The sequence below is a fragment of the Nocardiopsis terrae genome (assembly GCF_014651695.1).
In the GTDB taxonomy this organism is placed as follows: Bacteria; Actinomycetota; Actinomycetes; order Streptosporangiales; family Streptosporangiaceae; genus Nocardiopsis; species Nocardiopsis terrae.
The window spans coordinates 40,845-98,515 of the sequence record NZ_BMXJ01000001.1 but is presented as its reverse complement, the minus strand read 5'-3'; the positions used below and the strand labels follow the sequence as shown (position 1 = coordinate 98,515).

Genomic DNA, 57,671 nt, shown 5'->3' with positions numbered 1-57,671 from the left:
TGGTCTCGCGGGACGCGACCTGACCGCTGCACTCACCCTGGAACTGTCCATCGCCGGGGCGCGGGTCCTGGCCGGGACGGAGGGGAGCCGCCGCCCGCGCGCGGTCGTGGGGCGCGACCCGCGCGCGTCCGGGGAGTTCCTGGAGGCCGCGGTCGTCGCCGGTCTGGCCAGTACCGGTGTGGACGTCGTGAAGGTCGGGGTGCTTCCGACCCCGGCCGTCGCCTACCTGACCGGCGCGCTGGAAGCCGACTTCGGTGTGATGCTCTCCGCGAGCCACAACCCGGCCCCGGACAACGGGATCAAGTTCTTCGCCAAGGGCGGCCAGAAGCTGGAGGACGCCCTGGAGGAGGAGATCGAGGGCATGCTCGGCGTCCCCTCGACCCCCGCCGTGGGTGACGCGGTCGGCCGGGTCACCGAGTCCCGCGACGGAGCCGAGATGTACACCCGGCACGTCCTGGACTCCCTTCCGCACAGCCTCAAGGGGCTCAAGGTCGTGATGGACTGCGCCCACGGCTCGGCCAGCACCGTCGCTCCCGAGGCGCTGCGCCGGGCGGGCGCCGAGGTCATCGCGATCGGGGACCGGCCCGACGGGTACAACATCAACCAGGGCTGCGGTTCGACGAACCTGGCGGCCCTGCAGGAGGCGGTGCGTCTGCACGGCGCCGACGCCGGTATCGCCAACGACGGCGACGCCGACCGCTGCCTGGCTGTGGACGCCGACGGCGACGTCGTGGACGGCGACCAGATCCTCGCGATCCTGGCGACCGAGGCCAAGGAGGCCGGCAGGCTCGCCGAGGACACCCTCGTGGTGACGGTCATGTCCAACCTGGGGTTGAAACTGGCGATGGCCCGTGAGGGCATCACCGTGGTGGAGACCGCGGTCGGCGACCGGTACGTGCTGGAGGAGATGAAGCGCGGCGGGTTCGGCCTGGGCGGCGAGCAGTCCGGTCACGTGATCCTGCTCGACCACGCCACCACCGGGGACGGTCTGCTGACCGGTCTGCACCTGCTGTCCGCCATGGCCCACCACAAGCAGGGCCTCGCCGAACTGGCCAAGGTGATGACCCGGCTTCCGCAGGTCCTCATCAACGTTCCCGACGTCGACAGGGACCGCGCCGCCGAGTCCGAGGAGCTGGCCGAGGCGGTCCGCGCGGCCGAGGCCGAGCTGGGCGAGACCGGCCGGGTGCTGATCCGGCCCAGCGGGACCGAACCGAAGGTCCGGGTCATGGTGGAGGCCCCCGAGCAGGAGCAGGCCGCCGCCGTGGCCGAGCGCCTGGCCGGGGTGGTCCGTTCCGCCCTCGGCTAGGGTTCCTTCCGGCCTGTCCTCCTCCGGGGGACTTTTCCGGTTTTCGCGCGCATCCGGGCACAGAGCGGCCCGGGTGCGCGTTCTCGTGTGTACGCGGTGCGGTGGAGCGGAGCTGGAATGGCGACGGACGTGCGGTACGGGCACTCCCTGACGATCGGTGTGGACATCGGCGGGACCAAGGTCGCCGCGGGCGTGGTCACCCCCGGCGGACGGGTGCTGGCGCGCCTGCGCACCCAGACGCCGGAGCGGAGCAAGAGCCCTTCGGTGGTGGAGGACACGATCGTGTCGGTCGTGTCGGAACTGCGCCGGGAGTTCGCGGTCCGGGCGGTGGGGGTGGGCGCGGCCGGGTTCGTCGACGAGCGGCGCTCCCGGGTGCTGTTCGCCCCGCACCTGTCCTGGCGCCAGGAGCCGCTCCGGGACGCGCTGTCGTTGCGGCTGGGGCTGCCCGTGGTCGTGGAGAACGACGCCAACGCCTCCGCCTGGGCCGAGGTGCGCGCCGGGTCCGGCCAGGGCGTGGACGACGTGGTGGTCGTGAACCTGGGCACGGGGATCGGCGGCGCGATCGTGCTGGACGGCCGGCTGCGCCGCGGCCGTTACGGGATCGCGGGCGAGTTCGGGCACATGACGGTGGTCCCGGGCGGTCACCGCTGCGAGTGCGGGAACCGGGGCTGCTGGGAGCAGTACGCCAGCGGCAACGCGCTCACCCGGGAGGCGCGGGAGCTGGTGGCGGCGGAGTCGCCGGTGGCCGGGGCGTTGAGCCAGGCGGTCGGAGGTGATCCGGGTCTGATCACCGGAGCGCTGGTGAGCGAGCTGGCCCGCAAGGGGGATCCGGCCTGCCGGGAGCTGCTGGAGGAGGCGGGCGGCTGGCTGGGGTCGGGCCTGGCCAACCTGGCCGCCGCCTTCGACCCCGAGCTGTTCGTGATCGGGGGAGGCGTCTCCGAGGTGGGCGAACTGCTGCTGGGCCCGGCGAGGAGCGCGTTCGGCAAGGCGCTGACCGGCCGGGGCTACCGGCCGCAGGCGCGTGTGGCGGCTGCCGCCCTGGGCAACGAGGCGGGGGTGATCGGCGCCGCCGACCTGGCGCGGGAGGCCCTGCCGAGGTGGAGGGGGCGCCGCAGGCAGCAGCGCCTGGGCAGGGCCCTGCGGCGGTGACGTCTAACGCCGGCCGGACAGCGCTCTCACGTCGATGTCGACCGGGAAGGGGACGTCCAGCTTGAGGCGTTCCCGGGCGATGGTGATCGGAACGTACCTGGGGTCCCGGAGCCCGTCGAGCTCGAACACGTGGACCGCGGGTCCGTTCTCCTCGGGCTCGATCCGCCAGAAGTGCGGGATACCGGCGGCCGCGTACTTCAACGGCTTGGTCGTCCGGTCCCGGTCCTGGGACTCCTCCGAGACGATCTCGACGGCGATGAGCACGTCCTCGGGCGGAACGTGGGTGGCCCGGTACCAGTCGAGGTGGTCGTCAGCACCCTCTTCGAACCCGTAGACGAGGATGTCGGGCTCCGGACGCTGGTGCTTGCCGAGTTTCATCGTCATCTCCAGCAGGACATCAATTCCTTCTGGCGCTGGCTCCTCCAACTCGTTTGCCAGGCGGCGCATGACCTGTGAGTGGAACCGGGTCTGGGGGGAAAGCAGGACGAGCGCTCCGTCGATGGGTTCCATCCGGGGGGCACCCGGTGGAAGGTTGTCCATGTCGTCGGCGGTCCAACCCCCGGGCGGGGTGAGGAACCAGTCGGGGAGCGGCTCGGCCATCGAATCCTCCTGGGTCGATTCCTGAGCCCACTCTGGTGTCGCTGTTCTTCGCATGAGGGGAACGTAGCGCTGCGTGACGACGGAGTGGGGCGGTTTCCCCGTACCCGCTCCGGGCTCCCCGAAGTGCTGGCCACAGCATTACCCACGATTAACCGAACCCGGTTCTAGTGTGTGGGTCACATCCTCGGTAGAGTGCGGCACATGGATCTCAACGGAATCTCCGCCCTTGTCTCGGGCGGCGCGAGTGGCCTCGGTGAGGCCACCGCCAAGGAACTCGCCTCCGCCGGTGCCACCGTCGTCATCGCCGACCTGAACGCCGAGCGCGGCGAAGCGATCGCCAAGGAGATCGGTGGCGTCTTCGTCTCCACCGACGTCTCCCAGGAGGACCAGGTCAAGGCCGCCGTCCAGGCCGCCGCGGACACCGGCAAGCCCTTCCGCGTCGCGGTCTCCTGCGCCGGTATCGGCTGGGCCACCCGCACGGTCGACCGGAACGGCAACCCGCACGACCTGGACAGCTACCAGAAGGTCATCCAGGTCAACCTGATCGGCACGTTCAACGTGCTCCGTCTGGCGGCGGCCGAGATCGCCAAGACCGAGCCGGTCAACGAGGACGGCGAGCGCGGCTCCATCCTCAACACCGCCTCCCTCGCGGGCATCGAGGGCCAGATCGGTCAGATCGCGTACTCCTCCTCCAAGGGCGGCGTGATCGGCATGACCCTCCCGGCCGCGCGTGACCTCGCCGCCGTCGGCATCACCGTGAACACCCTCGCCCCCGGCATCCTGGAGACGCCCATCTACGGCGACGGCCCGGGCTCGGAGGAGTTCAAGCAGAAGCTCGCCGCCCCGGTGCCCTTCCCCAAGCGTCTGGGCACCGCCGAGGAGTTCGGCAAGCTCGCCCGGACCCTGCTCGAGGTCAGCTACGTCAACGGCGAGGTCGTCCGCATCGACGGCGCCCTCCGCATGCCCCCCAAGTAGGAGGACACCGTGTCCGACGAGGTTCTCTACACGGCTGAGGACGGCGTCGCCGTCATCACCATCAACCGCCCCAAGGCCAAGAACGCGGTCAACGCCGCGGTCGCGGCCCGGATCGCCGAGGCCCTCGACGACGTCGACGCCCGCAAGGACGTCAACGTCGCGATCGTCACCGGCGCCGGCGGCACCTTCTGCGCCGGGATGGACCTCAAGGCCTTCATGAAGGGCGAGGTCCCGGTGGTCGAGGGACGCGGGTTCGGCGGTTTCGCCGAGCGCGGCCCGAAGAAGCCGCTGATCGCCGCGGTCGAGGGGTACGCCCTCGCCGGTGGTTTCGAGGCGGTGCTCGCCTGTGACCTGGTGGTGGCCGCCGAGGACGCCAAGTTCGGCATCCCCGAGGTCAAGCGCGGCCTGGTCGCCGGAGCCGGCGGCCTGCTGCGCCTCCACCACCGCATCCCGCGCAACATCGCGATGGAGTTCGCCCTCACCGGCGACTTCGTCGGCGCCGAGCGCCTCGCGGAACTGGGCCTGGTCAACCAGGTCACCGAGAGCGGCGGCGCTCTGGAGGGGGCCAGGGCCCTCGCCTCCCGCATCACGCCGAACGGCCCGCTGGCCCTGAAGGTCTCCAAGGAGATCATCCAGGCCTCCGACGACTGGTCCACCGACCAGATGTGGGACCGGCAGAACGAACTGGCGGGCCCGGTGTTCGTCAGCCAGGACGCCATGGAGGGGGCGGCGGCCTTCGCCGAGAAGCGCGCCCCCGTGTGGAAGGGCGAGTAGCTCCTCCGCGCACCGCACGGCGGCCGTCCCCCGGGGGCGGCCGCCGTCGCCGTTTCCGGAACACCACAACTTGACTACTTAGAGTCTGTGTTTGATTACCCTAAGTATGTAATCTGTGGGTGTTCACCACTGGTCTGACCGAGGAAACGGCGCCGTGCACCCTGCATCTTCCTGGAACAGGACCACACCCGCAGCCCGTGAGGGCACCGCATGGGTGGAGTCGCCGCTACAGCTCCTGTCCGTCGTGGAGGCCCGCGCCGCGGGGCAGCTCTTCGAGAACGGGCAGATCCTGCTCCGCCCCGGTGTGCGGGGGCTCTCCGAGACCGCTGCGGAGCTCCGCCGTCTCCTTCCGGCGAGCGCCGCCCTCACCAGCCCGGCCAGGGAGCCCGAGCCGCCCGCCACGGCCAACGGGGTCTGGGCGCTCGGGGATGCATTCTCCGGTCAGGTGCAACGCGCCCTGCTGTCCGCCTCACGCTGTCGGATCGTCATCGTCGACGACGGACTGGCCACTTGGCGCCTTATCCGCCTGCTCAGCTCCCCGGTCCCCCGGCCCCTCCTCCGCGCCAGAGCCAGAGCGAACCCGCTCCGCTCCGCCCTGGGGCTCGCGGCCGTCCTGCGCCTGCGCCACGCGGCCCGCGAAGGCAGGCTTACCGTCTTCACGATGCTGCCGATCAGCCCCGACCTCGCCGAACAGGCAGATGCTTCCGGGGTACGCGTCGTCCGCCACGGTTTCGGGATGCTGCGTTCGCTGCCTGGCCACGCTCCTCCCCGGGAGAGCCGGATCGTTCTGGGCACGGCCCTGGTCGCGGACGGCCTGGTGCACCGGTCCATCTACCTGAGCTGGCTGGACACACAGGCGAAGACTGGTCCGCTCGCCTACTACCCGCACCGCAGAGAGGATTCGGAGGTGCTCAGCTTCCTGGACCAACATCCCCGTATTCGGGTGATCAGCTCTGGTGTCCCCGTGGAACTCTCCCTTCGCGGCCTGGGCCCGGAGCACACCGTCATGGCACCGCCCTCCACCGCCCTGGTGTCCCTGCGCACCCTGGCCAAGGGGGCTGACATCCGGGCTGTCGGACTGCCGGAGCACTGGTGGACCAGACGCGCCCGACCGGCGCTGCGCGCCGACCTGTCGGCCAGCGCGAACTTCAGGGCGGTGAACAGTGCGGCGAACTGAGGCGCCGGACAACAGGATCCGGGTCCTGGCCGTCGCGGACTCCGACTCGTACGTGAAGCTCTCTGCGGCCATGCTCGACGCATTTCCCGGCCAGGGATACACGGGCGGACTCGTAGTGGTTCGGTCCCCGATCGCTCCCTCCGAAACCCAGCTGCGGGCTGCCGTGGAGGGGACGGGGTGGGCCGGACGGCGGATCCCCGTGCTGACCGCGCTCCAGATCCGGGGGCTGGTCCGCAGGAACCGCCCCGACACGGTGATCCTCAACTGCACGGGCCCGGTCGTGGACGCCCTGGCACCTGTTCTGTCGGGGGCGGTGCGTGGACACCGACTCGTGCTGGTGACGGCGCTGCCGGGGATATCGGTTCCTGCGACGGAAAAAGCCTGGCTCTACCGCTTCCGGACAGACCTGTTCGTCGTGCACAGTCACCGGGAGGTCGCGGAGTTCGACTCTCTGCGGGAGAAGTGCGGTGCCACCGGCGAGGTCGCTCTGGCGACTCTGCCCTTCCTGCCCGGCGCCGCGGAACGGAGGAGCGCACCGGCGGCCGGTCGTGTGGTGTTCGCGGCCCAGGCCAAGGTCCCCGAGCAGCGAGTGGACCGGGAGGCGATCCTTCTGGCCCTGGCCGAACTGGCGGAACAACGTCCCGACCTGGATGTGGTGGTCAAGCTCCGGGGGCGGGAGAACGAGGCCCAGACCCACCGTGAGCGCTTCCACTACGAGGCTCTGTGGCGGGAGATGGCCGGGGAGGGACGGGTGCGGGACGGCGCGGTGCGGTTCGCCGCCGGCGCCATGGCGGAGCAACTGACCGGGGCTCGGGGTTTCGTCACGGTCAGCTCCACGGCGGCCTTGGAGGCCATCGCTCTGGAGGTCCCCATGGTTGTCCTCACCGACTTCGGTGTGGGGGCCGAGCAGATCAACCTGGTCTTCCAGGACAGCGGAGCCTTCGGCACCCTCGCCGATGTGCGGGCCGCGCGTTTCCACAACCCGGAGCGGCGCTGGTCCGAACGGAACTACTTCCACGACTCCACGGAGAACGACTGGTCGGAGCGCCTGGAAGGCCTGGTGCGGCGGGCGCGCCGGGGCGAGCTCGAAGCACGCCCCGGCCTTCCCGAGGGTCCTGATCAGCGACGTGCGCGCCGTAGGTCCCTGATCCGGCTGAGTGTCCCGGTGGCTGCTGCTCGAAGCGTTGGTGCCTTGTTCAGGAGGTTGCGGGCTTGGTGACGCAGCAGAGCCTGAACAAGGGGCTGCTGTTGAATGGGTACCCGGGCTCTTGGAGCTGACATGCCAAGAGCTTGAATCCGCTTTCGTTTGAAGTGCCTCAGCGGGTCTCCCTCGTAGTTCCGTATATAAGCCTCAGCCGATTCACGGAGATGAGGATAGATAGCTGCCTGCATGCAGTACGCGATGGCCCGAACGAGGGGTGCAAGTTCTTCCTGATATCTTTCGGGGCCGATGGACGGTGGAATGATCCGACCGTCATCCATGAGTCTGGGCATGGTGGTATCCGCGATGGTGAGGGGAATCCGGTTGTTGTTCTCGTAAGGCTTGAGTCGTTCCAGCAGTGTTTCTGTGCCGACTGTGGCGACTGGAATGTCGTAGATTGTGTTGGCGGTGCTCAGTGAAGTGGAGAAGCAACCTGCCACCAGCGCTGGAGGAGAGACCTCGTACCATGCCTCTACCGGAACCGCTCCCTCTAGGACCTTTAGCTCCACCCCAACGCGGTCGGCCGCGGCCTGCACAGCCGGGAGCGTTTGTGAAGCGTTCATCGGATGGGGTTTGAAGACGACACTGCGGTGACCAGCTTTGGCGCACGCTGTGACCGCTCGGGCGGTGAGATCGGTCTCCTCGCGCTCGGAGATCAGTTCGAGGGAGGCCAGGTACTGGCCGACGACCATCGCGGGTGCCGGTTCCCCCGCCCTGGCGGTCGGCACCACCTCTGCATATTTGGCAATCTCACTGATGACCGTGCGGAAAGCCTCTGCGGGGACCACCGCCGGGGCCACCCCGTATTCGCTGAGAACGAGCGGATCGACGCCGGGAACCAGGCCGAGGTGGATCAGTCGTTCGAAACGGGAACCATCCTCGCGCTTAAGGCGCCTCCGGCTGGGTCCGTGACTTGCCAGGCCATCAGAGTAGAGGGTGAGCCGTGCGTCATCGAAGAGCTGGATCAAGCCGCGAGCGGGCTGTCCCTGCAACGCTTCCACGACCAGTTCCGGCTCCTCCCCGCCCAGCCGGAGGTGGTTGTCGAGCAGCCTGCGGATTATGGGGATGTCGCTCTGGTGAGCCTGCCAGTGGGAGGGGTGCTGGGGCCAGATAAGATCGTTATAGGAAAGCACATCGTCGAATCGTCTCCGTATTGCTTCGAAGCCTGCGGCCGCACTCAATGACGTAACTGCCTCGGGGACATCGGAGTTGTCAACGGTGAGTAGGATTCGGCGTTCGTCGCCGAAGAGGCCGCTATCGACTGCGGCCGCCAGAGTTGCCGCGCCGAATATTCGGGATGATACGAAGATTTGTGTCATGGCTTGCCTCGGAAGAGCATGGGTCCGGGAAATTCAAATTTTGTCCGATGCGCAGGATGTGATTCAGGCGGTTAGGCTCATTTTTCCTGGGCCCAGAAGAGAGCGCAGCCGGCTCTCGCGCAAGCCGCCCATCTCACGCAGGGTGGGGTCGAGTATGTGGTGGGGGATTCTCCTCAGCAGGGATCGGCCCCGGACGGGCAACTGTTTTTGATCCTTGCGCCGAAGACGTTTCTTTCGGTCCAGGTGGTTGATCAATATTGAGCAGAAAGCGCGGGTTGCCTTGGGTAGGTAAAGATCGGCATCGCGATCATCCGCGATCTGGTTGAAGAGTCCCTCGAAGGCGTCGAAGAAGTGCATCTGCCGGTGGTCGCCCACTTGGGTTAGCGACCCGGGGACGTCGCGTCGATAGAAGAGCCCCACGATCGGAACCCGGGCGAAGGAGCCGGCTCTGAGGTGCAGCCGCCAGATCCAGGGTTGGTCCTCACAGGTCAGGAGGCGAGTGTCGAAGTCCAGGAGTCCCTCGTCGGCTAGGCGCCTGTCGAGGAGACCGGTTGAAGCATAGGGATAGTCGACCATGCTCCTTGTGAATGTCGGGAGGATGCCTGATCGAGGCGGCAGGGGCTGGTTGACCCTTCCTTCGGGCGCCTTGTGCAGAGTGCGGTTCTGGCCCGTCACTTGGACGTGATCGGTCCTGATGAAGTCCACTCCCAGGACTTGGATCGCCTCCACCGCTTTGGGCAGATAGCCCGGAGCGAGCCAGTCGTCTCCGTCGAGGAAGGTGACGTAGCGCCCGTCGGAAGCTGCGACTCCCTGGTTCCGCACCGAAGACAGACCGGTCGGGGCGCTGTTGTGGAGCATTCGTAGACCAGGGAGCTTCTTCCGAAAGCCGTCGACGATGTCGGGGGTGGCATCGGTGGAGCCGTCGTCGATGACCACGTATTCGAAGTCGGACCTGTGGTTTCGGGTCAGGCTGTTCAGGGTGTCGCCGATGTACGGAGCTACGTCCTTGGCGGGGATGATCACGGACAGGGAAGTCATACGGGCTCCACCGGGGGTGATGATGTGAACGCCAAGAGTGAGGGCTGCGGGTGTGGCGCGGCCCTCACACTTGGAGGTAGCGGGTCAGACGGTGGTGCGGCGCAGGCGGGTCCGGGGTTCCTCCTCACCGGGGAAGACGCGCTTGACCCCGTCCCCCAGGGCCTCCTGGATCACCCGGATGTCGCGGACCAGGTGGCTCAGACCGGACGGTTCGAGGGAGGCCGCGTGATCCGAGCCCCACATCGTGCGGTCCAGGGTGATGTGCCGCTCCACCGTGACCGCGCCCAGTGCGGCGGCCGCCACGGAGATCTGCAGACCCCGTTCGTGGCCGGAGTAGCCCACCGGAACCCGGTAGCGTTCGCGCAGGGTCTCGATGGTCCGCAGGTTCCCCTCCTCCGGCGGCATCGGGTAGGTGGAGGTGGAGTGCATGATGACCAACTGCCGGGCACCGAGGACGGTCACCGCGGTGTCGATCTCCTCCAGGGTCGACATGCCGGTCGACAGCAGTACCGGGCGGCCGGTGTCGGCCAGGGCCCGGAGCAGTTCGAGGTCGGTGATCGAGGCAGATGCCACTTTGTGCGCGGGGACGTCCATCTCCTCCAGGAACTCCACGGAGGGGACGTCCCACGGGGAGGCGAACCAGTCCAGGCCGAGCCCGGCGCAGTGTTTGGCGATCTCGGTGTACTCGTCCCGGCCGAACTCCACCCGGTGCTTGTAAGCCAGGTAGGTCATCTCACCCCAGGGGGTCTGGCGTATGCGCTTCTGCTGTTCCGGGGGGACGCAGATCTCCGGTGTGCGTTTCTGGAACTTCACCGCTTGGCATCCGGCCTCCGCGGCAACGTCGATCAGCTTCTTCGCGATCCCGATGTCACCGTTGTGGTTGATGCCGATCTCACCGATGACGTAGACCGGTTGTCCTGGGCCGAGCCGGTGTTCCCCGATCGTGACCGGGGTGATCTCGGTCCGCAGGTGCGGGGGAGCGGTGGTGCGTTCGACGACAGAGGTCATCGGGTTCCTTCCCGGGTCTTGAGTACACGTTCACAGAGTTCGCGGACCGCGCCGTCGCCGCCCCGGCGGGTCAGGACCACGCGCGCGGCGGCCAGGACATCCGGGTGCGAGTCGGGGACGGCCACTGGCCAACCGACCAGGGACAGACAGCCCAGGTCGTTGACGTCGTTGCCCACGTAGGCCACGCGGGCGGGATCGAGGTCCTCCTCATCCAGCCATGTGGCCAGGGCGGCCCGTTTGTCGGACAGGCCGTGCAGGACGGGAACCTTGAGTTTGTCGGCCCGGGCACAAACCACCGGGTTCTCCTCGGTCGACAGTACGAGCAGGCGTACGCCCGCCTCGCGCAGGAGCTTGACGCCCATGCCGTCGGAGCGGCTCACGGTCACCGACTCCGCGCCGTTCTCGCTGACGGTGGCCCGGTCGTCGGTGTGCACCCCGTCGAAGTCGGTGACGACGGCGTCCACGTCGATGGGAAACCGCTCGGGGTCTGCAACCGCGGCCAAGGCCCGTACCACGTGCAGGTCGTCGGGTGCGTCCACCTCGAACCCGTGCAGAGGTGAAACCTCCTGGACCGCGATCCGGCCGAAGAAGCGGTGGCGGTGGGTGCGCAGGCCCTCGGTGCGCATCGCGTAGAAAGCGCCCGTCTCCTGGAACTGCGGCTCCCGGTCCTGGCGGCGGTGGCGGTGGGTGTGCCCGTGGTTCACCCCCCGGGCGCCTGCCGGGGTCGCGCGCCACAGGAAGGCGTGTGTCTCGACTGCGGCGAACACACTGTCCGCGGAACTGTCGAGGATTCTCCGAACGGCCGAGTCCAGGTCGTCCGGGCTGATGAAGGGGCTGGTGCACTGCACGAACACGAGCACGTCCGGCGCTGAGCCGTCGGCTTGCTCCAGGGCATCGACCACCTGGAGGAGGACTGCTTCGGAGGAGACGGTGTCCCCGCCCAGGTCGGCGGGGCGCTCCAGTACTCGTGCGCCTGCGTCGGCGGCGGCTCGGGCGATTGCGCCATGGTCGGTGGACACTACGGTCTCGGTCACGGTCTGGGCGGCCTCGCTGGCGCGGATCGCGCGGGTGACGAGAGGTACGCCGCCGACGGGCGCCACGTTCTTGAGGGGGATGCCCTTGGAACCACCACGTGCGGGGATCACGGCCGTCACTCGCAAGAGCACTCCAAAATTGATTGCCCTGGGTTGTTGGAAAGTCACTCCAGATAGTAATGACTGGTCGATGGGGTGACTAAGAGGCGCGACCGCCATCTTGCTTCTTGTGGGACGGAGTGCGACCAGGGTTATGCGTGCCTGCGTGATCACTCTCCGTGTGTAGCCTGGGGGTGTCCACCCCGAAAGCCAAGGAGACGGCTTCGTGTCCCTCACGCCCCCATGGAGTCGGCCCGGTGCTCGGACCGGCCCGATTACGGTCCTCGCGGTGGCCGACTCCACCGAGCGGGTCGGGCTCTGCGCCGCGATGCTCGACCGGCTCTCCGGCCCGGGGAACGCCGTGGGGATGACCGTCGTCCGCTCCGAGAGCACACCCCCTCCGGCCCGGGTCCGCGACGCGACCGAGGGCACCGGGCAGGCGGGCCTGCGGGTCCCGGCCCTCTCCCCGCGCCAGGTCCGCAGACTCGTCTGGCGCCGCCGCCCCGACACCGTCGTGCTCAACTGCGCCGGCCCGGTCGTGGAGGCCCTGTCCTGGTCGCTGCGCTCGGTGGTCCGCCGCTACCGGCCCCTGGTGGTCTCCGCGCTGCAACCGCTCGCCGTGCCCGCGGTCGAGGGGGAGTGGCTGCACCGTTCACGGGTCGATCTGCTCGTGGCGTACAGCCACCGCGAGGTCGCCGAGTACACGACCCTGGGCGAGAAACTCGGGATGAGGGGGGAGGTGGGACTGGCCAGCCTGCCCCTGGGACACCGGGACCCCGCTGAGGCGGTCAGGCGGGACCGGGTGGTGTACGCGGCCCGCCCCGGGGTCCCGCACACCGAGCGGGGCCGTCAGAACGCGCTCCTCGCCCTGGCGACCCTGGCCGGGAACCGCCCCGACCTGGAGGTGGTCGTGCACCTGGAGCAGGGGGCGGGCGGCGGCCCCCACCTGGAGGCCTGGCGCTCCCTGGTCGCCTCCGGGCGGGTCGACGGGCGCGCGCTGCTCTTCCGGTCCGGGCGCCTGTCCGCGCAGTTGGACCGGGCCCGCGGCCTCGTCGCGGTGGGTTCGGCGGCCGTGCTGGAGGCCCTAGCGCGCAGGGTGCCCTCCCTCGTCCTCACGGACTTCGGCGTGGGCGCCGCGCAGGGCAACGCCGTCTTCGAGGACAGCGGCCTGTTCGGCACCCTGGCCGACGTGCGGGCCACCCGCTTCCGGCGCCCCAGCCGGGAGTGGGGAGAGCGCAACCACTTCCACCCGCCCGGACACGACGACTGGGTGGAACGCCTGCACGACCTCCTCGAACGCGGCCGCCGGGGCGAACTCTCCTGAACGCCGGGACGGGTTCTGCTGTCCGCGGAGGGGCGGGGCGGCCTCGGTCAGGGTGAACCCGCCCTCGGGGGCGTTGCCGGCGGCCTCCGGGAGCCGCACGCGGGGTCCGGTACGACAAAGGCGCCGCACGGCGAACACCGCCGCGCGGCGCCCCTGGTCAGGGCGGAGCGGGGATCAGCCCTTCAGGCTGATCGGGGTGCCGCCGTCCTCGAACATGTCGTCGCTGACCTCGATGCGGTCGACCTCGGCGTCGGCCGGGATGTCGAAGACCACGGTGAAGTCCCCGCTCTGGGCCGGGTTGAGCTCCCCGAGCATGGGGCCCTCGTCCAACGCGATGGTCGCGTCGGAGTCGTGGCCGAACTCGCGCCCCTCGGCGTCGTACAGCTTCTGGGCGGTGTTCTCGAAGTAGGTCGGCTCGTTGCCGGTGTTCTCCACCGTGACGGACACGGCGACGTACTGGCCCTCCGCCGTGTAGGTGTCCAGGGCGCCGCTGGCCTCGGTGAGGCCGTCCTCGACCCCTGTGACGGTGAAGGCCAGGCCGCCGACCTCGACGCGGTCGCCGATGCCGGCCAGGTCCTCGTCCGCCCCTTCGTCGGCTGCCTCGTCGTTCCCGCCGCCGTCGCCGGAGTCGGCGGACGTGCTGTCCTCGGTCGCGCCGTCCTCGTCACCGGAGCCCAGGGCCAGGGCTCCCACCACGATGAGGACGAGCAGAATCAGGCCGCTGCACCCGAGGCATCCGAAGAGGAGGGCGGGGGACTTCTTCTTCGGGGGCTGGGGCGCGTCTCCGGGGTACTGGGGGTGAGTCATGGTGACCCTTTTCTTCTCGACTGGTGCTGTCCTGCGCCGGGGGCGGAAACCGGCGCGGTAAGCGGGGTTCGGTCCGGGAGACTCGGGCGGACGGGGACCGGAGTTCCAGGTGACCGGTCCATCATGCCTCTTCCGAAAGAATGGCTGATACCGCTTTTCTGAAGGAATGAGGAGGATCTTCAAAAATATGCAGGATCCCTCGCGGACGCTGTGGGAGGGGGATGGGTTGCCATGGTTCTGTGTCTTTTCAGGCGCCACGAAGTACCAGCTCAAGTGCCCTTCGCTCGCCTGGTTCACCTGCTGGCCGATTGTGGACGTGTTGTTTTCCGTCCGCCTCTTCGTTTCTTTGGGTGATGGCCTGGTTCCCGGGGGTTTATTGTTCGCCAACATCCGCTGTGCGGAAACCGGGTACGAAAAGGGCGCCCCGCGGTGGAACCACCGCGCGGCGCCCGGGGACGCGTCTCGGATTCAGGAGACGGGGCCGGCCGGCGGCCTCCTCCTCGGCGGCCCGCTGCCCCGGGTCCGGGAGGAAGCGGCCCAGCGCCCAGTGCACCAGCATCGCGCTGAGCAGACCGACCAGCCACCCGTAGTCGGACAGCGGGGCCAGCGGCGGGACGAGCCCATCGGTCGGGAAGGGACCCTCGCCCTCGGGCGAGTTCGATCCGCCCACGGCCAGCAGCGCACCTGTCCCGAAGGCGGCCAGGGCGCGCCAGTTCCAGCCGCCGGAGTACCAGTACTCGGAGCCGCGCCGCGCAGCAGGGCGGGCAGGTTGGCGCCGCGCAGACCGAAGGAGGACCGGGCGAACACGGGGAACGGAATGCCGTACCTGGCGCCCGCATGGCCGGTCAGCACCATCGGCAACAGCACGATGAGGTTGCCCAGGACGATGGTGACCATGGGGCCGACGACCAGGTTCTCCGTCCGGTCCAGGACGCGGCTGTGGATCACGAAGGGCTCCTGCCAGAGCACCACCGAATCGAAGGTCCAGCCGTGCGTGAACCGTTTCTTAACAGTGTGCGGGAGTGCCCTGTGGTGCTCTCCCGGTACTGCGCGCGTCCCGAACGGTGTTGGACGCGCTGGTCCCCCGCGTTCTCTTTCCCTCGGCCCGGGCACGCGCATCGTGTGCGCGCTCCGAGGCCGGGCGGCGGGTTCCCTCACGCCCGGGGGCTTGCGGTGGGGCCTGGGCGGTCCGAGGCCCGCACCCATCGCCCCGGTGGGTGCGGGGCGGTGCCGTCCGACGCCGGACCGCGTGCCCCTGGGCGCGCCGCCCGACCGCGATGCTGGCCGCATCGTGCCGGGACGTCTTGCGTTTGCTGCTGGATCAGCGAGAACTTCGGAGGCGGGCACGCATGCCGGAGGGCCGCCGGGAGGGGTGTCCCGACGGCCCCGACCGGGGTTCGCCCCCTGCACCGACCGGACCGGGGAGGGGGTCGCTCCGGGGCGGGTGGCGGGGGAGGTCAGGATCAGCCGGTGATGTCGATCTCGACCTCGTTGCCGCCGTAGGTCTCCGCGCTCAGACCGATGTGGGAGAGCTCGGCGGGGTCGTCCACGTCGAAGACGATCGCCGTGCTCACGGTGCCCTCCTCCGGCACGAGCACACTCATCTCGGTGTTGTCGTAGGCACCGGTGGCCTCGTAGTCCTCCTCGATCTGGGCGCCGGACTCCGTGTACAGGTGCTGTTCGTCGCGCCAGAACAGCGGGAAGAGGGAGTCGTCCGTTCCGATCTCCAGGTGCACGACGACGTACTCACCGGTCGCCTGCCAGTCCTCGACCTCGGACAGGCCGGTCTCGACCTCGGTCACGGTGAAGAGCAGGCCGTCGTGCGCGACCTCCTCGCCGAGGCCGGGCATGTCCGAGTCGGACCGGTCGGCGCTGCCACCGGTGCCCTCATCCTCGGCCTCCGCGAAGACGAAGAAGAGCAGCAGGACCAGGACGACACCGATGACGAAGATTCCGCCGCATCCGAGGCTCACCCACAGCCAGGGGGAGGTCCCCTTCCCGGGCGCGGGCTGGCCGTAGGGGGCGCCGTACTGGCCGCCGTAAGGATTGCCGCCCTGGGGCGGACCGTACTGGCCTCCGTAGGGGTCACCGCCGTGGGGCGGACCACCGTACTGGCCTCCGTAGGGGTCACCGCCGTGGGGCGGACCACCGTACTGGCCTGCGTAGGGGTCACCGCCCTGGGGCGGACCGCCGTAGGGGCCGCCGGGCGGCGGCGGACCTCCGGGAGCGGGAGGGCCCATCGGCGGGTGGCCCCCTCCTGGAGGGGCCCACCCGGGAGGGGGAGGGCCCATCGGCGGCTGGCCTCCTGTCGGAGGCGTCCCCGGCGGAGGGCCTTGGTAGGGGTCGTGCGGAGGCTGATTCATGCGGCCCTTGGCTTTCTTCCACGGTTTCTGCTGAGGACGGGAGCGTGTGACCGGGCCGTAGGAACGGCTGAACTCTGCGCCCGTCAGTGCGGGCGTCCGGGATCGCCCGAGGTCAGGTGGCTTTCGGCGCCAGTTCTTCCGACCCCGTCGAGGGGCCGTCGGTTCCGGGGGGAGCACTGCCTAATGTGGGTGTATGGCACGACTGCTCATCGTTCACCACACTGTCTCCCCCGCCACACAGGAACTCCTGGAAGCGGTGCTCGACGGTGCCCGTACCGACGATATCGAAGGGGTCGAGGTACGGGCCAGGGCGGCCCTGGTCGCAACCGCCGCGGACCTGCTGGAAGCCGACGCGGTGGTACTGGGGACCCCGGTCAACATCGGCTACATGTCCGGTGCCCTGAAGCACTTCTTCGACACGGTGTACTACCCCGTCCAGACCGACACGCAGGGGCTCCCGTACTCGCTCTACGTGCACGGGGACAACGACACCTCGGGTGCGGTACGCGCGGTGGAGTCGATCACCAAGGGCATGGGGTGGAGCCGGCACCGGCCTCCGGTCGCCGTCACCGGCCGTCCCGGAACGGACGCCAGGCAGGACTGCTGGGAACTGGGCGCGGTCACCGCCCTGGCGGCCCTGGAGCGTTCGGAACACACGGAACAGGGGTGAGGGCCGTCCGCGCGGCCGTTGCCCGCCCCACACCGGGCAGGCCCCGGTCCGGTCACCCGGGGTTCGGTCGCCCGGGAACGCCCGGACGAAAAGCATCCGTTTCCGGCAAGGGGCGGCAAGTCTGTGTCAAGGGTTGTCATCCGGGGCGATGCGGGCGGCGTGGCGTGCGCGCCGTCCACTCGGCCGGGGTGAGGATGGGCGTCGGGCCGCGGGGGAGCCGACGAAGGTGACCCGCTCCCCCTGCGGGCCCGCCCCCGGCCGAAACCACCGCGTGGCCGCCCACTGGCCCAAGATCCCAGGTCGCGCGGTGTCTGACACCGATGGCGCCCGTACCCCGGTACGGGTGTCATCGGTGTGCCCGGGGCACGTGCTCCCCGGCGCTAGTAACCCCGCCAGGCCTGGCGGTCCTGGTGGTAGCCGATGATCCGCGGATGCATCAGCGTGGAGGGGCGGACATCGCCCTCCTGCCGGTCCTTCGGGAACACCAGAGCCGCCGACAGCAGGTCATCGTCCAGAAAGCGCAGCTCGGGGGCATCGTCCGGCAGCGTCAGTTCCGGTGCCCGACCCGATTCCCGCTCGGAGGCCCCCAGATAGAAACCCCAGTTGCCGAAGGTCGGGACGTCCACGTTGTACGGGGTGACCGCGATCCCGGCCTCCTCCAGCGAGTGGCTCACGCTCCAGTAGGCGTCCGGGGCGAAGAACGGTGAACCGGCCTGCACCACCACCCGCCCGTCGGGGTTCAGGGCCTGTTCCAACAGCGCGTAGAACTCGATGGTGTACAGCTTCGAGGTGCCCACGTCGGTGCCGTCCGGAAGGTCCGCGATGACCACGTCGAAGTTGTCCGGGTTGTCGCGCAGCCACTGGAACGCGTCCGTGTTGACGACGTCCACCCGCGGGTCCTGGAAGGAGTCGTTGTTGAGCTCGCGGAGCACCGGATGGGTGGAGGCCAGCTCGATCACGGCCGGGTCCAGGTCCACGAGGGTCACCGAGTCGACGTCGTCGTAACGCAGCAGCTCCCGGATGGCCAGGCCGTCCCCGCCGCCCAGGACCAGGACGTCCTCGCGCGGGCCGTCCATCGCCGGGTGGATGAGCGACTCGTGGTACCGGTACTCGTCCAGCGTGGAGAACTGGAGGGACCCGTTGAGGAACATGCGCACGTCCCGGCCGTCCAGGGACTGCGTGAGCACGATCTCCTGGTACTCGCTGCGTTCCGCGTACGCGATCGGGTCCCGGTACATGGCCTGCCGGGCGTCCACCTCGAAGTGCTCGGCGAAGTAGTAGGCCAGCCCCAGCACGACGACGATGAACGTCAGTCCCGCGCTCAACCCCACGTAGGCGAGCCTGGTCAGATCCGTGCGGAACAGCCACAGCACCACCGCGACACCGATGACCGCGTTCAGCAGACCCACCATCAGGGCGCCCTTGGGCAGACCCAGCAGCGGCAGCAGCAGGAACGGGAAGGCCAGCCCGCCGATCAGACCGCCCACGTAGTCGGCGGCGAACAGGTCCGCGACCGCCTCGGAGGCCTCCTGCTTGCGGATGCGCTGGATGAGCGTCATCAGCAGCGGGATCTCGATGCCGATGAGGGTGCCGATGACGAACGCCAGCAGCACCAGCGTGGGCTGGTAGGCGTTCACGGACAACCAGGCGAAGGACCCGTACAGCAGCAGGACCGACAGGCCGCCGACCAACGACAGCAGGCCTTCCACCACGGCGAACGACAGCGCGGGACGGGCCTGGTACCGCTTGGACAGCAGCGAGCCCACACCCATGGCGAACACCATGACCGACAGGACCACGGAGGCCTGCGTGATGGTGTCGCCGAGCAGGTAGCTGCCGATCGCCACCAGGGCCAGCTCGTACACCAGGCCGCAGGCGGCGCAGATGAACACCGCCAACAGGATGAAGAACCGGGCCGCGCGCGCGGGCACCGGGAGTCGGGGCCGCGAGTGGGCCGTGGTCTCGGTCAAGGTACTGCTTTCTCGAGGAAGTGCGGGTCCGGTCGGCCGGAGCAGCCCGCCGGGAGCCGGTCCGGAAGCCGGGCCGCCCGGGGACGGACGTCCCGAGCAGCGGCCCCGGACCCTAGGAGATGGCGGCGGCCACGACCAGAGCGATCGACAGGTGCGCGGTCGCGCTGACCCAGGTCGCCGGGTGCCACTCGGCGTTGCTGACGATGTGGCTGATCTTCGTGGGGGTCAGCAGGTCGATCAGCAGGAACGACAGGGCCATCACCACCAGGCCGATGAGCCCGAAGACCGCGGTGGAGACCAGTCCGGGGACCAGGCCCAGCTCGGAGTAGCTGGACATGATCGCTGAGACGACCACGACCGCGGCTCCGAGAGTGTTCGCGGAGACCAGCAGGATCGCGTTCGGGTTGCGGTCCTCCCAGATCAGCTGGTGCAGCTTGCCCGGGGTGAGCAGGTCGGTGATCAGGTAGCCGAGCAGCATGACGACTGTGCCGACCACGCCGTAACCCAGGGCGGAAAGGGAGCTGCTGAGGATCTCGTTCATGGCCTCGTCCGTGTCGGGATTGTTGGTGCGTCGGTGGGTGTGGACTGCGGAAACGAGTCCGTCCCCCGACACGGCAGACTACTTGCCCTGCTTGCCCTACTTGCCGAAGCCCGACCCGCCGCCGCGGTTGTTGCTTCCGCTGCCGTTGCTGTTGGAGCCGCCGCCTCCGCCGCCGAAGAAGAAGAATCCGCCGCCGCCACCGCTGTTGTTGTTGCCGTTGCGGTTGTTGCAGTCGTCGGTCGGTGTCGGGCTGGGGGTGCTGCGGTATGAGGAGTTGGTGGAGTTCGAAGGGGTGGCGGTCGCACTGGCACGGGGCTCGCAGTCAGCGCTGTTGTTGCCGTTCGAACACGCCGAGAGAAGGAGCAGCACGGTGACGGCGCCGCCGACCGCGGCGATCCTGTGTCGTGGAGCGTGTGCTTCGGGGGCTTTGCTCTTGGCCATGTCGGCCTCCTCAGGAAGTCAGGGTTGTGGTCGTCGTCACCAGTTCGTTGCTCTGCGGGTAGGCGTGCCAGGTATGCCAGCGCAGGGAGGCCCCGCTGCCAGAGGTCAGGTGCAGCGCGGTGATCGCCAGCGGATCACCGGGGAAGGCGACGAGCAGCCCGCCGGGGGAGTCGGAGGTCGCGTCATGGACCTCCGCGACCCGGAGGGCCAGTTCGCGGCGAGACAACGACTCGACGACGGAGTCGAAGCGGTAGTCGCCCACCCCAGGCAGAGGGAGCCCGGCACAGCCGGGAAGCCCGCCGGGAACCCCCGGCAGGCAGGCGACCGTCTCCACCAGCTCCCCGCCGTCGGACGCAGACCGCAGGACGACCTGGTGTGAGGCCCCGAGTACCCGGAGTTCGACCCCGAACCCCGGGACCTCGACGGTCCGGGCGGCCAGGGATTCGACCAACGGGTGGTTCAGGGTCCAGACCAGGTCGTCGGCCTTGGTGTCGACGAAGGGGGCGCTGATGCTCGCACGCATAACGGGATCAGCTCCCGGGGAAGATCGTGAAGGTACCCGCGGCGATCTTGGTGCCGGTGCTGACCTCCCAGCTGCCGTGGTCGAAACGCTCGAAGGCGAGCAGCTGACCGTCCGCGGACTCGTAGTCCGCGTAGTCCATGCCGCCCTGGGCCTTGAGGCCGGTGGTTCCTTCCGAGCGGTAGGAACCGGAGCCCTTCTCCTCCAGCTTGTAGGTGACGCCCTCGAGCTCGATGGTCTTGCCCTGGGGGACCATGGTCAGGTCCGGACGGCCGGTCCACAGGGCCAGCTCGAGGTCCGGGTCCTCATCGACCGAGAGCCAGCGCTTGCCGCCCTCGACCTCCAGGAAGTGCTCGGACCAGACGTAGCCGCCCTCGGACAGACGCAGGGTGCCGCGGATCCAGGTCCGCTCGGTGCCCCAGTCGATCATGTCCCCCGCCTTGATGTTGCGGGGGTCACCGGCGGTGTCCATGGTGGAGGACGCGGCGAAGGGGTCCTGTGGCGGCGGGGGCGGGGCGTCCTGCTTCGGGTTCTGGGTGCGGGAGCGCTGCTTGTAGATCAGGACTCCGATCACGATCCCGACGATGAGAAGCAGTAGCAGCAGGAGTTCGATCACCAGTGTTCCTCGTTTCGTGGTGAAGCACGTTGTCTGTATTCCGGGGCCGGGCGATCCTACTGTTCTGTCTGACGCCGGTTCGGGGGCTCTGGTTCCTGTCCTGGCCGGATCAGGTCAGGTCAGAACGGTGCAGGTGGGAACCTTTCCCAGCGGCGGGCTGTTGAAGCCACCCGCTCTCTTCGGGTGAGGCCATCCACTCTTTTCGGGCCTTTCGGACTTTTCGGGCCTGCACCTCCTCCCAGCCTAGGCGGTTGCCGGGACCGGGAACGGTCTGTGCGGCGACGGCCTGGCAGGTCGGGAAACGGTCCGGAAGCGGAGCGGGGGCAAGGCTGGTGGAGCGGGTGCCGGGCTGGTGGAGCGGAGGCAGGCGCGGGGGACGTAGCGGGAACCCCGCCGCGGTTCGCGCTGACGGCGCGAGCCCCGGCGGGGCATCGAGTGTTCGGGTGGCTGTGGTGGTCGCTGGGGTGCGGGCGGTGCCGGGAGCGGTCGGTCAGGCCTGGGTGTCCCCGGTTTCCAGCGGCAGGGAGTCGTCCCCTCCCCACCGGCTCCACGAGCCCGGGTACAGACGGGTGTTGGTGAAGCCCGCGTGTTCCAGGGCGAGGAGGTCGTGGCAGGCGGTCACCCCCGAACCGCAGTAGGCGGTGACCGTGTGCGCGGACTCCGCGCCGAGGGCTGCGAAACGCTCCCGCAGGACGTCGGGGGCGGCGAGCAGACCGTCCGCGGTCAGGTTCGCGGGCCACTCGGCGCTGCGGGCACCGGGGATGTGCCCGGCCCGGGCGTCGACGGGCGCAGGCTGCTCACCGGTGAAACGCCCGTGGACGCGGGCGTCCAACAGGAGCCGGTCCGGAGCGGCCAGCTCCTTCTGGAGGGCCTCGGTGTCCACCAGGCGGTCGGCGGGCCAGGGGAGCGCGGTGCGGTGCACCGGGACGGCCGTGGCCTCCCCCTCCTCCAACTCACCGGTCCAGGTCTGGAGTCCGCCGTCGAGAAAGGCCGCGGAGGTGCCGAGAGTTCGGAGTATCCATACCAGGCGCGCGGCCACGGAACCGTTCGCGTCGTCGTAGACGACCACGCGGGAGTGGTCGCCGATGCCGAGGCGGCCCAGGGCGCGGGCGAGGTCGGCGGCGGCCGGGAGGGGATGGCGTCCGCCCTCCGGGCTGGCCGGCGCGGCGAGGTCGGCGTCCACGTCGGCGTGCACGGCGCCGGGAATGTGGCCGCTCAGGTAGGCCGCACGGCCGGATCGGCCGTCCAGGTACCAACGGGAGTCGACGAGAACGACCTCGTCGATGTGCTCACGGAGCCAGGCGGCCGAAACGGCCACCGGCAGGGACAGCGTCTGATCGGACATGGCGACAGCCTAGTGACTGCGGAACCGGAGGGTCTCTGTGCCTCGACCCTCAGTGGTGGTTCGACCGGCAGGTCAGGCCCCGGTGGCCTGGGCTTCGCGGTCCAGGCGGTGGACATGCAGGATCCACCACAGACCGAGGGCAGGCAGTACCAGTGGAATGAACAGGTATCCGCTACCGAAACCGGACCACACGGTGTCGTCCGGGAACACCCCGGACGCGAACACGCTCAGCGCGCCCACCACGAGCACTCCGGCCATCTCCACGGACACCGAGACCAGGGCCACCACCCGAGAGGTGCGCCCCGCACGGGCCAGACCGACGGCGGCGACCAGGTAGACCACCCCGGCGAGCACGGACAGGCCGTACGCCGCAGGGGCCTCCTCGAAACGCGTCACCAGTTGGTAGCTCCCGCGCGCGGTCGCGGCGAGAGCGAACACCGCGTACACCGCGACCAGCACTCTTCCGGGGCCGGTGCGCAGAGTCCGGTCGGCGACGGGCCCGGTTTCCGGTGCCTCAGACAACAGGGCTCCACAACTGCTCGATACGGACCATCAGCACCGGAAGGATCAGACAGGCGAAGGCGATCACGGCCGGTCCCCACTTGGTGCGCTCCATGAAACCCCACACGGCACAGGCGGGGGGCAGCAGTACCACGGTCGCGAGATAGGACACGAACATGACCATCTCGTCAGGGCGTTCGCCGCCGACCATGGTCACCACGGTCGCACCGACCTGCCCAAGCACCAGCAGCCACAGGACACCCACGCCGATCAGGTGCGGGACCAACATGGGCTGGTCGCGGAAGGTCGAGATGAGGCACCACACGGCCATCGCCAACGACACCATCTGAATGGCCATGGTCAGCCAGTCGACCACGCTTCCTCCACTCGCACACCACGCGTGTCCGCCCATGTCAGCGGACCGAACCAAACTACGACAGACTGTAGTACCCCGGATGTACTGCCTCGTACTCAGCCTGTACGGGGGTGTGGGTTACGGGAGTGGGTGGGGGTTCGGGTGGGTTGGGGCTTGGGGCAGTGTTCAAGACTCGCTGCGGCGGAGGGGGCTGCCCGGGTGCGGGTTCGGGCGGGTTGCGGTGGGGGTTCAGGACACCCCCTGGGGTGGCTTGGGCCCGGTGTTCGTCCGGCCGGGCCCTGTGGGGGCTGGGGTAAGGCGTACTCGGAGGCCGCTACGCACCTCGCGGGACGTGCGGTCGGGTTCTACGTCTGGTTCCGGAAAAGGGTGAGGCCAGTAGCCCGCCAACCCCCTGGACTGCTGACGTGTTCCAGGGATACGTGTCCCCACCACTGGCGAAAACCCCCTGTGGTCGGGCGCCGCCCACCGCTCTCCGGCCAATCCCCACCACTACAGGCGAGAGAGCACCTGCACGTTCTGTGACCCCCTGGGTCTGAGGGGGTTTGCACCGCACGCCCTACGACAGCGCATGGTGAGGGCCTGAACCCCCTGGGTGCGGGAGCCTGACAAACGCGGCAATCCCCTGGGGGTGCAGGGGCGCCCCCCGGGGTGCTGTCGGTTGGAAGGTGCACGCTGAGGGTGCCGGTCCTACCGCTCGATGGTCAGCTGGCCGGACACATCGACGGTCTCCGTGCCGGGCAGCGAACCGTCACCCCCGCTGTCGGGGCTGTCCAGTCCCTTCACGGCCCGCTCCGCCTCCCGCCGGGCGCACGCCCGGATGAGCTGGGCGTAGGACTCGCCGGTCATGGACTTGATCGAGGTGACGCCCGACCCCACGTAGTGCCGGGCCGCGAGCAGACCCGCGCTGGTGCCCTTCCCCCACTGGCCGTCGACCCCGTAGGGCTCCAGGTGCTCACCGAAACCGGCGGCCACGATCAGCCTCTGGACGGCCTTGACCCCCTCGGAGGGGGTGGGGATGCCGTCGCCTTCCTTGAGTCCGAGCAAGTCGAGTCCTTCCGTGACGGCCCCGGGGGGCTGCGTGAATGTTCCGTCCTGAACGAGCTGGTAGGCCCTGTCACCGGGGCAGGAGGTGGAGATGAAGTCGCGGTGCCCCAGCACGGCCCCGGCGATGGAGGTGTCGGGCTCCATCAGCCACTGCCGCAGCATCCGGACCGCGTTGATCTGTTCGGGGGTGATGGCGTCGGTCGGACCGGTCGCCAGGGTGCAGGAGTAGTGCGATGAGTTCCCTCCCGGCTGCGCCGCCTGGGTGCGGTACAGCCCGCGCCCCTCGATGACGTACCCGTGCGGGCAGGCCATGAAGGAGTTCCCGGTGAAGTACACCGTCCCCCGCCGCCGGGCCAGCCAGGTGCCGTTCGGTGTGGTGGGGCACCAGATGTGCCCGCCGTAGGGTTCCTCGCGGAGGGTCAGGCCGTCCTGGTCGCGGTTGATCGGGAGGAGGGAGCGGTGGTCGGGTGCCACGGCCCAGCCGTGTTCGTCGTGGTGCAGGTGCGCGGCCCGTCCGGCCAGCACGGCGGCGAACTGGAGGGCCTCGGCCGAGGCCCGGTCCGGGACGCTCCCCTCCGGTGCGGCGGTCCTGAGCAGCAGGTCCAGCTGTTCCCGGGTCAGGGCGCGGAGGAACGCGTGGCGGGGGACCCCTTCCGTGAGGTGCTCTCGCAGGCGGGGGCTCGGCTTCGCCCTGCTGGCCCATGCTCTGGCTACTTCTTCGACCAGGGTGTGGGACCACTTGGGTTCGTCTGCCAGGTGGTCGCAGGGGGCGGCGGCCCTGATCAGGTCCCGGGCGGTGAGTGTTTCCGTGGTCGCCCAGTGCTCCCCGGGCTGAGGGTGTTCGGCGTCGTGCCTGGTGCGGGGGGCGCGTTCCACGGGCCAGCGGTGGTGCGGGGTGGTCAGGGAGGAGTGTGAGCGGCCCTGCATGCGGACGAGGGTGCGTTCGGTGGCCGGGAAGACGTTGACGGCCTGGACCGGCTGCCACTGGGAGGTCCCGGTCGTGTGGTCGAGGGTGAGCGCGGTGTCGCCCGCGCGGACCTGCCGGAACGAGCGCCAGCCGTTCTCGGTGAGGATCTCCGTCTCCTCGTCCACGCAGTACCCGATGTCCGTCCAGCCCCGGGAGGGGCCGGTGTGGAAGTTGCGGGTGTTGCGCCAGTAGGTGAGGCAGGCGGAGTGGTCCTTGCCGGAGAGCCCCTGGTTCACGCTGTCGTAGTGGATGACGAGACCGGAGCGGGGGTTGGCTCGGGAGGCGGGGGAGGTGCCCCAGCCCAGATCGGACCTGGATACGTATTTGCTCGGTCGAGGCATACACCTATTGTCCCCAGCGAAGACTTCTCTATGTGGTGAACCCGTGACAACGGGCTATATGAGTCGAAAGTGATTAATGTTCTGTGGATGCTGCGGTCCTCTCCGGGGCGCGGGTACGCCGGAAAGCGCCCGGGTGTGCGTGGCGGTGCGGGTGTGTTCCGAACCGGATGCGCCACGATGGGAGGCCCGACCCCGCCCCTCGGAGGTGACCGGTGCGCTCCGCCCATGTCGTCAGTGTCGTCCGTACGGCCGAACAGGCCCTCATGAGCCGACTGCCCGAAGGCGCGCTCATGCGTCGCGCCGCCACGGGCCTGGCCGTCCACTGCTCCCGCATGCTGCCCCGCGTCTACGGGTCGAGGGTCACACTGCTGGTCGGCGGCGGTGACAACGGTGGCGACGCGCTCTTCGCGGGGGCGGACCTGGCCGCCCGCGGTGCGTTCGTGCGCGCTGTGCTCGCCGGGAGCCGCACCCACCCGGGCGGTCTGGCGGCCCTGCGTGCGGCGGGTGGCCGGGTGGTCGGGGGCGGGGACGCCGCGTTCCCCGAGTCCCTCGGCGTTCCGCTCCCGGAGGAGGTGGAGACGGCGTTGTTCGACACGGACCTCGTCGTCGACGGCCTCCTCGGCATCGGTGGCCGCGGCGGGCTGCGCGAACCCTTCGCCGCACTCGCCTCCCTCGCCTCGAACTCTCCTGCCCCGGTGCTGGCGGTCGACCTGCCGAGCGGGGTGGACGCCGACACCGGGGAGGTGGCCGGGCACGCGGTGCGCGCGGACGCCACGGTCACCTTCGGTACCTACAAGCCCGGCCTGTTCGTCGATCCGGGTGCGGAGCGGGCGGGCCGGGTGCACCTCGTCGACATCGGTCTGGCTCCGGAGCTGCCCGGTGCCGACCTGGTCTGTCCACAGGCTGTGGACGTCGCCCGCCTCCTCCCGTCCCCCGCGGCTGAGGACGACAAGTACCGTCGGGGCGTGCTGGCCGTGCGCGCCGGGTCCGACCAGTACCGGGGCGCCGCGGTCCTGTGCGTGGGAGGTGCCCTGCGCACGGGGGTGGGCATGGTCCGCTACGGGGGCGGTGAGGACGTCCTCGCGCAGGTGATCGCGCGCTGGCCCGAGACGGTGGGGCTGAACCTGGACCCGCTGAACAGTACCGACCTGGGGCCGGGCCGGGTCTCGGCGGCGGTGGTCGGTTCCGGCCGGGGCACCGGCCCCGCCAACGCCGGGGAGCTGCGGGCGGTGCTGGAGAGCGAGTGCCCGGTACTGCTCGACGCGGACGCGCTCACCCTGCTGGCGGGTAGCGCCTCCCTCGCCGAGCTGGTGCGTCGGCGCACGGCGCACACCCTGCTCACCCCGCACGCCGGGGAGCTGTCCCGGCTGCTGCCGGACGCCGACCGGGCCGAGATCGAGGCACGCAGGCTCGAACACGCCACCAGGGCGGCGTCGCTCTACGGGGCGACCGTGCTGCTGAAGGGGTCCACGACGGTGATCGCGCACCCCGGCGCCCCGGCAGCGGTCAACCCGACGGGTACACCGCTGCTGGCGACGGCGGGTTCGGGGGACGTGCTCTCGGGCGCTGCGGGGGCTCTGCTGGCCTCCGGGCTGCCGGCCTGGGAGGCCGCGATGTGCGCCGCCTACCTGCACGGGCGTGCGGCGGAGCTGGCGAGGGACGGTGCGCCGATCAGCGCCTCGGACCTGGTGGAGGCACTGCCTCTCGCGGCGGTCGAGGTGCGGCATGCCGCGACCGAGGTCTCCTTCCCGGGTGCCTGACACGCCCCGGGTTTCTCTTCGCAGGAAGGGCCGGAGCAGCCCAGGAGACACCCGCGGGTGCCCGGGACGTGACCTGGGCCGCCTAGACGAGTCTTTCCGAAAGACTTGAGCGCACGCAGAGAGGGTGTCCATGATCGTTTGTGACGACGAACCTGGACACCCTCGTAACCGCACTCTACGTAGAAATCGACGACGACCGCGCCAACGCCAGACTTCCCGGACGGCCACCCAAACTCAGTCACTCCGAGTTGCTGTGCGTGGCCCTCATGCAAGCCATGCTCGACTTCCACTCCGAAGCGCGCTGGCTGCGCTACGCCAACGCGCACTACCGCCACATGTTCCCCTTCATCCCTCAAGGACCCGGCTACAACAAACGACTCAGAGCCGCCCTACCGCAGATCAAACGCCTCATCCGCCTCCTGGGAACCGACACCGACTTCTGGTACGACACGGTGTGGATCGCCGATTCCACCCCGGTGCCGTGCGGGATGTCGCGCCCCACGGTCAAGCGCTCCGAACCCGCGGGCTGGGCCAGCTACGGCTACTGCGCGTCACACTCACGTTTTTCTGGGGGCTGCGGTCGTAGCCCCTCGGGCATGCCGATCCTGTGGTCTGTGGCCGATGCCAAGATCGGTGAGCGCCAGGTGCTGGCAGCGATGTTGGAAGTGGACGCCGATCTGGTGGTCGACCGGCAGGGGTTGTTGCTGATCACCGACAAGGGTTTCGCCTCCAAGCCCTTCGAGCGCTCACTGTCCGAACAGGGCATCACCCTGTTGCGGCCCTCGCGTAAGAGGGAGGTTGTGCGGCCGGGAGAGCCGATGCTGAAGAAGGTCCGCCAGCTCATCGAGTCGGTGAATGACACGCTCAAGGGCCAGCTTGACCTGGAACAACATGGTGGTCGCACGGTCGAGGGCGTGGGTGTGCGGGTGGCCCAGCGGGTGCTGGCGCTCTCTGCCGCGATCTGGCACAACTTCCAGACGGGGCAGGCGGTCAGCCGCTCGCTGACCGCCTACGACCACTGAACGTGTTCGGAAAGACTCGTCTAGGAGCGCAGAATCTCTCCGGCGCCGAACGCCCGGGAACACACCACATCCCGCTCCTGGGCGCCCCCGCCTCCGACTCCGCCCTGCACCGCACCCTGGCCGCCATCGACGACACCCTCCTGGAGACGCTCAACAAGGCCAGAGCCAGGGCCCGCCGCCACGTGTGGAATCTGCTTGCCCTGCGCCTTGGAGGGTTCTCCAGCCTCACGGTCGCGGGAAGACGCTCACCGGATGGATCGTGCTGGACGCCGACGCCACCATCATCACCGCCTCCTCCAACAAGGAAGGCGCCGCACCCACCTTCAAGCGCACCTTCGGCTTCCACCCCTCGCGGCATGGTGCGCCAACACCTCCGGGTGCCTGGCCATGCGACTGCGGCCCGGCAACGCCGGATCCAGCACCGTCGATGACCACATCCGTGTCCTGGATGCCGCGCTCGCCCAGATCCCTGGAGCCTCACGAGCAGAGACCCTGGTTCGCATCGACGGGGCCGGCGTCACCCACGACCTCCTCCACTACTTGGAAGGGCTGAACACCGCCCGGCGTACCGTGTGCTACACCGTCGGATGGGCCATCACCACCGCCGACGAGGAAACGATCGCGGCCCTGCCCCAGAGCGCCTGGCCGGCTGCTCTGAACCAGGACGCGAGCGCGGACCCCGAGTACCAGGTCGCCGAGCTGGGCGGCCTCAACACCCGTACTGGTTGGCCACAAGGGCTGCGGCTGATCGTGCGACGGGTGCGCCCCTCGGGGCGGCACGCCAAAACCCTGCACCGCCACCGGCATCAACCGTGTGTGGCATCGGCGGGTCTCATCACGCACAGTGGTTGGACGCGCTGCACCGCCACCACGCGGTGGTCGAGGACCGGGTGCGGTGCGACAAGGCCATGGGTCTGGCTAACCTTCCCTCGCAACGATGGGAAGTCAACCGCGGCTGGATGGTGGCGGCTAACACCGCCCATGACCTGGACGCGTGGCTGCGGCTGCTCACCCTGCACGACCAGGAGGCGCTGGAGGTGGCCGAGCCGGTCACCATGTGCTACCGCTTCTACCACCTGACCGCGAGGCTGACTCGGCACCTGGCCATCGACCGTTCCTGGCCCTGGGCTGAGGTGTTCACGACGGTCTGGCAGCGGTTGGCAGCCCTGCCCTTGCTCAGATGATGCGGTCGATACCCCGACGAGCAGCAGGAAGGAGGAGAGCAGCTTTCTCCGGGACAGTGGAGCCCGGCGCGGCCCACAGCGACCGGCGCGGCCCACAGCGACACGCGAAGGCCCCGCGCTCACATCTGTGAGACAAACCGGGACGAACCCGAAACGCTCCTCAAGCAACCCTCACCACTGAAGAATCGAGGCTGGTACTGATCTTTGATTATTTGGTTGACGGGAAGGGTGAGGATTCCAAACCGACCGAATCGATGAACCCCCGCAGCAGGTCGGTGCGTTTGCGCACCAGACGCAGATGAGCGTTGATCACCTGCTCCAGCTCCTCCAGGCTCCGGAACAGACGGCTTCTGAGCACCCGTTTCAGGTGCGACCACAGCGTCTCCACCGGGTTCAGCTCGGGCGCGTAGCGGGGCAGGGACACCACCTGTATCCAGTCCCGTTCGGCGAGGTGGGCGGTCATCTTCTTGCCGGAATGGGAGGAGTGGTTGTTCCAGATCAGCACCACCGGTCCCCGCAGAGCCCGGTGCAGCCGATCCAACAGGGCGGGCAGCACCGCGACGGTGATCGCAGAGCACTGCACGGTGTGGAACAGCTTCACCTCTCCGGTGGCGGGGTGCACGCACAGCCGCCCGACGGTGTTGGCCCGTCCCCGTCGGCCACGACGCGCGGCCACCAGCGGGGTGCGCCCCCGTCGGCCCCAGGTGCGGCGGGTGGACGGGGACGTGCTCGTGCCGCACTCATCAGCGAAGACGATCCACGCACCGCGGGTCTGAGCGTGCTCTTTTGGTCCGGGGCCACACCTGGGTGCGCCACCGGTCGACCTCTTCCTCGTCGCGTTCGGCGGCACGGGTAGTGGGCACCTGGTGGGAGAATCCCATCCGTTTCAGCAAGCGCCACACCCCGGAGGGATCGGCTTGGGAGAGGCCGAAGCGTTCGCTGATGGGGTGGTTGATCCGGTCCAAAGTCCAGGACTGGTCGAGCCAGCCATACTCGGTGGGGCTGGAGTCCAGCAGGGCTGCCAGGGCGCGTTCCTGCTCGTGGTCCAGGAGGGGTCCGGCGCCGCGGGGGCGTGCGGCCAGCGCGGCGGGACCCTCGCCCTTGAAGGCGGTGTGCCATTTGTGGACGGCTTGTCTGCTCACGCCGAGCAGGCGGGCGATCGCGGCTTGGGACAGCTCGCCCTGGTCGAACAGCTCCGCGGCGACCAGGCGTCGTTTCTCGTACTCGGCAGGGGTGCGGGGAGAGGAGAGGGGAAGCTCCATGGCCTGGATCTTCCCAGCTCCCCCGGACGTCAACCCAAACATCATAAATCAGTAACGAAGTAAGAATGTCGTACCGGTGCTGAACCGTGACCTTCATCTCCGGGTTGAAAAAGGCTCAGTGTCCAAACTATAATTGAGACGCCCCCTGGGCAAAAATATCCCCCATATAGAATTAAATCAAGTGAAATTCAAACCCCCCACTGCTTCTTTTGTTGCCGCTTCGGTAATGGCAGCATTAATGAGTGCGCCCCCGTCATTCGCGGATGAAGGGCAAAGCAGTCCTTCGCCTGCACCCCAGTCCCCCGAACTGACTCCGACTTCGCAGATTTATTCAGATAGAGCTGCGGATCCAGACGCCACGACTCCAGAGGTCGATACCTCGGAGGACAGCGGCCACGGGGCTGACGAGCCTGAAGCTGTTGATGACACTGGACTGCCAAGCAGCCGGCCCGGAAGTCCTGAAAACCATTCGGCAGATTCCTCGGCCGCCTACGACATCAACATCGACAAGCTCATGGTGGCTGGAGACTCGATTTCCCAGGGGGCAGGTGGTGACTGGACGTGGCGCTACCGCCTCTGGAAACATCTCGATGCACATGGTGAAAGCATCGATTTCGTCGGACCTTACAACGGTCTCTACGACCAGTCCATTGCGGATCCCGAAGAGCATGTCTTCTCCTACCGCGATCCAGATTTTGACCAGGATCATAACGCCCTCTGGGGCAATACTGTCGCCGAGGCAAAAGAGACGATCGACGAAGAAGTCGAGGAATACCAACCCGACGCCCTCCTGCTGCTGATTGGGTTAAATGACATCGTCTGGTTTGAGACATCGACAGAGGAGATGTCGGCCCATTTTAGGCAGTACATCACCAACGCCCGTTCAGGAAACCCCGATCTTCATATCATTGCCTCCGAACTCCTGCCGACCGCACGGGCAGGAGAGGACGAAGAATTCTTCGAACTGGTTGAAGATTTCAACGAAGCGCTGAACTCAATCGCCGTGGAAATGTCCACAAGCCAGTCGCCGATCACCGTGATCGACATTGCGGAAGCAGAGGACTACGTCGGGGAGGAGGATAATTATGATGGTGTTCACCCTGGCGCCAGTGGTGAACTCAAGATTGCGGCAAACTTTGCTGATGTCCTCGCCTCCAGTTATTCGGTCGGGGCTCCATATGCCAGGCCGCTGCCCGACGTGGAAGAGAATGGCCCCGTAGGAGAACCGGAACTGTCCCTGGAGGAGCTGTCACCGGGTCGAGTTGAACTCTCATGGGGGCATGTCGACGGAGCCAGTGCGTACTGGGTCTGGGTCATGGAACCTGATTCCGACGATTGGGAGCGTCTACCCTACGCCCTGTCGATGGACTTCAATCCATGGATCTCCGAGGGCCTCCTACCCGGTGGCCAGTACAGTTACAAGATCCAAGCCGCGCGTGGCAACATCCCCGGCGAGTTCTCCAATACCGTCACCTACGAGATCGAAGGCGATCTCCCCGACCCGCCCGCCGCGGTCGAAAACTTGACCGTGGAGCCTGCTGATGGAAGCGCGTTGCTCTCTTGGGAGGAATCAGATGAAGCAACAGGCTATTACATCCACGTGCGCAATGTATCTTTCGGCGAAGAGGATTTCACGAGACTCCCTTATCCGGTAACAGGTGAAGAGTGGACTGCCGAACTACTCTTCAACGGAGCCCAGTATGAATTCAAAGTGGAATCTTCGCACGGTTTTATAGCAGGAGGAATCACCGACCCTGTCGGGGTTACTCCAGTGGGACCGCTCCCCCTGGGGCCGACCAACGTTACCGCTGAGAGCAGAGCCGGAAGTGCTACACTTCGGTGGTCGGAGTCCGAAAACGCAACTGGTTACTACGTGTTCGTGCGGAATGTGACCCTGGGAGACGAGAACTTCACGCGCCTTCCTTTCCCTGTGTCCGGCGGAGAGTGGACTGACGACCTTCTGGTCAACGGTGCCGAATATGAATACAAACTCCAGGCGGTTAATGGATTCCTCGAAGGCGAGGAAAGCAGTACCGTTCGAGTCACTCCGACGGTTGATCCTCCTGACGCCCCCGCCAACTTCTCCGCACAGGCAGGCGACGGAGAGGTCACACTCACCTGGAATCCGGTCGACAGCGCCACCGGCTACTACATCTACACCCGCAACCTCCACGCAGGAGAAAGCGACTTCACCCGCCTCCCCTACTCAATCAGCGAAACCTCCTGGACCGCCGAAGCCCTCCTCAACGGAGCTGATTACGAGTTCCGGGTCCGCTCGGTCAGCGGACTGATCGAAGGTGCACAAAGCAGCACGGCAGGAGCCACCCCGACCGGCCCCGCACCGGGCGCACCAACCAATCTCAGTGTTCGCTCCGGTGACCGCGAGGCAATTCTGACTTGGGATATGCCGGAACACGCCACTTGCGTCTATCTGCAAGCACGAGATGTGAGCCAAGGGGAAACCTCATTCACGGAGCTTCCTTTCCCCATATGCGAGGACAGTTGGGTGGTCGAAGGGCTCGTCAACGGTGGTCAGTACGACTACCGGTTGCGCGCATACAATGGCCTCATCGCAGGCGGAACGAGTTCGCATGTTCGAGCCAATCCTTCGGGTCCTGGAGCGAGTGGACCAGAGACATTGAACGTTACCGGTGGAAACGGCAATGCGGCACTGTCCTGGAGTGGAACCTCACGAGCAACCGGTTACTACGTCTGGGTGCGTTCCACCACCCTCGGTCAGGAATGGCAACAGCTCCCTTTCCCACTGGCACAGACGAGTTGGATCGACCGGAGTCTGGTCAACGGGGTCACCTACCAGTTCCGCGTCCAGTCGGTCGACGGGTATGAGGAGGGCGGTTTCTCCAATACGGTCACCGTTACGCCGCAGGGGCCAAGACCACAGGTCAGCGGTCTGACAGTTTCGGCCACACCAGGACAGGCAACGCTTCGTTGGAATCGTTCGTCCACGGCTGACGGTTATGTCATTTTTATGCGCAACCGCAGCAACAATGAGTCCTTCACCCGCATGCCCTACCCTGTCACCCAGGGTTCATGGACCGCCGAGTACCTGACCCCCGGGCACACCTACGAGTTCCAGGTGCTCGCGCTGAACGGTCTCCAGGAAGGCGCACGTACCGCCACCGTCAGCCGCCTCGTGCCCGCCCCCGCCATGCCGGGGGGCTTCACCGTGTCGCGGTCCGGGCCGTACGCAGCACAACTGTCATGGAATTCGGTTTCCGGGGTCGACGGGTACGTCGTGTACCACGGGGTCTCTCAGGACCCCTTCACCCAACCGACCATGAGTCCGATGCCGCTGCCCACGACCCAGACGTCACACCGTGCGACCTACCTCTTCACCAAGGGCTTCCACTGGTTCGCTGTGGCTTCCACGAAGTACGGTGCGGCCGGAGCACGCAGCACCCCTGTCTCCATGACCCCGTTGATGCACAACGTCTACCATTACGAGGCGCATAATCAGTACTTCGGAGGAACGGTCCTTCCCGGCTATAAGCGGGACAACACGAGTGCCCCCCGGATGGGTCGGGACGGAGGAATCCTGGTCAGTCGGGCCTTCATCGCCGACGAGGGAATCTATGGCCCGATCAGTGACAAGCGGGGTTACGACGCCCGACCCAGTGCCAGCGCGAGGATCCATGTGGCATGGGACGCGGACCGAGGTCGCCTGTCGGCCCTAGGGCAGTCCAGTTGCACCTTCGGAGCTTGCATTCCAGCACTCCCGATCAGTCTCACCGCATCGAACATGAGGGACGGGGTACCACTCACCCGTAACTATGTCTGGACAACACAGGCGTCTCCCTCCCTTTTTGGGGTGGCTTGGAAAGCACCGAATTCTGTAACGGCCGGGTTTATATACGCATCGGCGCATATCGATGCGAGTACTGCCTTCCGCCACCAAGGAGGAAGCAGTTTCTCAGCTAGTTTGGTGGCGGATGGCTTCCCCACATACGAGTCGTACCAGTACCCGATGTACTCGACGAATGGTAACGCGAGCACGATGATCCTCACCCGATGCGGACAGGACCACATCGGCCGTCTCTACGATATGCCAAGCAACCGGAGAACTTGTTGATCGGATTGCCCTTTCTGGTAGGGCTGGGGGCGTCAGTCGCGCCCCCGGCCCTGCTGGTCGTAGCTGCTCTGGTTCGCCGACGGTTCCGAGACCTCCGCCGGGATTTGCTCGTCCTCCTGGGGTTAGCTGCGGGCACGGTGAATGTAAGCCTGTGTTTCGCTCTTCTAGCGGGCCCCGGACCGTACGACAAGGCATGGTCCCTCTTCCCGGCGGCACTCGGTTTCGGTGTCGGCTGTGCTGGGTTCGCCATCCTGAGAGCGCTCTTGACCCCCCACCCGGAACGCGTTCTCGCCCTGGCGATGATCATGTCAGCCGGAGTGGCCGCTCCCCTGGCCTACTACGGATGGCTCTTCATGCCGGTCGCTATTGTTCCGGGAGCGACCCTGGCCGGGATCGCCGGAGCTTGGTCCTGCCACCGCGTGGCAGCCGATCATCCGTCACCACTGCTCGGTTTCGCGACAGGCATCGTGGCGGGAGTTTTTACTGTGCTTCTCGCCCTGCTGCCGGCAACAATGGTCTCAGGGGTTTTCATTGCCGCACTCACTTTTGTTGGCGAAAATGTCCTCTGAACATCATTCGACCGATATCAAGAAGGTTTTCAGATTGCCCAGCAGAGATACAAAAATGCGAACATCTCACCCTCTGATACTTACCCTTGCCTCCCTCGGTGCTATTATTCTGATTACGGGCGGCACCGTCTATTTTACGCTCTCCCCCAGGTCGGAACCGGGCGGCGACGCTGATTCGAATGAGACGTCGGCCGAATATGCCATGGAGTCGCCGTCCCCGTACTCCGAAGTCGACTTGGGTTTCATCAGTGAAATGTACCTGCTTCGCAGTCAGATCTTGAAGACAATGGATAGTTACGAAGGCGGGGACCCACAGATTGAAATTCTGGTCTCTGGGGTCTCTTCTCTGTATCGGCAGGACTTGACTACGTTGGAAGCGATAGCAGAGAAATGGGGTGAAGACATGCCAAATCCGGATGACGTCCCTATGCCAACTCATGAGGAGATTGAACCAGAGCGCTGGGAAGTTTTCGCCGATATTGATTCAGACAAACAAGACGAAGAGCTCCTCGAGCTAATGTTGGCTCACCAGCGGTCGATTTTACTCGCTGTGGCAAAGCTTGAAGAGGGGCCGAGTGCCGAGGTGGACAGCCTCGCACGGAGCACTTCTATGCATGCCACGATGTTCATCACCGACCTGGAGGACCTCCAAGAACAAATGTGAGATATTGTTGTGTCCGGAACGTGAAAGGGAGATGTATTTAGGAACTCTTCCGAAGAGCGGTGCTGTATGGAAGTAAGCATTCAGAAGCTTGCGGAGGGGGGATGAGCTCAGGCGGATGCGGGGATGGGGATCGGCTTCGTCGTGCACAACGAACTGACCCGGGCCGCGTTCGCGACGGAGTCGGCGGCCGTACCGGGCACCGTGGTCGGCGTCGAGTACGGGGAGCCTGTGGTCTCCTTCGGCACTCGGGCGGGGGAGCGGTACGAGAAGGAGCTCCCCGGCCCCTTCGCGCACGGCGACCCCCGCGAGGTGGTCGTGCTGTACCTGGTGGACGCCCCCCCAGCGGGCGGTGCTAGAGGGCCATGTGTGGCTTCCGTGGTTCCTGGTGCCGGTTGTTCTGGCGCTGGCCACGGGGGGCTACCTGTACTTCGGGGGCGGCGGACTCCGGTCGGGCTGGCACCGGCGTCGCCGGAAGGCCCACGAGTCCGACCGCTCGTCCGCGGCCGGTGGCACCCCCGGCCCGGGGCGTGCCCCGTGGTTGCCGGTCGGCCTGTTCGCGGCCCCGGCAGCCCTCGCCCTGGCCGCGTCGGTCGGGCTCTACACGGTGCCCTTCGCGGCTGCGGGAGCGGTGGAGCTGGTTTCGACGTCGGAGCTGTATGTCTGGTTCGTCCCGGCGACGGTCCTGGCGTCGTTCGGTGCGGTTCTGGCCGGGAAGGCCCTCCTCCGCCACGCCGAACTCGCTCCGGCCCCGCACGCCCCCGCTCCGATCCGCCTCCTGCCGGCCGACAGCGAGTTCGTGGCGCTGCTGGGCCTCGTCCTGGCGGGGTTCCTCGCTACGGAGGGGCTCATACTGCTGGCGGCGCCCCCGCTGGCTTTCGGCCCGCTGCTGCTGATGGCCGCCCTTTACCGTCAGGCCGATCTGGCCCCGGTCACGGTTCCGCCGACTCCCTTCCGGCTGTTGCCCGACTACACCGGGCGGATCACCGCACTGGTCGTCCTGGCGGCCGTGATGTCCACCCTGCTAGCCCTCCACCTGGCTTACCCCGAGGTCACGGTCCCGGAGGAGCGTGCCGTCCGGGGCGAGGCGGAGATCGTCGGGCAGGACTGCACTCCACAGCAGGGTTCCGCCTGCCAGGGCTACCTGGTCGTGCTGTTCGAGTACGACGGGATGGTGTACCGGGATCGTGTCGAAACCGAACTCCTGGGTATGGACGCGCTGGTCGAGACGGGCAGTGCCGAGATCGAGTGGGACGCGGCCGACCCCACCGAGGTGCGCCTGGCTCGATGATGGACCCGACCCCGACCCCGACCCCGACCCCGACCCGATCTCGACGGCCCGGCGGACTCGGTCGGAGCGCCGGGCCGCCAGGTCAGGCCAGGGCGCGGGCGGCGTCGAGCCCCTTCCGGACGATGTCGGTGATGAAGTAGTCGCCGGGGTCGCGGGCGTCGCGCAGCAGGTGCACCCTGGTGTCGTCGACCCACATGAACTCGGTGTGCTTCTCGGCTTCCAGCGTCGGGTCGGCCAGGTCGCCGTCGACCCGGACCAGGTAGTCGACCTCGCGGCGGGTCACCCCGTCGCCCGGGTCCCAGTCCAGCCGGTACAGCTCCGCCTCCACCGAGGACAGCCGCCACCCGGTCTCCTCGTGGATCTCGCGGGCCAGGGCGTCGAGCATGCCCTCGCCCTCCTCGACGTGCCCGCCCACGATGTCCCAGCAGTGCGGGAACACCTTCCGGGTGGCCGAGCGGCGCTGGGTGAACGCGTTGCCCCGGCCGTCGGTGATCACGGCTCCGGCGACCCAGCGGTTGCCGTCGGAGGTGTCGGGGAACTCGATTCCCTCGGCGACGTCGATGCTCACTGGTCCTCCTTGGTCTTGGCGCCGCGCCCCGGCAGGCGGAGCGTCAGCAGCTTGGCACGCGGGGCGAGGGTCCCGGCCAGGTCGAACACGGCCTCGGTCCGGCTCCGGTCCTCGTCCAGGACCGAGAACAGGTTGACCCCCAGGTAGAAGGCGATCGCCGCGTAGGCGACCTCGCGGGCGGGCAGCAGCATCCCCAGGGGGGATCCGCCGAGCACACGCTCCCACTCTCCGGCGATGAAGTCGATCCACGGCTGCGAGCGCCGGTTGATCTCCTCGCGCAGCTCCGGTTCGGTGACCGCGGCAGCGACCAGTTCGGAGAACTCGGCGAGGTAGCCGCGCTCCAGGTCGGTGCGGTAGATGCGGGTGGCGACCTCGACGAGCTCCTCCAGGTTGCGCGCCTGCCCCGCGAGCTCCCGGTACATGGCCATCCGCTCGGTACTGGACCGGTCCAGCGCGGCGAGCAGCAGCTGGTCGACCCCGCCGAAGTGGTAGAAGACCAGCGCCGAGTTGGCCTCGGCCCGGGTGGCGATCGCCCGGGCCGACGCACCGGTGTACCCCTCCTCGCGCAGGATCTCGCCCGCCGCCGTGATGAGGCGTTCCTTGGTCTGTGTGCTGCTCCTGCGGACTCCGCCGCCGCTCCTTGCCATGGCCCTCTCTCGGTTCGTGCTTCATCATACGGTTTAATCGACTGATTAAATCGTATGCTTTAACCAAGCGAACAAGGACCTTCGCGGTACCGCGCGACAAGGAGACCCCCATGGCGCAGCTATCCGAACCGCCCGAGAACTCCGACGACCAGGAGCCCGGCACCTCCGAGCGGTAGGCGGCCGAGCTCTACGCCGCGGGCCGCCGCGCCGCCCCCGCGTTCGTCGGACGGCGCTCCGAAGCCCCGAGGATCTCCGGAGCCCGGTGGCTCCTGGCCGGGATCGTGCTCCTGGCCTTCGCCGCCCTGCTCGCCGTACGGGTGATCCGCTTCGGCGGCCTGGACCAGACCACCCTGTTCTACGTCGGACTGCCCGCCCTCCTGGCCCTGCTCGTCGTCCTGTGCTGCCAGGTCCACAGCGCGGTCGGTGCCGCCATGGCCGTCACCACCCTGGGCCTGCTGCTGGCCGGGCCGCTGCTCGGTGGGGCCTGGTCTGCCTGGTCATCTCCGCACCGCTCATCTACGGGGTGGTCGCCCTGGTCACCTGGACGGGTGCCGCGCTGCTGCGGTCCGACGAGCGCCACCCGAACGCGCTGGTCGCGGTTCCGATCCTGTTCGCCCTCACGCTGGAGGGGGTGGGCGGGTTCTCCCTGCTGCCGCGCGAGAGCGACGGGCAGGGTTCGGTGCTGGTCGAGGCCGCCCCCGGCGAGATCGCCGTCGCTGCCGGTGCTGCGCCACTTCGTGCAGCTGTGCGGGGACGCCTTCGGTGCGGGCCCGCGCCCCTCCAGGCAACCGCACGGAACCGTCTCACCGGCCGTTTCGGGAACCGCTTCCTGACCCCGGGCACCAAAGCGGCCACAAGCCCCGAACGCGCATGTTCCGCCGGACCCCTCCGCCGTTATGCTCGTGCGGGGCCGCCCGGCACCCGGACGACGCCGGGCGCGGGCCCCGTGTACTCAGCCCCCCGGCACGAGGAAGTCCATGGAAGAACAGGCGATGCTCGCGCGCGACCTCGTGCTGCGCGTCTGTGCCGGCGCCACCGAGTTCGACCCCCAGTGGGTCGGCGCCGGGGGGAAGGTCACCACCCCCTTCGTGGTGCCCCGCGACCGCAACCTGATCCGCGGGATCGTCGCGGCCGGGAGGGCCATGGGCGTGGACCGCCTCCTGGTCTGCCGCACCCGGGCCGAGTTCTCCTACGACCCGGTCACCGAAGTACCCCTCGACACCGGCACCCTCATCGACCTCATCCGCGGATGGGGGCCCGAACCCACCGACTTCCTCGTCTGCGTCGAGGACTTCTCCGCCGCGGTCCTGGTCGCCGCCAGCGAGCTCACCGTCGCCGCGGGCCCGGCCGACTTCGTGCGGGAGATCGTCGGTCCGGACATCCCGCAGGCCCGGGCGGACTTCGCGGTGCGGGCCCGGGAGGGGAACCGGCCCGAACTGGTGCGGGCCGCCCAGCAGCACCACTGTGCCGAGCCCGGTGCCCGGCACTCCCGACTGCCCCGCGGACCCGGCCCCGACCTGGCCGAACGCCTCACCCGCAGGGTCGAACGCGCCCGTGGACGCACCCCCGGCCCGGTCCGGTTCCTGCGCGGACTGCGCGGCACGTGGTGCTGGCTCATGTTCGGGACCCTGCTGCTGGCCCCTCTGGCCGTCCCGGCCCTGGGCATCGCCCTGCCGGCCCTGGTCCTCACGTTCTGGCTGCTGTTCCAGTTGGCGCTGCTGGCCAGGTCCCGGACCGTCTCGTTCGCGACCCTCCTGAGGGTGAGCGCACTCGGCGCCCTGCTGATGTGGCCGACCGCCCTCCTCTCCGCCCTGGTCAGCGGTGCTCTCGGGCTGGACGTCCAGCACGTGTTCAGCCAGACCTACGTCGCGGTCACCGTGGAGGAACTGGGCAAACTCGCCCCGCTGCTGGTCCTGGCGCTCCTGGCCCGGCGCCGGCTGCGCCGCCTGGCCGCGGTCGACTTCCTGCTGCTGGCCGCTGCCGCCGGGGCCGGTTTCCAGCTGGCCGAACAGCTGCTCAACGGAGTCGCCCTCTTCGCCCCGGCGGACACGGGCGCGGGGGCGGGACAGCAGGGCGGCGGACTCTTCCTGACCGGTGGGAGCGCCGCCCCGGGGCCGGCGGGTTCGCCCTCCGCGGTCTTCTCCGGGCACGCCGTCGTCACCGGTCTCATCGGCGCCACCCTCGGCCTCGCCGTCGTCGGCCGCCGGTACGGGGGCTGGCTGTGGCTGCTGCCGGTCCTGGCCACCGCCCTGGTGTTCCTGGAGCACCTCCAGGCGAACGCCCGAGCCGCCGGGGCCCGCCTCGACCCGGTCTCCACCTTCGTGTACGGCGTGTTCGGCGGCGGTGCGCTCACCCCGTGGCTGCTGCTGCTCGCCCTGGTGTTCGCGGTCGCCATGGACTACCGGCTGATCGCGGCGGCGGCCGAGACCACGCCCCCGCTCCCCGGCCGGGCTCCGCTGCCGGGGCTGCGCCGGTGGGCGCACGGCAGGTCGGTGGCCATGCGCGTGCGCATCCCCGCGGACATCGCCCCGCTCTTCCGCCGGATCGCGCTGTCCTGGGTGGACCTTCCGGTCACCTTCGCCACGGCCCTCACCACGGTCGTGCACGAGTCCGCCACCGCCACGATGGCCGCCAAACAGGGGCCCGGTGCGCTGTGCGACGCCCTGCGGTTCCTGCGGTGGCGCCGGGCCAACGCCATGGGCGAGGCCCGCTCGCGCGGGAAGAGCTGGCGCCGCTACCCCTCCCAGGAGGAGCTCGCCCACAACGCCCAAGACCTGGCCCGCCGCATCGGTCTGGCCGGGACCGGCGGTGTCGTCGCGGCCGCCGCGGCGCTGCTCGCCACGGCGGGACCCGGCGCCGGTCCCGCCCCGGACCCCGGACCCGGCGGTGATCCCGCCTACGCGGTGCGGGCGGTCGAACTCTTCTACGGCTGGGCCGCCCAGGCGGACACCGCCGCGACGGTGTGGACGGCGCTGACCGGCCTGGCGGTGCTCAGCCTGCTCACCATGGGCAACGCGGTCCCGCACGCCCACCCGAGGATGGGCGAGTTCCTCCGGTCGCCCACCGCCAACACCGGGGCCGTCCTGGGCATGCTCGCCCCGGGCCAGGTGGGGTACGCGCTCCTGGGGCTCGCCGGAATGGCCCTGCCCCGGCGGGTGAACCGCCTCATCAGCAGGTAGTCAGCCCGCTCAGCCGGGGTAGTCCCGGACACGGGCCGGACGGGCGCGCCCGCGCAGATCAGTCCCCGAGCGGCCGCACACCCTCGGGGGGTTCGAAGGCGCGCACCCTCGGCGGGGCGCCCTCGTGGGGCTCCACCCGGACCCGCACCAGCTGCCCGGTGCAGCCCTGGGCCAGCGAGGACGTCCCCACGTCCTCGGCGAGGGCGTTCGGGTTGCCGTGCGCGCAGGTGACGTCCGCACCCGAGGGGTCGTACCAGGCTCCGGTCGACAGCTGCACCACACCGGGTCTGAGGGCGTCGCTGACCACCAGCCCCGCCAGGCACGAACCGCTCGGGCCCTGAACCCGCACCACGTCGCCCGCGGCCACCCCGGCGGCCTCGGCGTCCCGTGGGTGCATCCTCAGCGGGGCGCGGCCGCCGACCTTCTGGGAGGTGCTGTACCCGCCCATGTCCTGCTGGCTGTGCAGCCTCCCGGAGGGCTGGTTGGCGATCAGCACCAGCGGCCGGTCACCGCCGTCCGGAGCACGGTCCGCCCCGTCCCCGCCGGCCGCCGCCGGACCGGCCAGCCACACCGGGTGGCCCGGGCAGTCCTCGTAGCCGAAGGACGCGATGGTCTCCGAGTACAGCTCGATCCGGCCGCTCGGGGTCCGCAGCGCGTTCGCCTCCGGGTCCCGGCGGAACTCGCCCAGGTGGGTCTCGTCCTCGACCCGGGCGGGCATCTCGATCCGACCGCGTTCCCAGAACCCGTCGAAGCCGGGGACCTCCAGGTCCCTGCGGGCCAGCAGGGCGCGCCACCGCTCGTAGGCCACCCGCATCCAGTCGCGGCTGCTCCGCCCCTCGGTGAACTCCTCGCGCACGCCCAGCCGCTCGGCGAGGTCGGTGTAGGTGTCGTACTCGTCGCGGGCCAGCCCGTGCGGGGACACCGCCCGGGGCATCGCGCGCAGGGCCAGGTCGCCGTGGCTGGCGGCCATGTCGTCGCGCTCCAGCGCGGTGGTCGCGGGGATCACGATGTCGGCGTGCCGGGCGGTCGCGGTCCAGTGGGTCTCGTGCACCACCACGGTGTCCGGGCGTCCGAAGGCCCTGGTCAGCCGGGCGAGGTCCTGGTGGTGGTGGAAGGGGTTGCCGCCCGCCCAGTACACCAGCCTGATGTCGGGGTAGCTGCGGCGCTCACCGTCGTAGTCGTAGGGCTGCCCGGGGTGCAGCAGCATGTCGGACACCTTGGCCACCGGGATGAACGAGTCCACCGGGTTGTTGCCCTGCGGCATGCGCGGCAGCCCCAGCGGGGTCGCTCCGCCTCCGTAGTTGCCCATGGACCCGTACCCCGAGGCGAACCCCGCACCGGGAAGCCCCACCTGTCCGAGGCAGCACGCCAGCGCCAACCCTGCCCACAGCGGCTGCTCCCCGTAACGGGCACGCTGCACGGACCAGCCGACGTTCACCAGGGTGCGCTTCTCGGCCATCCGCCGGGCCAGCGCCCGCAGGTCGGCGGCGGGCACCCCGCTCACGCGTTCGGCCCACTCGGGGGAGCGCTCGACCCCGCCGGGGCCGCCGCGCTCGTCCCGGACGCCCGTCACGTAGGCGCGCAGCCGGTCGGCGCCGACGGTGTAGCGGTCGAGGAAGGCGGTGTCGGCCAGCCCCTCGCTGAACAGCACGTGCATCAGGGCCAGCATCACCGCGGTGTCGGTGCCCGGTCTCAGGGAGACCCACGCGGACTCGACCTCGGCGGCGGTGTCGTCGCGCAGCGGGGACACCGACACGAACTCCACCCCGCTGTCCGAGGCCGCGCGCATCGCCGGGCCCGCGGTCTGCGCCGCCCGGCCGCCCGAGGTCGTCCAGGTGTTGGACACCCGCAGCCCGCCGAAGCTCACCAGCAGCTCGGTGTGCTCGCGGATGCGTTCCCAGGACGGAACCCGGCTGAGCAGCCGGTTCGCGGCGGGCGTGCCGATGATGCGCGGGAACAGCACTTCCAGGGCGCCGTGGCTGTACGTGGTCCGGGACCGCGTGTACCCGCCGATGGTGTTGAGGAAGCGGTGCAGCTGGCTCTGCGCGTGGTGGATCCGGCCCGCGCTGCCCCAGCCGTAGGATCCCCCGTAGATCGCGGTGTTGCCGTGCTCGGTACGCACCCGGTCCAGCTCACCGGCGAGCAGGTCCAGCACGGTGGACCACTCCACCTCCACGTAGGAGTCCCCGGGGTCGCCCCGGAGCTGGTCGGGTCCGGGCCCGTGCTCCAGCCACCGGCGGCGCACGGCGGGGCGGGCCACACGGGTGCGGTGGTGCTGGGCCCGGGGGGTGTTGCCCATGACGGGGGCGGGCGCGGGGTCCTCCGGGTCGGGGCGGACCCCGACCACCCGGTCGTTCTCGACCTCGACCCGGTAGCTGCCCCAGTGGGCGCTGGTCGGGTGCAGCGTCGCTGCCATGTGCACTCCCCGTGTGGATCTCCGGGACGGTGCGGTTCCCCGTCCCAGGCCACACTCTATGCACCGCCCGGTGCGATGATGGGGCGCGCGGGCCCCGGGGCCCGCGTCACGACCAGCGACAACAGGGGAGCGGGACGACGATGGGTGAGCTCAGGTCACGGCGGTCGGTACTCGCGGTGCCGGGGTCCAACCCCCGGTTCGTGGAGAAGGCCCGGGGGCTGGACGCGGACGCGTTCTTCCTGGACCTGGAGGACGCGGTGGCGCCCTCGGAGAAGGAGGCCGCCCGCGAGAACGTGGTGAAGGCGCTCAACGACGGCGGTTGGGACGGCAGGGTCCGTTCGGTGCGCGTCAACGACGTCTCCACCGCGTGGGCCTACCGCGACGTCATCACCGTGGTCGAGGGGGCCGGGGCCCACCTGGACACCCTCGTGCTGCCCAAGGTGACCGCCGCCCGGGACGTGCACTGGTTGGACACCCTCCTCACCCAGATCGAACGGGCCGTGGACCTGCCGGTCGGCCGGATCGGCATCGAGGCACAGATCGAGGACGCCAGGGGCCTGGTGAACGTCGACGGGATCGCCGCCGCCTCACCCCGCCTGGAGACGCTCGTCTACGGGCCCGCGGACTTCATGGCCTCGATCAACATGAAGAGCCTGGTGGTGGGGGAGCAGCCGCCCGGCTACGACACCGGCGACGCCTACCACCACGTCCTCATGCGCATCCTCGTGGCCGCCCGGGCCCACGGGCTCCAGGCCGTCGACGGCCCCTACCTCCAGGTCCGCGACGTCGACGCGTTCCGCCGGGCGGCGGGACGCACCGCGGCCCTCGGCTTCGACGGCAAGTGGGTGCTGCACCCGCTCCAGGTGGAGGCGGCCAACGAGGCCTTCGCGCCCTCCCAGGAGGACTACGACCACGCCGAGCTGATCCTGGACGCCTACGCGCACGCCACCACGGTGGACCGGCGGGGCGCCGTGATGCTCGGCGAGGAGATGCTCGACGAGGCGTCCCGGAAGATGGCGCTGGTCGTGGCGGGCAAGGGCCGCGCGGCCGGCCTCTCCCGGACGCGTACCTTCGACCCGGAGGCCTGACCGGGGAACGTCCCGGGCGGGTAGGGAGAGGGTACGGAGAAGGTCAAGTACCGTTCCGGCCCGCCTCTTACCGGTCTCTCACCAAGGTGGGAGAGCATGGGGGCCATGGAAAGCACCGCCACCGTCCTGGTCGCCGACGACGACCGGGCCATCAGGGAGTCCCTGGAACGCGCGCTCCAGCTGGAGGGGTACACGGTGCGGACGGCGGCGGACGGGGTCCAGGCGCTGGCCTCCGTCCACGCCGACCCCGTCGACCTGCTCGTCCTCGACGTCATGATGCCCGGGGTCGACGGCCTCGGCGTTGCCCGTGTCCTGCGGGCGGAGGGCGACAGGACCCCCGTCCTCATGCTCACCGCACGGGTGGAGACCCCCGACAGGGTGGCGGGCCTGGACGCCGGTGCCGACGACTACCTCGCCAAACCCTTCGAGCTCGACGAACTCCTCGCCCGGCTGCGCGCCCTGCTGCGCCGCGCCGCTCCCGTGACGGGGGACGCGGGGGAGGGGCCGCTGCGGGTGGGAGAGCTCCTCCTGGACACCCGGGCCCGCCGGGTCTGGCGGGGCGAACGCGAGATCGAGCTGTCCAAGACCGAGTTCGACCTGCTCGAACTCCTCATGCGCAACGCCGGGATCGTTCTGGACCACGCCACCATCTACGACCGCATCTGGGGTTACGACTTCGGGCCCGAGTCCAAGAACCTCGCGGTCTACATCAGCTACCTGCGCCGCAAGCTGGAGGACGGCGGCCCGCCGCTGATCCAGACGGTCCGGGGCGTCGGGTACACGCTGCGTCCCCAGGGGTGAGCCGGATGAACGCGTTTCGCGGCAGTGTCCTGCTGCACCCGGGCGGGTGGCGGCTGGGAACCCGGTTCGCGGTGCTGTTCGCGCTGGTCGCGGCGGTCACGATCGCCCTCGTGGGCACCCTCGCCTACAGCACCGCGGCCGCGCTCATCCGGGCGGACGCCGAGAGCGAGTTCGACGCCGCCGTGCAGAACCTGTCCCGGCAGCTCGTGGTCTCCGCGGAGAACAACCAGAGCGCCCCGGACAGCAGCACCTTCACCTTCCTGGCCCCGGGCAGCCTGGACGCGCAGGTCCTCGCCTCGGACGGTACCTGGGCCCGACTGCTCGCCAACCGCCACGAACTCTCCTCCTTCCACCCCACCGACGCCGACCTGGAGGTCGCCCGGGACGAGGAGGCCGGTGTCGTCGACACCCGCGAGCAGCAGGTCCACGGTCAGAAGTACCGGGTGGGCACGGTCTCCCTGGGGGACGGGCGCGGCGCGATCCAGCTCCTGCAACGGCTTTCGCCGATCGAGCAGATGGTCGGGCGGCTGGCCACCCAGATCCTGTGGGTGGGGTTGTTCGTCGCCCTGTGCGCGGCCTCGGTGGGATGGCTGGTCGGCCACCGGATCACCGGTCGCCTGGTCCGGCTCACCGACGCCGCCGAGTACGTCAGCTCCACCGGCCGTCTGGACCCGGTCACCCCGGACCGGGGCGGCAACGGCGACGGGGACGGTACCGCCGGCATCAGCGGCCGTGACGGGGAGGGGAACGGCCGGAACGGGGCGCCGGAGGAGCCGGGCAACGACGAGGTGGGCCGCCTCGGCAGCGCCTTCAACGCGATGCTGGCCCGTCTGGCCCGTTCCAAGGACGAACAGCGCCGCCTGGTGCAGGACGCCGCACACGAGTTGCGCACCCCGCTCACCAGTCTGCGCACCAACGTGCAGGTGCTCGGCCGGGTGGACCGGCTCAGCCCCGAGGGCCGCCAACGGCTCATCGACGACCTCCAGGGGGAGACTCGGGAGCTCACCGACCTGGTCAACGAACTGGTGGGGCTGGCCACCGGAAACCACGAGGACGAGTCGCCGAGCGCGGTCGCCCTCGCCGACGTCGCCGAACGGGTGGCGGCCCGGAGCCGTCGCCGCACCGGCCGGGAGATCCTGGTGGACGCGGACGACAGCCTCGTCTGGGGCCGCCCGGGCGCCCTGGAACGGGCCCTGGCCAACCCGGTGGAGAACTCCGCGAAGTTCGACCCCGACGGGAGCACGCCGATCGAGATCCGGGTCCGTGACGGCTCGGTGGAGGTGCTGGACCGCGGCCCGGGCGTGGACCCGGAGGAGATCGACCACCTCTTCGAGCGGTTCTTCCGGGCCACCGTGGCCCGCAGCCTGCCCGGCTCCGGTCTGGGCCTGGCCATGGTCAAGGAGATCGCCCACGCGCACGGCGGCCGGGTGTCCGCCCGCAACCGCGACGGCGGCGGCACCGTGATCGGCCTCCACCTGCCTGTTCACCACCCGCCCCGGGACGAATCCGCTCCCGGCCCGGAGGAGTCGCCCGGACCGCCCTGACCGGACCCGATCGCCACCTAGGCGGGCGGAACGCGGGTCCCGCAGCGCCTGCGGGAAGGGGGCGGGGCCCGGCGGACCGTGTCAGTCAGGGGCGGGCGCCGACGGCGGCGTTCCGGTAGATCCGCTCGAAGCGTTCCAGGGAGTCCTCCAGGCGGTGCCGGGCCGCCATCATCCGGCTGTGCGCGCCCATCCGGACCCGCTCCGCCTCCTCGGCGACCACCGCGCCCACCCGTGCCGCGAGCTCGCCGGGACGGCCCGGCGGGTACAGGTAGCCGTTGCGGCCCTCCTCCACCAGGTGGGGCAGGGCCATCGCGTCGGCGGCCACCACCGGCAGCCCGCTGGCCATGGCCTCCAGTGTGGCGATGCTCTGGAGTTCGGCGGTGCCCGCGATGGTGAACACGTCCGCGCACCGGTACACGTCGGGCAGGTCCCGGTGGGGGACGAAGCCGAGGAACACCACCCGGTCGGCGACCCCCTCGGCCCGGGCCAGCTCAGCCAGCCTGGCCCGGTGTGCGCCCCGACCGGCCAGCACCAGCTGGACGCCGTGGGTGCGCGCCACGGCCCGGACCAGTTCGTCGACGTGTTTCTCCTCGTCCAACCGGCCCACGAACAGCATCGTCGTGCGGTCGGGGACGCCCAGCCGGGCGCGGGTACGGCGCCGCTCCGCCGCCGGGGCGCTCCCGGGGAACGGCCGGAAGCGGACCAGGTCGATGCCGCAGGAGACCGGCTCCACCGGCCGCGCGAACCCGCGGCCGGCCAGGAGTTCGGCGGCGGCGGGGGTCGGTGTGGTCACGTGTTCGGTCCGGGAGAGCACCCGGGCCAGGTCCCACCAGGCCAGCCGGGCCGCGTGCGGGCGGAGTGCCTCGGGTACCCGCATCGGGTCGAAGAGGTTCTCGGGCATGAAGTGGTTGGTGGCCACCACGGGGATTCCGTGGACACGTGCGGCGCTGGCGAGCATCCGGCCGACCAGGAAGTGGTTCTGGATGTGCACGGCGTCCGGGCGCAGCCGGTCCAGGAGACGGTTCAGATGGCCGCGCACCCCGGTCGGCAGGGTCAGGCGTACGCTCTCGTGGGCCAGGGACGGCAGGGAGCGCAACCTGTGCTCGACCACCCCGTCCCGCTCCGCCACGTGCGGTCGGCCGCAGGGGGAGGGGCACAGGACGTGCACGTCGGCCCCTCGCCCGGCCAGGCCGCGGGCGAGCCGCGCGGTGAAGTAGGCGGCGCCGTTCACGTCGGGCGGGTAGGTGTCGGTGCCGATGAGCACCCGGGCGGGCCGCCCCCCGCCGCTCCTGCCCGGGGCACGGGGCACGGCCGGGGAACGGGTGGCGAAGGACGTGGACATACCGGTTCTCCTGGGGGCGTCGAGCGGCTGGTCCGTGCTCCGGTCCGGCGCGGTCCACCCCGAGTGTGGTCCACGCTCGTGGACCGCCGCCGACCTTCCGGTGACGCCGAGGCGACCGGCGGTACAGCACACGGCGCCCAGGAGAGTGCTCTCCGTGTTCGTTCGGGCGATTCGGGTGACTGCGCAGGGGTCCGGCTGAGGGCACCGGCGACCGGTACGGGGCGCACACAGGGGCGGGGGCGGACCGGCCCCGGGCCGGTCCGCCCCCGCCCGCGTTCCGGAGATCGCGAGGCAGAACGCCTCCGTCAGTCCTCCTCGACCTCCGAGGTCTCCTCCTCGGCGGAGCTCGCACTCTGCTCGCCGAGTGTCACCTCGACGTCGTCCGGCGAACCGCTGCCACCGGGCAGCACGCCCAGGGTGAGCTCGTCGCCGGGCTGGTGGGCGCGGATCTGCGCGATCAGCTGGTCGGCTGAGGAGACGCTCTCACCGTTCACGGACACCACCACGTCGCCGACCTCCAGGCCCGCCTCTTCGGCGGCACCGCCCTCGGTCAGCCCCATGATCTCGGCCCCGCCGACCCGGCTGGGCGCGATGGTGGCCTGGATGGCCGGGTAACTCGCGCTGCCGTCCTCGATCAGTTGTTCGGCGATGGGCTGGACCTGGTTGATCGGGATGGCGAAGCCCAGACCCACCGAACCGCTCTCCTGGGACAGGCCGGCGATGGCGGTGTTGATTCCGACGACCTCGCCGGCCATGTTCACCAGCGGGCCGCCGGAGTTGCCGGGGTTGATCGCGGCGTCGGTCTGGATCGCGTTGATCACCGTCGACGTCTGGGATTCACCGGTCTCGGTCACCCCGGTGTTCACCGGGCGGTTCAGCGCGCTCACCACACCCGCGGTCACCGTGCCGGACAGGCCGAGCGGCGAACCGATCGCCACCACGTCGCCGCCCACGCCGACCTGGTCGGAGTCGCCGAGAGTAGCCGGGGTGAGGTCGTTGCGGCCCTGGGCCTGGACCACGGCGATGTCGGAGACCGGGTCGGAACCGAGCACCTCCGCCTCCGCCGCGCTCCCGTCGTTGAACCGCACCTGGAGGGGACCGTCCTGGGCAGCCTCCACCACGTGCGAGTTGGTGAGGATCTGTCCGTCGGAGGAGATGATGACCCCGCTGCCGCCGCCGGATCCGGCCTGGAGGGAGACCACGCTGGGCAGGACCTGCTCGGCGACGTCGCCCACGGCCCCCTCGGTGGCGCTCGTTCCCTGTTCACCGGTGAGCGAGCTGACCGGTGAACTCGGTCCGTCGGGCAGGAGGTAGGCGGTGCCCAACGCGGCCGCCGGGCCCACGATCAGGCTCGTGACCAGCGCGGTCACCGCCGCGATGCCCACGACCTTGCCCATGCCGCGCTTCCTGGGCGCCTCCTGGGACTGGCCGGGGAAGGGGCCCTGGCCGAACTGGCCGTAGGGCTGCTGTCCGAACGCGCCCATCTGGTGGGAGCCGGTCGGCTGTTGCCCGGTACCGGGCGCCTGGGGGCCGCCGGGTCCGCCGAAGGCGTTCTGCTGGCCGGGCTGGCCGCCGGGGCCCGCGGACGCGAAGGCCGCGGTGTGCGGACCCTGCGGGGCGCCGTAGGGTCCGTGCTGGGCACCGGGGGCCCCGTGCTGGGGGCCGCTCTGGCCCTGGCCCCCCGGGAAGCCCGGCGAGCCCCCGGTGTGGCCCTCTGGGCCGGGGAAGACGTAGGAGGCCCGGTCGGTGTCGTTGGGGCCGGTCGCCCACCCGGGCTCGGTGCCCTCGGGCGGGGAGAAACGCGGCGAGGGCCGGTCCCCGGGCGCCTCGGGGGCGTTCGGGGATGGCTGCGCCGCCTGCTCGGCGGGGCGGTCGTCGTTCGCCGCGGGCGTGTCGTTCACCGCGGGGCCGTTGCCTGCGAGGGGGCCCTGGCCGGGGCCCGCCTCGGTGTCGTTGGGGCGGTCGGTGGCACCGGACCCGGCACGACCGTGCTCGGCGTCGCCGTGCTCGGCTCTCGCACCGGTCTCCGGACCGTTACTCGGGTCGTTGGGGTGCAACTCATCCTCCGGCTGGCGGGACGATGTACTGACATGCTTCATCTTGGGGCGCGTGGGTTAGAACAGGGTGAGAGCCCGATACAGCGTGGTTTCGAGTTCACTCCGCCCCTGGCCGGTCGCGCTCCCGCAGACCTGAACGCGCCCCGTCCCACACGGATTCCCGCGCGAATCCGGGGTCCTATGCGGCACAATGTCCGGAACCATACCGTGCCCGCGCCCCGGGCCGCGGTACGACAGGGAAGGTTCCCGTGATCATGTTTCCGCAGCAGCCCCCGTCTTCAGGCGAGGGAGGAATGCGGCCTCTCGCGTAGCGGGTCAGGGCAAGGCGGAAGCCGCGCTTCCGGCGCCGTTTAACACAGGCATGCGGTATCATGTTAAGTATGAGTCAGACCGTGAGGCGGGCCTACAAGTACCGCTTCTACCCGACCCCCGAACAAGCGGAGCTACTGAACCGCACGTTCGGATGCGTTCGGCTGGTCTGGAACAAGGCTCTGGCCGAGCGAACCCGCAGGTACAAGGACCACGGCGCTCGCACGTCCTACGTGGACACGGCCCGGTGGCTGACCGAGTGGAAGCGCACCGGGGAACTGGACTTTTTGACCGAGGTGTCCAACGTCCCCCTCCAGCAGACGTTGCGCGCCCAACAGGTCGCGTTCAACAGCTTCTTCGCCAAGCGCACGGGCTACCCGAAGTTCAAGTCCAAGAAGAACACGCGCCGTTCGGCGACCTTCGCCAACAACGCCTTCGCTTTCACCGGCGGCGAGCTGAAGCTGGCCAAGACCCGCGAGCCTTTGGCGATCGTGTGGCACCGGCCCCTGCCCGAGGGAGCCGACCCGTCGTCGGTCACGGTCTCCTGCGACGGTTCCGACCGGTGGTTCGTCTCGATCCTGGTCCAGGACACGATCGCTGCGGTGCCTTTGACCGGGGTGGCTGTGGGGGTCGATGCAGGGCTGGCGCACCTGATGACCTTGTCTACGGGGGAGAAGATCACCAACCCCCGGTACGAGCGCCGGGACCGGGCCAAGTTGGCCAGGACCCAACGCGAGCTGTCCCGCAAACAGAAGGGCTCCGCGAACCGGGACAAGGCCCGAAAGAAAGTCGCGAAGGTGCACGCCCGGATCGCCGACCGGCGACGGGACCACCTGCACAAGGTCACCACTCGACTGGTACGCGAAAACCAAGCCATCGCCATCGAGGACCTGACCGTGCGCAACATGCTCAAGAACCACTCCCTGGCACGGGCGATCAGCGACGTGGCCTGGACCGAACTCCGGTCGATGCTGGAGTACAAGACGGCGTGGTACGGGCGGGAGCTGCTGCTCGTGGACCGTTGGTTCCCCTCCTCCAGGCTGTGTTCCACCCCGGGGTGCACACACCAGGCCCCGTCCCTGCCGCTGAACGTGCGCGAGTGGACGTGCCCCGACTGCGGGACCGTGCACGACCGCGACGTCAACGCCGCAACCAACATCCTCGCCGCCGGGCTGGCGGAGAGTTGAAACGCCTGCGGAGGGCCGGTAAGACCGGCCCCGGAGAGCTCCGGGGAGGCACGGCCCGATGAAACAGGAACCTCGACCCCGCAAGGGATCGAAGCCCCTCCCCTCCGGGAGGGGAGATGTCACCAAGCTCGTTCTCGCCGACGACGAACACCTGGTGCGCGGAGCGATCGCCGCGCTCCTCGGTCTGGAGGAGGACCTGGAGGTCGTCGCCGAGGTCGGCCGCGGCGACCAGGTGGTGGACACCGTCGTCGAACACGGCGCGGCCGTCGCCGTCCTGGACATCGAGATGCCGGGTGCCACGGGCCTGGAGGCCGCCGCCGAGCTGCGCGAGCGTGCGCCCGACTGCGGGGTCGTCATCCTCACCAGCTTCGGCCGACCCGGTTACCTGCGCCGCGCCCTGGCCTCGGGCGCCCGCGGCTTCCTCGCCAAGGACGCCCCCGTCGAGCAGCTCGCCGGGGCCATCCGCAAGGTCCACGGAGGCGGTCGTTACATCGACACCGAACTCGCCGCCGCCGCGATGGTCGGCGGGGAGAGTCCGCTCACCGACCGCGAGGCCGAGGTCCTGCGTGCCGCCGCCGACGGCGCCACCGTGGCCCGTATCGCCAGGAACCTGCACCTCACCGAGGGCACGGTGCGCAACTACCTGTCCAACGCCATCGGCAAGACCGGGGCCGAGAACCGGATGGCCGCCATCCGCACCGCCCAGGACATGGGCTGGCTCTGACCGGCTTCGGGCCGGGGTGAGGACCGATGTCCTTGCCATATCTATTCGTGTCTGGATACTCACTAAGAGTAACTACCTCTAGGTGAGAAGGTCCTATGCTGCACGCCCGAAGCATCGCCAGCGTGATGGCGGCGACGGCCGTCGCCCTTCCGATGATGGCCGCGACCGCCCAGGCCGACGACTGGTCCGGCTACCACGGCGTCGAGAAGTACACGGCCCGGCTCGACCCGGTCACGGTCAACAACTCCGACGCCGCGGGCACGGCACAGGTGTGGCTGGCCGACAACGACGCGCGGATCCGGATCCACGTCGACGACGTCCTCGCCGATCACCCGCACGCGCAGCACATCCATGTCGGAGGGCGCGGCGAGTGCCCCACCGACTACGACGCAGGCATCCACAACGGCCAGCGGGCGCTGAGCACTCTGGACGGTATCGACGCCTACGGCGGGGTCGAGACCTCCCTCACCACCGAAGGGGACACCAGCGCCGCCAGCGGCCTCGCCGTCGACCGCTTCCCCACCGCCCCGGAGGGGAGCGTTTCCTACGACCGCACCCTCGAACTGAGCGACGCCGCGGCGGACGCGATCCGGGCGGGCAACGCGGTCATCGTCATCCACGGCATCGACTACGACGGCGACGGCACCTACGGTGACGTCCTGGGCCCCAGCGACCTGGACCCGAACCTGCCGATGGAAGCGACCAACCCGGCCGCGTGCGGTCCGCTGCGTTGACCCCTCAGGCGTGCTGAACTGACACGGAACGCCTACCGAAGGCACCCGTCACCAACGGCCCGGGGCCCCGGAGCGCTTCGGAGCCCCCGGTCCGTTGGTGACGGGCCGCCCGGCCGCGGGCCGACGGGCGCCACCGGCACCGGATCCCACCGGCGCCGGGCCCCGGCGAGCACCGCCCTACAGGAAGCGCAGCACCAGCATCGCGGTGTCGTCGACGTTGCCGCCCGGGGCGTACTCCTCCAGTTCGCGGTCGATCCGGCTGATCACCGCCTGGGCGGTCAGACCGGCCGCATGGGAGAAGATCTTCTCCAACCCCTCGTCGCCGAGCATGTCCGAACCGCTGCGCCGCTCGGTGACGCCGTCGGTCACCGCGAGCACCACCTCGCCGGGGCGGATGTCCACGCTCTCCGTGCTGAACCCCACGTCCTCGAACGCGCCCAGCAGCGGCTGGGAGCTGCCGAACGCCTGCACCTCGCCCTTCTGGTTGAGGCGCAGCGGCAGCGGGTGCCCGGCACAGACCATGCGTACCCGCATACCTCCGGCCTCGTCCGTGGCCGGGGTCATCTCCCCGTACAGCATGGTCAGGAACCGGGTCGAGGTGTTCTCGTCCAGGATCGCCAGGTTCAGCCGCTGCATGATGTGCGCCGGGGTGAATCCCTCCCTGGCCAGCGCGCGCAGGGTGTGCCGGGCCAGGCCGGTGACCGCGGCGGCCTCCGGGCCGGTGCCGCACACGTCACCGATGGCGAAGCACCAGCGCCCGCTCGCGGAGAACACGTCGTAGAAGTCGCCGCCCACCTCGCTGCGCTCGTCCGAGGGCCGGTAGTAGACCGCGTGGTCCACACCGGGGATCACCGGCTCCTTGTCCTTGGCCGGCAGGAGGCTGCGCTGCAGGGCCGTGCTCATCGCCGTGTGCCGCTCGTGCAGCCGCGCGTTCTCCATCGCCGAGGCCACCCGGCGGCTGAGGTCGTCGGCGACGTCGGCCTCCTCACGGGTGAAGTCGTCCGACTCGTTCTTGCCGATCGTCATCTGGCCCAGCGCCCGGCCGTGCGCCACCAGCGGGACGCTGATCGCCGGGCCCCGGGCGATCATTCCGGTGAGCTGCTCGTCCAGCCCCTCCCGGACCAGCTCCTCGTGCGTCCACAACGGCCCCGGTTCACGCTGCTCGCGCGGCGGCAGGGCGGTCAGCAGCGAACGCAGGATGTCGCTGAGGTTCTCGTCGCCGTGCACCACGTGGGTCAGCTTGGAGAGCCCCAGTTCGTTGATGGTGTGGATGGCGCACCAGCGGCCCAGGCGGGAGGTGATCAGCTGCGCGGCCAGCGCGCCCGTCATCCGCTCGTCCAGGGTGCCCGCGAGCAGGTCACTGGCCTCGGCCAGGAAGCTCAGCGAGGCACGGCGGCTCAGCTCGACCTCGGCCAGCCGGGACCGCTCCACCGGCAGCGCGATCAGGTCCGCCCCCTCCTGGAGCCGTTTGGCCGCCCCCGGGCCGAAGTGCCGGGCCCGGGCGGAGGCCACCCCGAGCAGCCCCGTCACCCGGCCGTCCACGATCAGCGGGGCCGTCACCAGCGAGCGCATTCCGGCCCTGGCCAGGGCGCCCCGTGTGGCACGGGCGATCATCAGGTCGTCGTTGATCACCGGCCCGGGCTCGGGCGCGGCCGACGGAAAGATCTCCTCGGTTCGCACCCGCAGCGGCCGCCAGGGCGCCCCGCCGGTCAGGCCGACCGCCGAGCGCACCTCCCACATGGTCTCGTCCGAGGTGGCCAGCGCGATGTAGGCGGCGTCCCCGCTCAGCGCCGAGGTCGCGTACTCCACGGTGCGCTCCAGCAGCTGGGGCAGGGACAACCGGGAGCTCAGCGCCGCGTCCAGCGCCGACCACACGGGCGGGCGCACGGCACGGGAGGGGCCCTTGCGCACCGGCGGGGACTCCAACGACGGGTGCTCCCCGGCCCTGTCCTCGATGCGGAACCACACGGCCTTGTCGTTGCGCCCGTAGCTGACACCCCAGCTGGAGGCGATGGCCGACGCCAGGGCCAGCCCCAGGCCGCCGTTGCGCTCGTCCCCGCTGGAGGGCGAGGTGTCCACGGCCAGCGGACCGGCCTGCGGGACGGCGCGCTCGGGCGCGGAGTCGGTGACCATGACCTCGGTCGAACCCTCCGAGCGGCGCACGGCCACCTCCAGCGCCGAGTCCGCGTGGATGACGGCGTTGGTGACCAGTTCGCTGACCAGAAGGATGATGTCGTCGAAGGGGTCGGGCACACCCCAGGTCAGCAGGGTGTCGTGCACGAACTCTCGGGCGGCCGCCGCGGTCTCGGGAGCAGGGGGGAACTCTCGTCGAGCGACCTTCAACGCGTCTTGTGCTGCCAAGCCGTCGGTGTCCTTCGTCACTGGGCGCGGGTGTGGGAGTAGTGGCCACTGCCACGATACGCGTGCCGCCCACCTGGTCGCCGCGTTCCCTCCCGAACCACGGTGCGGGCGCTCCCGGAACGGACGGGCTTGGCGGGCCCCGACAGCGGGCAGGAGACCGGTACGGCCGACCCTCCCGTGCCCAACATGGCGAACCCTCCTGTGCCCGGTGGCTCGGCCGGTTAGTGTAAGACGACACATCCGCTTCTTTCGGGTGGTACTTCGCGGCGGTAGCGTGACGGAGTGTCACCAAGGGTGCCCGTGGCTACACGCGCGCCCCCGTGTCCCGTGCGCGCGGTTCGTGCGGGGCCGCCCCGGCGTGGGTCGGCCCGGTCGAGGCGTGCGGGTCCGGTAGCCGAGATGGCGTGCGGGATTGAGGAGGGGTTTCATGCCCGAGGCGGTCACGGAACTGGCCGACGACCAGCTCGACGAGATTCTGAGTGCCCTGTACCGGATGCGCGACGGTGACTTCAGCGTCCGGCTCAGGTCGCGGGGCAGCGGCAAGCTCCGCGAGATCACCTCGGTGTTCAACGAGGTGATCGACCACAGCGAACAGCTCAGTACCGAGCTCCAGCGGGTCGGCGACGTGGTGCGCGACGAGGGCAGGCTCAACGAGCGGGTCAACGTCCACCCCGCCAGGGGCGCCTGGGGCAACAGCGCCAGAGCGCTGAACGTCCTCCTGGACGAGGTCGCCGAGCCCGTCACCGACGTCGCCCGCGTCCTGGACTCGGTCGCCGAGGGTGAACTGAACCGCAGGGCCTCGACCGAGGGCCGCCGCGGCGAGCTCAAGGGCGACCTGCTGCGCCTGGCCAACACGGTGAACCGGATGGCCGACCAGATGAGCGGCTTCACCGAGGAGGTCACCCGGGTGGCCCGCGAGGTGGGCACCGAGGGCAAGCTGGGCGGCAGCGCCCGGGTCGAGGACGTCTCCGGTGCCTGGCGCGAGGTCACCGAGTCCGTCAACCAGATGGCCTCCCGTCTCACCCTCCAGGTCCGCGACATCTCCACCGTCACGACCGCCGTCGCCCGGGGTGACCTGAGCAAGAAGATCACCATCGACGTCCAGGGCGAGATGCTGGAGCTCAAGGACACCTTCAACACGATGGTGGACCAGCTCTCCACGTTCGCCGACGAGGTCACCAGGGTGGCCCGTGAGGTGGGTACCGAGGGCAAGCTGGGCGGCCGCGCCAACGTCCGGGGGGTCCAGGGCATCTGGAAGAACCTCACGGACAACGTGAACTCGATGGCGGACAACCTGACCAACCAGGTCCGCGACATCTCCAAGGTGACCACGGCGGTGGCCCGGGGCGACCTGACCCGCAAGGTCGAG

The 57,671-nt window shown here is 69.4% G+C and carries 49 protein-coding genes and 1 pseudogene (1 of these 50 only partly in view); 23 read left to right on the top strand and 27 right to left on the bottom strand.

Translation table 11 applies throughout. The features are described 5' to 3' along the window. Both glmM and IE195_RS00415 read left to right on the top strand, forming a co-directional pair. Positions 1-1,306: the 3' portion of a phosphoglucosamine mutase gene (glmM, locus tag IE195_RS00420; protein WP_191266564.1), read on the top strand. It extends 32 nt beyond the left edge of the window; 1,306 of the gene's 1,338 nt are visible here — the last part of the coding sequence; its start codon lies off the left edge, out of view; the stop codon is at positions 1,304-1,306. Between the two features lie 117 nt (positions 1,307-1,423). Next, on the top strand, positions 1,424-2,455 hold the full coding sequence (locus tag IE195_RS00415; RefSeq protein WP_191266562.1) for an ROK family glucokinase: 1,032 nt from the start codon (positions 1,424-1,426) through the stop codon (positions 2,453-2,455). A 3-nt stretch (positions 2,456-2,458) separates the two neighbouring features. On the opposite strand, the gene IE195_RS00410 is transcribed toward IE195_RS00415, so the two are convergent. Next, positions 2,459-3,055, bottom strand: a complete 597-nt coding sequence (locus IE195_RS00410; protein WP_191266550.1) for a Uma2 family endonuclease — start codon at positions 3,053-3,055, stop codon at positions 2,459-2,461. 201 nt (positions 3,056-3,256) lie between these two features. Here IE195_RS00410 and IE195_RS00405 point away from each other — a divergent pair, with 201 nt between their 5' ends. From IE195_RS00405 to IE195_RS00390, 4 genes are all read left to right on the top strand, one after another. After that, on the top strand, positions 3,257-4,030 hold the full coding sequence (locus IE195_RS00405; RefSeq protein ID WP_191266548.1) for an SDR family NAD(P)-dependent oxidoreductase: 774 nt from the start codon (positions 3,257-3,259) through the stop codon (positions 4,028-4,030). A 9-nt stretch (positions 4,031-4,039) separates the two neighbouring features. Beyond that, entirely contained in the window at positions 4,040-4,804 is a 765-nt protein-coding gene (locus IE195_RS00400; protein WP_191266545.1) for a crotonase/enoyl-CoA hydratase family protein, read from the top strand. 154 nt (positions 4,805-4,958) lie between these two features. Next, positions 4,959-5,981 (top strand): hypothetical protein, encoded by a 1,023-nt coding sequence (locus IE195_RS00395; protein ID WP_191266542.1) that lies wholly within the window; start codon positions 4,959-4,961, stop codon positions 5,979-5,981. Continuing rightward, positions 5,968-7,200, top strand: a complete 1,233-nt coding sequence (locus IE195_RS00390; protein ID WP_191266540.1) for a DUF6716 putative glycosyltransferase — start codon at positions 5,968-5,970, stop codon at positions 7,198-7,200. Before IE195_RS00395 ends, IE195_RS00390 begins: the two co-directional genes overlap by 14 nt. Here IE195_RS00390 and IE195_RS00385 read toward each other — a convergent pair. The 4 genes from IE195_RS00385 to IE195_RS00370 form a co-directional block, all read right to left on the bottom strand. Beyond that, a complete protein-coding gene (locus IE195_RS00385; RefSeq protein WP_191266536.1) occupies positions 7,101-8,501 on the bottom strand; it encodes a polysialyltransferase family glycosyltransferase in 1,401 nt (466 codons plus the stop codon). The genes IE195_RS00390 and IE195_RS00385 overlap by 100 nt on opposite strands. Positions 8,502-8,564: 63 nt before the next feature. Continuing rightward, the gene (locus tag IE195_RS00380; protein ID WP_191266534.1) at positions 8,565-9,539 is read right to left on the bottom strand and encodes a glycosyltransferase family 2 protein; all 975 of its coding nucleotides are present in this window, start codon (positions 9,537-9,539) and stop codon (positions 8,565-8,567) included. Positions 9,540-9,623: 84 nt separating this feature from the next. Then, entirely contained in the window at positions 9,624-10,547 is a 924-nt protein-coding gene (locus IE195_RS00375) for an N-acetylneuraminate synthase family protein (protein ID WP_191266532.1), read from the bottom strand. Further along, the gene (locus IE195_RS00370; RefSeq protein ID WP_229826040.1) at positions 10,544-11,692 is read right to left on the bottom strand and encodes an acylneuraminate cytidylyltransferase; all 1,149 of its coding nucleotides are present in this window, start codon (positions 11,690-11,692) and stop codon (positions 10,544-10,546) included. The genes IE195_RS00375 and IE195_RS00370 overlap by 4 nt, the downstream gene beginning before the upstream one ends. A gap of 277 nt (positions 11,693-11,969) precedes the next feature. On the opposite strand from IE195_RS00370, the gene IE195_RS00365 reads away from it, so the two are divergent. Beyond that, positions 11,970-13,004, top strand: coding sequence for a DUF6716 putative glycosyltransferase (locus IE195_RS00365; protein WP_229826039.1), 1,035 nt, complete (start codon positions 11,970-11,972; stop codon positions 13,002-13,004). Positions 13,005-13,178: 174 nt separating this feature from the next. Here IE195_RS00365 and IE195_RS00360 read toward each other — a convergent pair whose 3' ends face one another. The 4 genes and pseudogenes from IE195_RS00360 to IE195_RS00350 form a co-directional block, all read right to left on the bottom strand. Next, positions 13,179-13,811, bottom strand: a complete 633-nt coding sequence (locus IE195_RS00360; RefSeq protein ID WP_191266525.1) for a DUF4352 domain-containing protein — start codon at positions 13,809-13,811, stop codon at positions 13,179-13,181. Positions 13,812-14,184: 373 nt separating this feature from the next. After that, positions 14,185-14,514: a hypothetical protein gene (locus tag IE195_RS26645; RefSeq protein ID WP_373295627.1), complete on the bottom strand. Its 330-nt coding sequence runs from the start codon at positions 14,512-14,514 to the stop codon at positions 14,185-14,187. 41 nt (positions 14,515-14,555) lie between these two features. Then, positions 14,556-14,810: pseudogene (locus IE195_RS26640) on the bottom strand (cytosine permease); the annotation flags it as partial. Between the two features lie 464 nt (positions 14,811-15,274). Beyond that, positions 15,275-16,051 (bottom strand): DUF4352 domain-containing protein, encoded by a 777-nt coding sequence (locus IE195_RS00350; protein ID WP_225942543.1) that lies wholly within the window; start codon positions 16,049-16,051, stop codon positions 15,275-15,277. 316 nt (positions 16,052-16,367) lie between these two features. On the opposite strand from IE195_RS00350, the gene IE195_RS00345 reads away from it, so the two are divergent. Next, positions 16,368-16,844 carry a flavodoxin family protein gene (locus IE195_RS00345; protein ID WP_191266521.1) on the top strand — a complete coding sequence of 159 codons (477 nt, stop codon included), beginning with the start codon at positions 16,368-16,370 and terminating at the stop codon, positions 16,842-16,844. A gap of 380 nt (positions 16,845-17,224) precedes the next feature. Here the strand turns inward: IE195_RS00345 and IE195_RS00340 are convergent, their stop codons facing one another. The 9 genes from IE195_RS00340 to IE195_RS00300 all read right to left on the bottom strand — a co-directional run bounded on the left by IE195_RS00340 (position 17,225) and on the right by IE195_RS00300 (position 25,506). Next, complete coding sequence (locus tag IE195_RS00340; protein WP_191266519.1) at positions 17,225-18,814, bottom strand: polyamine aminopropyltransferase; 1,590 nt, start codon at positions 18,812-18,814, stop codon at positions 17,225-17,227. A 112-nt stretch (positions 18,815-18,926) separates the two neighbouring features. Then, complete coding sequence (locus tag IE195_RS00335) at positions 18,927-19,355, bottom strand: DUF350 domain-containing protein (protein WP_191266507.1); 429 nt, start codon at positions 19,353-19,355, stop codon at positions 18,927-18,929. A 96-nt stretch (positions 19,356-19,451) separates the two neighbouring features. Next, positions 19,452-19,796, bottom strand: a complete 345-nt coding sequence (locus IE195_RS00330; RefSeq protein ID WP_191266502.1) for a hypothetical protein — start codon at positions 19,794-19,796, stop codon at positions 19,452-19,454. A 10-nt stretch (positions 19,797-19,806) separates the two neighbouring features. After that, positions 19,807-20,319, bottom strand: a complete 513-nt coding sequence (locus tag IE195_RS00325; protein ID WP_191266499.1) for a DUF2617 family protein — start codon at positions 20,317-20,319, stop codon at positions 19,807-19,809. 7 nt (positions 20,320-20,326) lie between these two features. Beyond that, complete coding sequence (locus IE195_RS00320; protein ID WP_191266494.1) at positions 20,327-20,932, bottom strand: DUF4178 domain-containing protein; 606 nt, start codon at positions 20,930-20,932, stop codon at positions 20,327-20,329. A 490-nt stretch (positions 20,933-21,422) separates the two neighbouring features. Next, positions 21,423-22,277 carry a sulfurtransferase gene (locus IE195_RS00315; RefSeq protein ID WP_191266491.1) on the bottom strand — a complete coding sequence of 285 codons (855 nt, stop codon included), beginning with the start codon at positions 22,275-22,277 and terminating at the stop codon, positions 21,423-21,425. 72 nt (positions 22,278-22,349) lie between these two features. Then, positions 22,350-22,799, bottom strand: a complete 450-nt coding sequence (locus tag IE195_RS00310) for a hypothetical protein (protein ID WP_191266488.1) — start codon at positions 22,797-22,799, stop codon at positions 22,350-22,352. Continuing rightward, positions 22,792-23,154 carry a hypothetical protein gene (locus tag IE195_RS00305; protein ID WP_191266484.1) on the bottom strand — a complete coding sequence of 121 codons (363 nt, stop codon included), beginning with the start codon at positions 23,152-23,154 and terminating at the stop codon, positions 22,792-22,794. The genes IE195_RS00310 and IE195_RS00305 overlap by 8 nt, the downstream gene beginning before the upstream one ends. Positions 23,155-23,841: 687 nt before the next feature. Continuing rightward, positions 23,842-25,506, bottom strand: coding sequence for an N-acetylmuramoyl-L-alanine amidase (locus IE195_RS00300; RefSeq protein WP_191266481.1), 1,665 nt, complete (start codon positions 25,504-25,506; stop codon positions 23,842-23,844). 212 nt (positions 25,507-25,718) lie between these two features. Between IE195_RS00300 and IE195_RS00295 the strand changes: the two genes are divergently transcribed. The 3 genes from IE195_RS00295 (at position 25,719) to IE195_RS26420 (ending at position 29,472) form a co-directional block, all read left to right on the top strand. Then, positions 25,719-27,266 carry an NAD(P)H-hydrate dehydratase gene (locus tag IE195_RS00295; RefSeq protein WP_191266478.1) on the top strand — a complete coding sequence of 516 codons (1,548 nt, stop codon included), beginning with the start codon at positions 25,719-25,721 and terminating at the stop codon, positions 27,264-27,266. Positions 27,267-27,406: 140 nt separating this feature from the next. Continuing rightward, positions 27,407-28,288 carry an IS982 family transposase gene (locus IE195_RS00290; RefSeq protein ID WP_191266476.1) on the top strand — a complete coding sequence of 294 codons (882 nt, stop codon included), beginning with the start codon at positions 27,407-27,409 and terminating at the stop codon, positions 28,286-28,288. A gap of 848 nt (positions 28,289-29,136) precedes the next feature. Beyond that, a complete protein-coding gene (locus IE195_RS26420) occupies positions 29,137-29,472 on the top strand; it encodes a transposase (RefSeq protein ID WP_264081842.1) in 336 nt (111 codons plus the stop codon). A gap of 208 nt (positions 29,473-29,680) precedes the next feature. On the opposite strand, the gene IE195_RS00280 is transcribed toward IE195_RS26420, so the two are convergent. Further along, complete coding sequence (locus IE195_RS00280) at positions 29,681-30,322, bottom strand: IS630 family transposase (protein WP_191266473.1); 642 nt, start codon at positions 30,320-30,322, stop codon at positions 29,681-29,683. Continuing rightward, a complete protein-coding gene (locus tag IE195_RS00275) occupies positions 30,216-30,734 on the bottom strand; it encodes a winged helix-turn-helix domain-containing protein (RefSeq protein WP_191266471.1) in 519 nt (172 codons plus the stop codon). Before IE195_RS00275 ends, IE195_RS00280 begins: the two co-directional genes overlap by 107 nt. Positions 30,735-30,867: 133 nt before the next feature. Between IE195_RS00275 and IE195_RS00270 the strand changes: the two genes are divergently transcribed. From IE195_RS00270 to IE195_RS00255, 4 genes are all read left to right on the top strand, one after another. Further along, positions 30,868-34,824 (top strand): fibronectin type III domain-containing protein, encoded by a 3,957-nt coding sequence (locus tag IE195_RS00270; protein WP_191266467.1) that lies wholly within the window; start codon positions 30,868-30,870, stop codon positions 34,822-34,824. A gap of 317 nt (positions 34,825-35,141) precedes the next feature. Continuing rightward, positions 35,142-35,393, top strand: a complete 252-nt coding sequence (locus IE195_RS00265; protein ID WP_191266456.1) for a hypothetical protein — start codon at positions 35,142-35,144, stop codon at positions 35,391-35,393. Continuing rightward, positions 35,383-36,057, top strand: coding sequence for a hypothetical protein (locus IE195_RS00260; protein WP_191266453.1), 675 nt, complete (start codon positions 35,383-35,385; stop codon positions 36,055-36,057). The genes IE195_RS00265 and IE195_RS00260 overlap by 11 nt, the downstream gene beginning before the upstream one ends. Before the next feature lie 385 nt (positions 36,058-36,442). Further along, on the top strand, positions 36,443-37,345 hold the full coding sequence (locus IE195_RS00255; protein WP_191266451.1) for a hypothetical protein: 903 nt from the start codon (positions 36,443-36,445) through the stop codon (positions 37,343-37,345). A gap of 82 nt (positions 37,346-37,427) precedes the next feature. On the opposite strand, the gene IE195_RS00250 is transcribed toward IE195_RS00255, so the two are convergent. The 3 genes from IE195_RS00250 to IE195_RS26565 form a co-directional block, all read right to left on the bottom strand. Continuing rightward, positions 37,428-37,913 (bottom strand): NUDIX hydrolase, encoded by a 486-nt coding sequence (locus IE195_RS00250; RefSeq protein WP_191266449.1) that lies wholly within the window; start codon positions 37,911-37,913, stop codon positions 37,428-37,430. Further along, positions 37,910-38,560 (bottom strand): TetR/AcrR family transcriptional regulator, encoded by a 651-nt coding sequence (locus IE195_RS00245; protein WP_191266447.1) that lies wholly within the window; start codon positions 38,558-38,560, stop codon positions 37,910-37,912. Before IE195_RS00245 ends, IE195_RS00250 begins: the two co-directional genes overlap by 4 nt. A gap of 119 nt (positions 38,561-38,679) precedes the next feature. Beyond that, positions 38,680-38,973, bottom strand: a complete 294-nt coding sequence (locus IE195_RS26565) for a hypothetical protein (RefSeq protein WP_191266446.1) — start codon at positions 38,971-38,973, stop codon at positions 38,680-38,682. 564 nt (positions 38,974-39,537) lie between these two features. On the opposite strand from IE195_RS26565, the gene IE195_RS00235 reads away from it, so the two are divergent. Beyond that, entirely contained in the window at positions 39,538-41,739 is a 2,202-nt protein-coding gene (locus tag IE195_RS00235; protein WP_191266444.1) for a PrsW family glutamic-type intramembrane protease, read from the top strand. A gap of 58 nt (positions 41,740-41,797) precedes the next feature. Here IE195_RS00235 and IE195_RS00230 read toward each other — a convergent pair whose 3' ends face one another. Further along, positions 41,798-44,155: a molybdopterin-dependent oxidoreductase gene (locus IE195_RS00230; RefSeq protein WP_191266442.1), complete on the bottom strand. Its 2,358-nt coding sequence runs from the start codon at positions 44,153-44,155 to the stop codon at positions 41,798-41,800. A 140-nt stretch (positions 44,156-44,295) separates the two neighbouring features. On the opposite strand from IE195_RS00230, the gene IE195_RS00225 reads away from it, so the two are divergent. The 3 genes from IE195_RS00225 to IE195_RS00215 all read left to right on the top strand — a co-directional run bounded on the left by IE195_RS00225 (position 44,296) and on the right by IE195_RS00215 (position 47,588). Beyond that, the gene (locus IE195_RS00225; protein WP_191266440.1) at positions 44,296-45,243 is read left to right on the top strand and encodes an HpcH/HpaI aldolase/citrate lyase family protein; all 948 of its coding nucleotides are present in this window, start codon (positions 44,296-44,298) and stop codon (positions 45,241-45,243) included. A 105-nt stretch (positions 45,244-45,348) separates the two neighbouring features. Then, positions 45,349-46,044, top strand: a complete 696-nt coding sequence (locus IE195_RS00220; RefSeq protein WP_191268017.1) for a response regulator transcription factor — start codon at positions 45,349-45,351, stop codon at positions 46,042-46,044. A gap of 5 nt (positions 46,045-46,049) precedes the next feature. Beyond that, positions 46,050-47,588, top strand: coding sequence for a sensor histidine kinase (locus tag IE195_RS00215; RefSeq protein ID WP_191266438.1), 1,539 nt, complete (start codon positions 46,050-46,052; stop codon positions 47,586-47,588). An 85-nt stretch (positions 47,589-47,673) separates the two neighbouring features. On the opposite strand, the gene IE195_RS00210 is transcribed toward IE195_RS00215, so the two are convergent. Together IE195_RS00210 and IE195_RS00205 are read right to left on the bottom strand one after the other, a co-directional pair. Continuing rightward, entirely contained in the window at positions 47,674-48,930 is a 1,257-nt protein-coding gene (locus IE195_RS00210) for a glycosyltransferase (protein ID WP_191266436.1), read from the bottom strand. Positions 48,931-49,235: 305 nt separating this feature from the next. Continuing rightward, on the bottom strand, positions 49,236-50,987 hold the full coding sequence (locus tag IE195_RS00205; protein WP_191266433.1) for a trypsin-like peptidase domain-containing protein: 1,752 nt from the start codon (positions 50,985-50,987) through the stop codon (positions 49,236-49,238). 380 nt (positions 50,988-51,367) lie between these two features. Here IE195_RS00205 and IE195_RS00200 point away from each other — a divergent pair, with 380 nt between their 5' ends. The 3 genes from IE195_RS00200 (at position 51,368) to IE195_RS00190 (ending at position 53,941) form a co-directional block, all read left to right on the top strand. Then, positions 51,368-52,483 (top strand): RNA-guided endonuclease InsQ/TnpB family protein, encoded by a 1,116-nt coding sequence (locus IE195_RS00200; RefSeq protein WP_191266429.1) that lies wholly within the window; start codon positions 51,368-51,370, stop codon positions 52,481-52,483. A gap of 58 nt (positions 52,484-52,541) precedes the next feature. Continuing rightward, positions 52,542-53,207: a response regulator transcription factor gene (locus IE195_RS00195; RefSeq protein WP_191266426.1), complete on the top strand. Its 666-nt coding sequence runs from the start codon at positions 52,542-52,544 to the stop codon at positions 53,205-53,207. A 95-nt stretch (positions 53,208-53,302) separates the two neighbouring features. Further along, a complete protein-coding gene (locus IE195_RS00190) occupies positions 53,303-53,941 on the top strand; it encodes a hypothetical protein (protein WP_225942542.1) in 639 nt (212 codons plus the stop codon). A gap of 177 nt (positions 53,942-54,118) precedes the next feature. On the opposite strand, the gene IE195_RS00185 is transcribed toward IE195_RS00190, so the two are convergent. Beyond that, on the bottom strand, positions 54,119-56,284 hold the full coding sequence (locus IE195_RS00185; protein WP_191268015.1) for a SpoIIE family protein phosphatase: 2,166 nt from the start codon (positions 56,282-56,284) through the stop codon (positions 54,119-54,121). A 445-nt stretch (positions 56,285-56,729) separates the two neighbouring features. Here IE195_RS00185 and IE195_RS00180 point away from each other — a divergent pair. Then, on the top strand, positions 56,730-57,671 hold a 942-nt coding region (locus IE195_RS00180; protein WP_191266424.1), incomplete at its 3' end, for a HAMP domain-containing protein.

Excerpts from the sequence above, each read along its gene's own strand:
- IE195_RS00325 (WP_191266499.1), bottom strand. The coding sequence starts at position 20,319 with ATGCGTGCGAGCATCAGCGCCCCCTTCGTCGACACCAAGGCCGACGAC.
- IE195_RS00215 (WP_191266438.1), top strand. The coding sequence starts at position 46,050 with ATGAACGCGTTTCGCGGCAGTGTCCTGCTGCACCCGGGCGGGTGGCGG.
- IE195_RS00410 (WP_191266550.1), bottom strand. The coding sequence starts at position 3,055 with ATGGCCGAGCCGCTCCCCGACTGGTTCCTCACCCCGCCCGGGGGTTGG.
- IE195_RS00210 (WP_191266436.1), bottom strand. The coding sequence starts at position 48,930 with ATGTCCACGTCCTTCGCCACCCGTTCCCCGGCCGTGCCCCGTGCCCCG.
- IE195_RS00300 (WP_191266481.1), bottom strand. The coding sequence starts at position 25,506 with ATGCCTCGACCGAGCAAATACGTATCCAGGTCCGATCTGGGCTGGGGC.
- IE195_RS00235 (WP_191266444.1), top strand. The coding sequence starts at position 39,538 with ATGGAAGAACAGGCGATGCTCGCGCGCGACCTCGTGCTGCGCGTCTGT.
- IE195_RS00245 (WP_191266447.1), bottom strand. The coding sequence starts at position 38,560 with ATGGCAAGGAGCGGCGGCGGAGTCCGCAGGAGCAGCACACAGACCAAG.
- IE195_RS00415 (WP_191266562.1), top strand. The coding sequence starts at position 1,424 with ATGGCGACGGACGTGCGGTACGGGCACTCCCTGACGATCGGTGTGGAC.
- IE195_RS00220 (WP_191268017.1), top strand. The coding sequence starts at position 45,349 with ATGGAAAGCACCGCCACCGTCCTGGTCGCCGACGACGACCGGGCCATC.
- IE195_RS00315 (WP_191266491.1), bottom strand. The coding sequence starts at position 22,277 with ATGTCCGATCAGACGCTGTCCCTGCCGGTGGCCGTTTCGGCCGCCTGG.
- IE195_RS00350 (WP_225942543.1), bottom strand. The coding sequence starts at position 16,051 with ATGGGCCCTCCCGCTCCCGGAGGTCCGCCGCCGCCCGGCGGCCCCTAC.
- IE195_RS00330 (WP_191266502.1), bottom strand. The coding sequence starts at position 19,796 with ATGGCCAAGAGCAAAGCCCCCGAAGCACACGCTCCACGACACAGGATC.
- IE195_RS00195 (WP_191266426.1), top strand. The coding sequence starts at position 52,542 with ATGAAACAGGAACCTCGACCCCGCAAGGGATCGAAGCCCCTCCCCTCC.
- IE195_RS00335 (WP_191266507.1), bottom strand. The coding sequence starts at position 19,355 with ATGAACGAGATCCTCAGCAGCTCCCTTTCCGCCCTGGGTTACGGCGTG.
- IE195_RS00405 (WP_191266548.1), top strand. The coding sequence starts at position 3,257 with ATGGATCTCAACGGAATCTCCGCCCTTGTCTCGGGCGGCGCGAGTGGC.
- IE195_RS00360 (WP_191266525.1), bottom strand. The coding sequence starts at position 13,811 with ATGACTCACCCCCAGTACCCCGGAGACGCGCCCCAGCCCCCGAAGAAG.
- IE195_RS00375 (WP_191266532.1), bottom strand. The coding sequence starts at position 10,547 with ATGACCTCTGTCGTCGAACGCACCACCGCTCCCCCGCACCTGCGGACC.
- IE195_RS00275 (WP_191266471.1), bottom strand. The coding sequence starts at position 30,734 with ATGGAGCTTCCCCTCTCCTCTCCCCGCACCCCTGCCGAGTACGAGAAA.
- IE195_RS00260 (WP_191266453.1), top strand. The coding sequence starts at position 35,383 with ATGTCCTCTGAACATCATTCGACCGATATCAAGAAGGTTTTCAGATTG.
- IE195_RS00200 (WP_191266429.1), top strand. The coding sequence starts at position 51,368 with ATGAGTCAGACCGTGAGGCGGGCCTACAAGTACCGCTTCTACCCGACC.
- IE195_RS00385 (WP_191266536.1), bottom strand. The coding sequence starts at position 8,501 with ATGACACAAATCTTCGTATCATCCCGAATATTCGGCGCGGCAACTCTG.
- IE195_RS00380 (WP_191266534.1), bottom strand. The coding sequence starts at position 9,539 with ATGACTTCCCTGTCCGTGATCATCCCCGCCAAGGACGTAGCTCCGTAC.
- IE195_RS00230 (WP_191266442.1), bottom strand. The coding sequence starts at position 44,155 with ATGGCAGCGACGCTGCACCCGACCAGCGCCCACTGGGGCAGCTACCGG.
- IE195_RS00190 (WP_225942542.1), top strand. The coding sequence starts at position 53,303 with ATGCTGCACGCCCGAAGCATCGCCAGCGTGATGGCGGCGACGGCCGTC.
- IE195_RS00345 (WP_191266521.1), top strand. The coding sequence starts at position 16,368 with ATGGCACGACTGCTCATCGTTCACCACACTGTCTCCCCCGCCACACAG.
- IE195_RS00225 (WP_191266440.1), top strand. The coding sequence starts at position 44,296 with ATGGGTGAGCTCAGGTCACGGCGGTCGGTACTCGCGGTGCCGGGGTCC.